General features: G+C 43.5%; 47 protein-coding genes (1 of these 47 running past the window's edge). 26 read left to right on the forward strand and 21 right to left on the reverse strand.

Annotation, left to right across the window (positions count from 1 at the left end):
- Nucleotides 1–120 precede the first annotated feature (120 nt).
- Nucleotides 121–393, reverse strand: coding sequence for a hypothetical protein (locus AB4135_RS08845; RefSeq protein ID WP_371992130.1), 273 nt, complete (start codon nucleotides 391–393; stop codon nucleotides 121–123).
- A gap of 181 nt (nucleotides 394–574) precedes the next feature.
- Here AB4135_RS08845 and AB4135_RS08850 point away from each other — a divergent pair, with 181 nt between their 5' ends.
- The 5 genes from AB4135_RS08850 to AB4135_RS08870 all read left to right on the forward strand — a co-directional run bounded on the left by AB4135_RS08850 (nucleotide 575) and on the right by AB4135_RS08870 (nucleotide 9,189).
- Nucleotides 575–2,560: a DNA topoisomerase III gene (locus AB4135_RS08850; protein ID WP_371992131.1), complete on the forward strand. Its 1,986-nt coding sequence runs from the start codon at nucleotides 575–577 to the stop codon at nucleotides 2,558–2,560.
- A gap of 165 nt (nucleotides 2,561–2,725) precedes the next feature.
- Nucleotides 2,726–3,115 carry a hypothetical protein gene (locus AB4135_RS08855; RefSeq protein WP_371992133.1) on the forward strand — a complete coding sequence of 130 codons (390 nt, stop codon included), beginning with the start codon at nucleotides 2,726–2,728 and terminating at the stop codon, nucleotides 3,113–3,115.
- A 258-nt stretch (nucleotides 3,116–3,373) separates the two neighbouring features.
- On the forward strand, nucleotides 3,374–4,741 hold the full coding sequence (locus AB4135_RS08860; protein ID WP_371992135.1) for a TolC family protein: 1,368 nt from the start codon (nucleotides 3,374–3,376) through the stop codon (nucleotides 4,739–4,741).
- A complete protein-coding gene (locus AB4135_RS08865; RefSeq protein ID WP_371992136.1) occupies nucleotides 4,741–6,036 on the forward strand; it encodes an efflux RND transporter periplasmic adaptor subunit in 1,296 nt (431 codons plus the stop codon). The genes AB4135_RS08860 and AB4135_RS08865 overlap by 1 nt, the downstream gene beginning before the upstream one ends.
- Before the next feature lie 12 nt (nucleotides 6,037–6,048).
- Entirely contained in the window at nucleotides 6,049–9,189 is a 3,141-nt protein-coding gene (locus AB4135_RS08870; RefSeq protein WP_371992138.1) for an efflux RND transporter permease subunit, read from the forward strand.
- 93 nt (nucleotides 9,190–9,282) lie between these two features.
- Here AB4135_RS08870 and AB4135_RS08875 read toward each other — a convergent pair whose 3' ends face one another.
- The 4 genes from AB4135_RS08875 to AB4135_RS08890 all read right to left on the reverse strand — a co-directional run bounded on the left by AB4135_RS08875 (nucleotide 9,283) and on the right by AB4135_RS08890 (nucleotide 12,375).
- Nucleotides 9,283–9,660, reverse strand: a complete 378-nt coding sequence (locus AB4135_RS08875; protein ID WP_371992140.1) for a GFA family protein — start codon at nucleotides 9,658–9,660, stop codon at nucleotides 9,283–9,285.
- A gap of 218 nt (nucleotides 9,661–9,878) precedes the next feature.
- The gene (gene arsH / locus AB4135_RS08880) at nucleotides 9,879–10,586 is read right to left on the reverse strand and encodes an arsenical resistance protein ArsH (protein ID WP_371992142.1); all 708 of its coding nucleotides are present in this window, start codon (nucleotides 10,584–10,586) and stop codon (nucleotides 9,879–9,881) included.
- Nucleotides 10,587–10,752: 166 nt separating this feature from the next.
- Nucleotides 10,753–10,947: a DUF4250 domain-containing protein gene (locus AB4135_RS08885; RefSeq protein ID WP_371992144.1), complete on the reverse strand. Its 195-nt coding sequence runs from the start codon at nucleotides 10,945–10,947 to the stop codon at nucleotides 10,753–10,755.
- Nucleotides 10,948–11,085: 138 nt separating this feature from the next.
- Nucleotides 11,086–12,375, reverse strand: coding sequence for an alpha/beta fold hydrolase (locus tag AB4135_RS08890; RefSeq protein ID WP_371992145.1), 1,290 nt, complete (start codon nucleotides 12,373–12,375; stop codon nucleotides 11,086–11,088).
- A 237-nt stretch (nucleotides 12,376–12,612) separates the two neighbouring features.
- Here AB4135_RS08890 and AB4135_RS08895 point away from each other — a divergent pair, with 237 nt between their 5' ends.
- Nucleotides 12,613–13,110: a DUF1294 domain-containing protein gene (locus tag AB4135_RS08895; protein WP_371992147.1), complete on the forward strand. Its 498-nt coding sequence runs from the start codon at nucleotides 12,613–12,615 to the stop codon at nucleotides 13,108–13,110.
- Nucleotides 13,111–13,328: 218 nt separating this feature from the next.
- Here the strand turns inward: AB4135_RS08895 and AB4135_RS08900 are convergent, their stop codons facing one another.
- Nucleotides 13,329–16,043, reverse strand: a complete 2,715-nt coding sequence (locus AB4135_RS08900) for a DUF1566 domain-containing protein (RefSeq protein ID WP_371992149.1) — start codon at nucleotides 16,041–16,043, stop codon at nucleotides 13,329–13,331.
- A gap of 366 nt (nucleotides 16,044–16,409) precedes the next feature.
- On the opposite strand from AB4135_RS08900, the gene AB4135_RS08905 reads away from it, so the two are divergent.
- Nucleotides 16,410–17,054 (forward strand): MBL fold metallo-hydrolase, encoded by a 645-nt coding sequence (locus AB4135_RS08905; RefSeq protein ID WP_371992151.1) that lies wholly within the window; start codon nucleotides 16,410–16,412, stop codon nucleotides 17,052–17,054.
- An 80-nt stretch (nucleotides 17,055–17,134) separates the two neighbouring features.
- Here the strand turns inward: AB4135_RS08905 and AB4135_RS08910 are convergent, their stop codons facing one another.
- From AB4135_RS08910 to pdsR, 3 genes are all read right to left on the reverse strand, one after another.
- A complete protein-coding gene (locus AB4135_RS08910; RefSeq protein WP_371992152.1) occupies nucleotides 17,135–18,322 on the reverse strand; it encodes a cystathionine beta-lyase in 1,188 nt (395 codons plus the stop codon).
- A 91-nt stretch (nucleotides 18,323–18,413) separates the two neighbouring features.
- Nucleotides 18,414–20,600 (reverse strand): proteobacterial dedicated sortase system histidine kinase, encoded by a 2,187-nt coding sequence (pdsS, locus tag AB4135_RS08915; protein WP_371992153.1) that lies wholly within the window; start codon nucleotides 20,598–20,600, stop codon nucleotides 18,414–18,416.
- Nucleotides 20,600–21,292 (reverse strand): proteobacterial dedicated sortase system response regulator, encoded by a 693-nt coding sequence (gene pdsR / locus AB4135_RS08920; protein WP_371992155.1) that lies wholly within the window; start codon nucleotides 21,290–21,292, stop codon nucleotides 20,600–20,602. The genes pdsS and pdsR overlap by 1 nt, the downstream gene beginning before the upstream one ends.
- 223 nt (nucleotides 21,293–21,515) lie before the next feature.
- On the opposite strand from pdsR, the gene pdsO reads away from it, so the two are divergent.
- The 3 genes from pdsO to AB4135_RS08935 all read left to right on the forward strand — a co-directional run bounded on the left by pdsO (nucleotide 21,516) and on the right by AB4135_RS08935 (nucleotide 25,145).
- On the forward strand, nucleotides 21,516–22,265 hold the full coding sequence (gene pdsO / locus AB4135_RS08925) for a sortase-associated OmpA-like protein PdsO (protein ID WP_371992157.1): 750 nt from the start codon (nucleotides 21,516–21,518) through the stop codon (nucleotides 22,263–22,265).
- A 76-nt stretch (nucleotides 22,266–22,341) separates the two neighbouring features.
- The gene (locus AB4135_RS08930) at nucleotides 22,342–24,474 is read left to right on the forward strand and encodes a marine proteobacterial sortase target protein (protein WP_371992159.1); all 2,133 of its coding nucleotides are present in this window, start codon (nucleotides 22,342–22,344) and stop codon (nucleotides 24,472–24,474) included.
- A gap of 71 nt (nucleotides 24,475–24,545) precedes the next feature.
- Complete coding sequence (locus AB4135_RS08935; RefSeq protein WP_371992206.1) at nucleotides 24,546–25,145, forward strand: class GN sortase; 600 nt, start codon at nucleotides 24,546–24,548, stop codon at nucleotides 25,143–25,145.
- Between the two features lie 60 nt (nucleotides 25,146–25,205).
- Here AB4135_RS08935 and AB4135_RS08940 read toward each other — a convergent pair whose 3' ends face one another.
- The gene (locus AB4135_RS08940) at nucleotides 25,206–26,228 is read right to left on the reverse strand and encodes a GGDEF domain-containing protein (protein ID WP_371992160.1); all 1,023 of its coding nucleotides are present in this window, start codon (nucleotides 26,226–26,228) and stop codon (nucleotides 25,206–25,208) included.
- 191 nt (nucleotides 26,229–26,419) lie between these two features.
- On the opposite strand from AB4135_RS08940, the gene AB4135_RS08945 reads away from it, so the two are divergent.
- On the forward strand, nucleotides 26,420–28,018 hold the full coding sequence (locus AB4135_RS08945; RefSeq protein WP_371992162.1) for a M28 family metallopeptidase: 1,599 nt from the start codon (nucleotides 26,420–26,422) through the stop codon (nucleotides 28,016–28,018).
- 138 nt (nucleotides 28,019–28,156) lie between these two features.
- Here the strand turns inward: AB4135_RS08945 and AB4135_RS08950 are convergent, their stop codons facing one another.
- Nucleotides 28,157–29,029 carry a hypothetical protein gene (locus AB4135_RS08950; protein ID WP_371992164.1) on the reverse strand — a complete coding sequence of 291 codons (873 nt, stop codon included), beginning with the start codon at nucleotides 29,027–29,029 and terminating at the stop codon, nucleotides 28,157–28,159.
- A gap of 419 nt (nucleotides 29,030–29,448) precedes the next feature.
- The gene (locus AB4135_RS08955; RefSeq protein ID WP_371992166.1) at nucleotides 29,449–29,820 is read right to left on the reverse strand and encodes a diacylglycerol kinase; all 372 of its coding nucleotides are present in this window, start codon (nucleotides 29,818–29,820) and stop codon (nucleotides 29,449–29,451) included.
- 281 nt (nucleotides 29,821–30,101) lie between these two features.
- Here AB4135_RS08955 and AB4135_RS08960 point away from each other — a divergent pair, with 281 nt between their 5' ends.
- On the forward strand, nucleotides 30,102–30,995 hold the full coding sequence (locus tag AB4135_RS08960; protein ID WP_371992167.1) for a DNA ligase: 894 nt from the start codon (nucleotides 30,102–30,104) through the stop codon (nucleotides 30,993–30,995).
- A 141-nt stretch (nucleotides 30,996–31,136) separates the two neighbouring features.
- Nucleotides 31,137–31,535 carry a DUF1353 domain-containing protein gene (locus AB4135_RS08965; RefSeq protein WP_371992169.1) on the forward strand — a complete coding sequence of 133 codons (399 nt, stop codon included), beginning with the start codon at nucleotides 31,137–31,139 and terminating at the stop codon, nucleotides 31,533–31,535.
- Between the two features lie 34 nt (nucleotides 31,536–31,569).
- On the opposite strand, the gene AB4135_RS08970 is transcribed toward AB4135_RS08965, so the two are convergent.
- The 3 genes from AB4135_RS08970 to AB4135_RS08980 all read right to left on the reverse strand — a co-directional run bounded on the left by AB4135_RS08970 (nucleotide 31,570) and on the right by AB4135_RS08980 (nucleotide 36,940).
- On the reverse strand, nucleotides 31,570–34,695 hold the full coding sequence (locus AB4135_RS08970; protein WP_371992171.1) for an efflux RND transporter permease subunit: 3,126 nt from the start codon (nucleotides 34,693–34,695) through the stop codon (nucleotides 31,570–31,572).
- Nucleotides 34,695–35,864 (reverse strand): efflux RND transporter periplasmic adaptor subunit, encoded by a 1,170-nt coding sequence (locus AB4135_RS08975; protein WP_371992173.1) that lies wholly within the window; start codon nucleotides 35,862–35,864, stop codon nucleotides 34,695–34,697. The genes AB4135_RS08970 and AB4135_RS08975 overlap by 1 nt, the downstream gene beginning before the upstream one ends.
- A 155-nt stretch (nucleotides 35,865–36,019) precedes the next feature.
- On the reverse strand, nucleotides 36,020–36,940 hold the full coding sequence (locus AB4135_RS08980) for a LysR family transcriptional regulator (protein WP_371992174.1): 921 nt from the start codon (nucleotides 36,938–36,940) through the stop codon (nucleotides 36,020–36,022).
- A gap of 135 nt (nucleotides 36,941–37,075) precedes the next feature.
- Between AB4135_RS08980 and AB4135_RS08985 the strand changes: the two genes are divergently transcribed.
- Together AB4135_RS08985 and AB4135_RS08990 are read left to right on the forward strand one after the other, a co-directional pair.
- Nucleotides 37,076–38,983 (forward strand): alkyl/aryl-sulfatase, encoded by a 1,908-nt coding sequence (locus tag AB4135_RS08985; protein WP_371992176.1) that lies wholly within the window; start codon nucleotides 37,076–37,078, stop codon nucleotides 38,981–38,983.
- Between the two features lie 67 nt (nucleotides 38,984–39,050).
- The gene (locus AB4135_RS08990; protein WP_371992178.1) at nucleotides 39,051–39,305 is read left to right on the forward strand and encodes a hypothetical protein; all 255 of its coding nucleotides are present in this window, start codon (nucleotides 39,051–39,053) and stop codon (nucleotides 39,303–39,305) included.
- A gap of 74 nt (nucleotides 39,306–39,379) precedes the next feature.
- Here the strand turns inward: AB4135_RS08990 and AB4135_RS08995 are convergent, their stop codons facing one another.
- The 3 genes from AB4135_RS08995 to AB4135_RS09005 form a co-directional block, all read right to left on the reverse strand.
- On the reverse strand, nucleotides 39,380–39,958 hold the full coding sequence (locus tag AB4135_RS08995) for a HupE/UreJ family protein (RefSeq protein ID WP_371992208.1): 579 nt from the start codon (nucleotides 39,956–39,958) through the stop codon (nucleotides 39,380–39,382).
- A gap of 238 nt (nucleotides 39,959–40,196) precedes the next feature.
- A complete protein-coding gene (gene ylqF, locus AB4135_RS09000; protein ID WP_371992179.1) occupies nucleotides 40,197–41,135 on the reverse strand; it encodes a ribosome biogenesis GTPase YlqF in 939 nt (312 codons plus the stop codon).
- A gap of 105 nt (nucleotides 41,136–41,240) precedes the next feature.
- Entirely contained in the window at nucleotides 41,241–42,080 is an 840-nt protein-coding gene (locus AB4135_RS09005; RefSeq protein WP_371992180.1) for an isopenicillin N synthase family dioxygenase, read from the reverse strand.
- Nucleotides 42,081–42,462: 382 nt separating this feature from the next.
- Between AB4135_RS09005 and AB4135_RS09010 the strand changes: the two genes are divergently transcribed.
- From AB4135_RS09010 to AB4135_RS09025, 4 genes are all read left to right on the forward strand, one after another.
- Nucleotides 42,463–43,374, forward strand: coding sequence for a bifunctional methionine sulfoxide reductase B/A protein (locus AB4135_RS09010; protein ID WP_371992181.1), 912 nt, complete (start codon nucleotides 42,463–42,465; stop codon nucleotides 43,372–43,374).
- 243 nt (nucleotides 43,375–43,617) lie between these two features.
- Nucleotides 43,618–44,667, forward strand: a complete 1,050-nt coding sequence (locus AB4135_RS09015) for a nucleotidyltransferase family protein (protein ID WP_371992182.1) — start codon at nucleotides 43,618–43,620, stop codon at nucleotides 44,665–44,667.
- Complete coding sequence (locus AB4135_RS09020; RefSeq protein ID WP_371992183.1) at nucleotides 44,667–45,167, forward strand: lasso peptide biosynthesis B2 protein; 501 nt, start codon at nucleotides 44,667–44,669, stop codon at nucleotides 45,165–45,167. Before AB4135_RS09015 ends, AB4135_RS09020 begins: the two co-directional genes overlap by 1 nt.
- A gap of 215 nt (nucleotides 45,168–45,382) precedes the next feature.
- Complete coding sequence (locus AB4135_RS09025; RefSeq protein WP_371992185.1) at nucleotides 45,383–46,348, forward strand: sugar-transfer associated ATP-grasp domain-containing protein; 966 nt, start codon at nucleotides 45,383–45,385, stop codon at nucleotides 46,346–46,348.
- Here the strand turns inward: AB4135_RS09025 and AB4135_RS09030 are convergent.
- Nucleotides 46,340–47,263: a hypothetical protein gene (locus tag AB4135_RS09030; protein ID WP_371992186.1), complete on the reverse strand. Its 924-nt coding sequence runs from the start codon at nucleotides 47,261–47,263 to the stop codon at nucleotides 46,340–46,342. The genes AB4135_RS09025 and AB4135_RS09030 overlap by 9 nt on opposite strands.
- Before the next feature lie 90 nt (nucleotides 47,264–47,353).
- Here AB4135_RS09030 and AB4135_RS09035 point away from each other — a divergent pair, with 90 nt between their 5' ends.
- From AB4135_RS09035 to AB4135_RS09065, 7 genes are all read left to right on the forward strand, one after another.
- A complete protein-coding gene (locus AB4135_RS09035) occupies nucleotides 47,354–49,021 on the forward strand; it encodes an ATP-binding cassette domain-containing protein (protein ID WP_371992188.1) in 1,668 nt (555 codons plus the stop codon).
- A 661-nt stretch (nucleotides 49,022–49,682) separates the two neighbouring features.
- Nucleotides 49,683–49,841 carry a hypothetical protein gene (locus AB4135_RS09040; protein WP_371992190.1) on the forward strand — a complete coding sequence of 53 codons (159 nt, stop codon included), beginning with the start codon at nucleotides 49,683–49,685 and terminating at the stop codon, nucleotides 49,839–49,841.
- A gap of 259 nt (nucleotides 49,842–50,100) precedes the next feature.
- Complete coding sequence (locus AB4135_RS09045) at nucleotides 50,101–50,256, forward strand: hypothetical protein (RefSeq protein WP_371992192.1); 156 nt, start codon at nucleotides 50,101–50,103, stop codon at nucleotides 50,254–50,256.
- Nucleotides 50,257–50,768: 512 nt separating this feature from the next.
- Nucleotides 50,769–51,041, forward strand: coding sequence for a PqqD family protein (locus AB4135_RS09050; protein WP_371992193.1), 273 nt, complete (start codon nucleotides 50,769–50,771; stop codon nucleotides 51,039–51,041).
- A gap of 33 nt (nucleotides 51,042–51,074) precedes the next feature.
- The gene (locus AB4135_RS09055; protein WP_371992195.1) at nucleotides 51,075–51,983 is read left to right on the forward strand and encodes an HPr kinase/phosphorylase; all 909 of its coding nucleotides are present in this window, start codon (nucleotides 51,075–51,077) and stop codon (nucleotides 51,981–51,983) included.
- A gap of 2 nt (nucleotides 51,984–51,985) precedes the next feature.
- Nucleotides 51,986–52,879: a sulfotransferase domain-containing protein gene (locus AB4135_RS09060; protein ID WP_371992197.1), complete on the forward strand. Its 894-nt coding sequence runs from the start codon at nucleotides 51,986–51,988 to the stop codon at nucleotides 52,877–52,879.
- 8 nt (nucleotides 52,880–52,887) lie between these two features.
- A complete protein-coding gene (locus AB4135_RS09065; RefSeq protein WP_371992199.1) occupies nucleotides 52,888–54,777 on the forward strand; it encodes an asparagine synthetase B in 1,890 nt (629 codons plus the stop codon).
- 278 nt (nucleotides 54,778–55,055) lie between these two features.
- Here AB4135_RS09065 and AB4135_RS09070 read toward each other — a convergent pair whose 3' ends face one another.
- Together AB4135_RS09070 and rne are read right to left on the reverse strand one after the other, a co-directional pair.
- A complete protein-coding gene (locus AB4135_RS09070) occupies nucleotides 55,056–56,612 on the reverse strand; it encodes a SulP family inorganic anion transporter (protein WP_371992200.1) in 1,557 nt (518 codons plus the stop codon).
- 124 nt (nucleotides 56,613–56,736) lie between these two features.
- On the reverse strand, nucleotides 56,737–57,671 hold the final stretch of the coding sequence (gene rne, locus AB4135_RS09075) for a ribonuclease E (protein WP_371992202.1). 2,302 nt of this gene lie beyond the right edge of the window; 935 of the gene's 3,237 nt are visible here — the last part of the coding sequence; the start codon falls outside the window, past its right edge; its stop codon occupies nucleotides 56,737–56,739.

Below are 57,671 nucleotides of genomic sequence, written 5' to 3' on the forward strand. Positions count from 1 at the left end.
CTCTGATGCTGCGTTAATGAACTTGAACGTAGAATAACTATGCTCTTCATTCATTGCCTTACCTCAAAGCCGCTAAACTCTCGCTGAGCGATCAAATCTTTATACTGATTGGTATTAAGGCTAAAGAGTGAAGAGTTGTTGTGCCCATACCGCCATCCAACTGGCAAACAGTAATGAATAGGCCACTTTGGTAAAACCATGTCCCAACTTCAAACCGACTAAGGTGCTAACACAACTGAGTGTGATGGTGAGACTGGCAAGGATCAGCGGTTCTATTGCTCGGCTCTGTGATAACAATGGCGCAGCTAAAATGACCCACGCCGCGATAAGTAAAAAATGGAAAAGTAATAACCTATCGAGTCTGACGCCAGGGTTTGTCATTGTAGTTAGCATAGTGGTTCTCCTTTAACGGTACTAAAGTCCTCCTTTAACGATGGCTAATCTAACCATTAAATGAGAATTGTTCTCAACAAAATTTACAATCTTTGAGCAGTTGAACGCCTTTTGATTGCGCTGAATCTCCCCTCAGGTTACAGTTACTGTTAATTTATACAGTAATAAAGAATCTGCATCGATGATCTTATATATTGCCGAGAAACCCAGTTTAGGCAGAGCCATTGCCGACGTATTGCCTAAACCATTAAAAAAGGGTGAAGGCTTTATACGTGCAGCTAATGGCGATTGTGTTTCTTGGTGTGTAGGACATCTATTAGAACAAGCTGAGCCCGATGCATACGCGCCAGAATATAAATCATGGAAGTTTGAGCATCTGCCAATCGTGCCAGATGCGTGGAAGATGAAACCTAAATATAAGATGCGCGGCCAGATCTCGGTACTTAGAGGCTTAGTCAAAGAAGCCACACAACTGGTCAACGCGGGCGATCCTGATAGAGAAGGGCAGTTGCTGGTTGATGAGATCATTGCTCACTTAGGTGTTAAAGGCGCCAAGTTAGCACAGGCTAAGAGGTTGCTAATAAGTGATTTAAACCCTCAAGCGGTAAAACGCGCTTTGGGACAATTGCGACTTAACCGTGAATTTATTCCATTATCGACCTCCGCGTTAGCCCGTTCTCGTGCAGATTGGCTCTATGGCATGAACATGACGCGCGCCTATACCATACAAGGCCGAAAAGTGGGATATCAAGGCGTGCTCTCAGTTGGGCGAGTGCAAACCCCTATACTAGGTTTAGTGGTACGCCGAGATGAAGAGATAGCCAACTTTGTCTCAAAGCCATTTTTTGAGGTGTTAGCGCATTTAACTGCTGAGGTGCAGCAAACATTTACCGCTAAATGGCAACCCAGCGAAGCCTGTCAGCCTTATATGGACGAAGACGGGCGGGTATTATCTAAAGGCCTGGCACAAAACGTGGTCGGGCGCATTAGTGGTCAACAAGCGACAGTCGAGAAGATCACCGCACAAGACAAAAAACAAAATGCCCCCTTGCCCTACAACCTATCGTCATTACAGATTGAAGCGGCTAAACGCTTTGGCATGAGCGCAAAAACAGTATTGGATACCTGTCAGTCACTATATGAGCGGCACAAACTGATTACTTACCCGCGATCCGATAGCCGCTATTTGCCACAAGAGCAGCATGCTATGGCGCCAAGTGTCATAAGCACAGTTAACAAGGGCGCCCCCGAACTGACCCAAGGCATTGATGCGCCTAATGCCAAACTTAAGTCAAAAGCTTGGAATGACAAAAAAGTCGATGCTCACCATGCGATTATTCCCACTGAAAAAGTGGCGAACTTAAGCAGCCTGAGCCCCGCTGAGAAGCAGATATATCTGCAAATTGCTCGGCAATATCTAATGCAGTTCTATAGCGCTTATCAATATAAAGAAACGCTGGTGGAAATCATTATTGCAGGTGGCTTGTTTAAGACTAAAGCTAAACAGGAAATCGCCCAAGGCTGGAAGCAGCTGCTAAAGCAGAGTAAAGCTAACAACAATTCGGAGGTTAATCGGCAAGATGAGGAAGAGTTAGCGACCATTCCACCATTAACAAAAGGTCAAATTCTCTTTTGTGACCGAGGCGAGTTATTAGAGAAGCAGACTCAGCCGCCTAAGCATTTTACTGACGCCACGCTTTTAAGCGCGATGACGGGCATTAGTCGCTTTGTTACTGACCCTGAGATCCGCAAAATCCTTAAAGATACCGATGGACTCGGCACTGAAGCGACTCGTGCAGGGATTATTGAATTATTGTTTAAACGCAGTTTTCTTATCAGGCAGGGTAAAACAATTGTGGCAACTGATGTGGGTAAAGGGCTAATTAATAGCTTACCTTTGAGTGCGACCACACCTGACATGACCGCACTTTGGGAAAATACCCTGGATGCAATGAGCCGCAAAGAAACCCAGTACCAAGCGTTTATGCAGCCACTGATAAGTAAGCTTGATGAGCTGATTACCCAAGCGGGCTCAGTGCTACCTACTGCATTGCAGGGCGTTAAAAGCCCGACACCTTTTAAGAAAAAGTCTTATGCACGTAAAGCTGGGAAAAGTCAGTCAACAGCCAAGAAAACGACCAGAAAGCCACGGACAGTTAAAAGTTAGTTGTTAGAAATTAATGAGAACCGACAATTTGTAAAAGTTTCGCTGCTTATCGATCTCGGTCATGTTTCGCAAATCATTTTGCCTGTGGGGCTATTTCGCCAAGATAAAAGCGGTTATCATTTGCAATAGTTTGGCTGGTGCCAGTTTACGCTTTTAGGAAAGTTGTTGTTTAATTCACGAAAATCAATGCAGATGTTCCAATCTAATTTGACACTGGCGTTATTGCTGGTGGTTTTTGTGTCGCAAATTTTCCCTACTTGCGTGGCTGCAGACATTCATAATGTTGATCAAAACATGAGCCAAACACATCACTTTGAAAACAGTTTGCCAGCTGAGCTGCAACAAGACTGTTGCGATAGCGCTGTGCATGCGTGCAGCCACATGGTTGATGTTAGTGAGCAAGATGAGCATAGCGATGATTTCCATACCGCTTGTCATCCGCCAGTCGAATTAGGCACAGTGGCTAAATCGACAGGTGTAGAAGATCGTACTCTGTTTGCGATTAGCTATCAAAACCGCAGCTATGCGCCACCTATTCCCCCTCCATATTGTTAATCCCTGTTTCGTTTAATTGAATTATTTTTGAGTGATTAGACTAGCGAATACGCTGGATCTTAGGCATTTTTACATCCGTTACGGTTAGTTACTGTCAGTTATTGCCAGTTATTGCCAGTTATTGAATGTATTGCCGATTTACGATTCTATTCACATGCAAAGTCTAAGCTCGAATCAATGAGTCAACGTATTGTTTATATCCCAGTTTTTTACTGCGATTAAATCAAGCAAAGGCTTAACTAACAGGAGTTTCATCTCGTGATAAGAGATAAAAATATCTTCTTGGTGGCGTGCCAGCGGGCATTGATCACCGTGGCTATCTGTTTGACCGCATTGTATTGCGCCAAGAGTATAGCTGCAGAAAAAGCACAATTAGCCTCATCACAGCAGCAGGGTTCGGCATCCACAACGGATGCTGGGATCAGCTTACCTTGGGCATTAGAGCAAGTACTGCTTAACAATATTGCGCTTAAATCGTTTCCTTATTCCTTACGAGCAAGTGAAGCATTAACTTTGCAAGCCGGGATAACTCCCAACCCTGAGCTATCGGTCAGTGTAGAAAACATTCTCGGTACCGGAGATATGCAAGGGGTTGATAATGCTGAAATCAAATTGCTGCTAAGTCAGCTAATTGAGTTGGGTGATAAACGTCAGCATCGAATTGATTACGCCCAAGCAGGCCAAAAACAGCAGTTAAGTGACTATGAGTCAATCCGCTTACAGGTGCTAGCGCAAACCACAGAGCGTTATTATCAGCTGCTGCGTTTACAGGCACTACAAGTTTGGATCGACAGGCGTATCGAACTGGAACAAGCCTCGTTAGCCGCGATTAAAACCCGTGCAAGCGCGGGAGCGGTGATCCAAGCCGATGTCAGTAAAATGCAGCTGCGTCTCATTCGCTCAAAGGTGTTAAAGCAGCGTATTGATGGCGACTTTAATGTTGCTAAACAAAAGCTGGCAGCCATGTGGTCAAGTGAAGTTAAGTTTACGGCAGCTAACGATGAGCTAGTACCACTTCAGGTGTTGCCAACAGCTGCAAGTGTGCTCAATGCCATTGAAACTGCGCCGCAGTATCTGCAACTACTCAGTGTTGAACGTATGCTGATTGCCAAGCGTCGAATGGAAGAGTCTAAAGCCAAGGCCGACATTACCCTAGGGGTTGGCGTGAAAAGCTATGAAGGCTTTGATGACGGTGCATTAATGTTTAATTTTTCAATGCCACTGCAATTTTCTAATCCAAATCAAGGCAATATTCTTGCAGCTAAGGCACAAGAAGATAAAGCCCACGAACAACAACGCTTTGCCCGTGAGCAATTGAAGCTGACCTTGTTAGAGCTGCACCAATCAATGCTCAACAATGCTAAACAAGCGCAGTTGTTAAAAGCGCAAGTGTTACCGCTAGCCGAACAACTGCAACAACATACTCAATCTGCTTACCAAACAGGTCAAGCTAATGTGCTGCAACTTGCCGATGCACAATCAGAACTTTTCAACGTTGAACGCGAACTGATTGAAGCCAAAACGGCAGTATATATGGCATTGCTTGCCATTGAGCGCATTACTGGACAGTCAATGACTGTCGCGAACACCAAATTAAAGCCTGTTGTGGCAATGGAAAATCGATAATGAAACTTAATTTTAATTTTTTAACTGCACAACTGGCAGCCACTCTTTTATCTTTCTCTTTATTGACTGCTGGCACGTTAGCGCCTGTTAGTGTGGCAAGTGCCAGTGGCGATCACGGACATGGTCACGAGGAAGAGGAGGAGCACCAAGAGGAGGGGCCACACGGCGGCCGACTGTTGCAGCATGAAGATTTCTCACTAGAGATCACTATGGCAGAATCTGGGATCCCACCAGAGATGCGTATATACGCTTTTTATAAAGGTGAGCCGGTCAACCCTAATGAAGTCAAGCTCTCAGTGACTTTAGCCCGCTTAGGCGGTGCCATCGATAAGGTTAGTTTTGCCGCTGAGGAGCAATATCTGGTCAGCCAAACCAGTGTACGCGAACCTCACTCATTTGATGTTGAGGTTCACGCTGGATTTAAAGAACATGATTATGATTGGCACTATGAAAACCACACCGGCCGAGTAACGATTAATGATCGCTTACTGGCATTATCGGGTGTTGAAACCGCTAAAAGCGGCTCACAAGAGCTGCATTTTGTTGACAGATTGTTCGGCGTTGTTAGCGCCATAACCGACCAGCAGTTTAGTGTGTCAGCGCCTTATACTGGGGTTATCGAGCTGTTGAATGTGACTGTCGGTGACAGTGTAGAGAAAGGCCAAGTGATTGCCACGGTAAGAAACTCATCAACCTTGCAGCGTTATACCGTTAAAAGCCCTGCAAAAGGTCAGGTGACAGAACAGATGCTGTCGGTAGGTGATAGCACCTTTAACCAAGCGCTGCTGCGAGTCAGCGACCTGTCAAAAGTGTGGATTGATATGTCAGCGTTTCCAAAAAACTTAGCTAGAGTATCGCTTGGTCAAAAGGTGACTATTGGTGATGATGACCACGGCAATAGCGATGAAACCCACAGCGAAGGTAAAGCCATTAGCACTATCAGCTACATTGCGCCTGTCATGACTGGCGGTCATATTGCCCGAGTACGCGCAGTTATTGCTAACCCAGATGGTCATTGGCGTCCAGGTATGCATGTGCAGGCTAATATCGAAACGCGTTCAAAGAAGGTTGCTGTCGCTGTTCGCGCGGATGCACTGCAAACCTTTAATGATAAGCCTACCGTTTTTGTTAAGTACGGTAATACCTTTGAAGCGCGTATGCTGACACTGGGTGAATCTGATGGCGAGTATGTTGAAGTGCTAGAAGGGCTTGAGCCAAATGCTGAGTACGTGACTGAAAACAGCTATTTGCTTAAAGCTGACATCATGAAAAACGCTGCTAAGCACGTACATTAAGGACGAATTGATATGGATACTATTATCTCATTCGCCCTTAAACGGCGATTATTGGTACTAGCGATTACACTGCTAATAGCGCTATTAGGGGTTTATAACACCCTAAAGCTGCCTATTGACGCAGTGCCAGACATTACCAATGTGCAAGTACAGATCAACACCGCCATTGCCGGCTACTCACCGCTAGAGTCGGAGCAAAGGCTGACCTATGTGATTGAAAATGCCATGGCGGGGATCCCAAGCCTCGATTATACCCGCTCAATCTCGCGTTATGGCCTGTCACAGGTGACCGTGATTTTCGAAGAGGGCACCGATATCTACTGGGCGCGGCAGCAGATAAGTGAACGCTTACAAGGCGTACGCAGCGAATTGCCAGCTGAAGCCGAACCTGCGCTTGGCCCTGTGAGTAGTGGTTTAGGCGAAGTATTTACTTACTCCATTCGCGCCCTTGATGGTGCGGTAAAAGAAGATGGCACGCCTTATAACGCTGAAGATCTGCGTACGATTCAAGACTGGATCATCCGCCCGCAGCTGGTAAAAGTTAAAGGCGTTACTGAAATTAATAGTTTGGGTGGTTATGAGCGTGAATATCAAGTCGCGCCAGTGCCAGCAAAGCTATTGGCATTTAAGGTGACTGTTGATGATGTCATTAGCGCACTTGAACTCAATAACCGCAATGCAGGTGCCGGTTATATCGAGCGCAGCGGCGAGCAATGGTTAGTACGCTCTCCAGGGCAGCTGAAAGATCTTGAGTCTATTCGCCAAGTCGTGGTCACTAAACGTGATGACGCACCTGTGCGAATAGGCGATGTTGCCGATGTGTTTTACGGTAAGCAGTTACGTACCGGCGCTGCCAGTCAAAACGGCGAAGAGACCGTGCTGGGTACCGCGTTTATGTTACTGGGTGAGAACAGCCGCGTAGTGGCTAAAGAAGTAGGAGAAAAACTCCAGCTAGTCAATGCAAGCTTGCCTGAGGGCATAGTGGCAGAAGCGGTGTACGACCGCACAACCTTGGTCGACAAAGCAATTGAAACGGTACAGAAAAACCTATTTGAGGGCGCCGTGCTGGTTATCGTGGTGCTGTTTGCGCTGCTGGGTAATTTCCGCGCTGCACTGATTGCGGCGCTAGTTATCCCTTTGAGTATGTTATTTGCCATTACTGGGATGACCGCTAACCGCGTATCAGGCAACCTGATGAGCCTTGGTGCAATTGATTTCGGTATTATTGTCGATGGCGCAGTGATTATTGTTGAAAATGCCCTGCGCCGCTTAGGCATGGCACAACATCAATACGGTCGCTTACTGGTGCTTGAAGAGCGCATTAAAGTGGTTGCTGATGCGACCAAAGAGGTGTTTCGTCCGGCGGTGTTTGGTCTACTTATCATTATGTTAGTGTATCTGCCAATATTTGCCTTAAGCGGCGTTGAGGGCAAAATGTTCCACCCGATGGCCTTTACCGTGGTGGCAGCACTTATTGGTGCGTTGCTGTTTTCGGTAACGTTTGTGCCAGCGGCCATTGCGCTGTTTGTAAAAGGCAAAGTGAACGAGAAAGAAAACTGGCTGATGGCAGGTGCACGTAAAGCCTATGAGCCGGTGTTGTTCTTCTCGCTTAAACGTCCTTTTATTATCATTGCAGGCGCTATCGTGCTGATGGTGGTGACCAGTGTTCAGCTCAGTCGTTTAGGTTCTGAATTTCTGCCAAAACTCGATGAAGGGGATATCGCCATGCATGCCATGCGGATCACCGGCACTGGGCTTGAGCAATCGATTGAGATGCAGAAAAAGCTCGAAGTAGTAATTAGTGAGCTTGATGAAGTTGAGCGGGTATTCTCTAAAGTGGGCACACCAGAAGTGGCAACCGATCCTATGCCGCCAAGTGTTGCCGATACCATCTTAATCATCAAACCACGCTCTGAGTGGGCTGATCCAACTAAGACCAAAGCGCAGTTTGTTGATGAACTTCGTGAGCATGTTGAGCAAGTGCCGGGTAATAACTATGAGTTTACCCAGCCGATTGAAATGCGCTTTAACGAGTTAATCGCCGGTGTGCGCGCCGATGTGGCCTTAAGGATCTATGGTGATGACCTCGATATCTTAAAAGAGGCGGGCGACCGCGCCGTAGGTTTATTCCAAGGCATAGAGGGCGCAACCGATGTCCGCGTCGAGCAGATGTCTGGTCTGCCAATGTTATCGGTCGAGCCTAACCGTGATCATTTAGCGTTGTTGGGGCTGACGATTGTTGACGTGCAACAAGCGCTACAAACAGCAGTTTCGGGCATACCAGTCGGGCTTATCTATGAAGGTGATAGACGTTTTAAGCTGGTAGTGAGAATGGCGGATGAGATCAGTCAAGATCTCGACAAGCTAGCCAATATTCCCATCGCACTATCAAGTGAGTTGAACCCAGATCTCAGCTATGTGCCATTGGGTGAAGTGGCAGAGCTGCACTTTAAAGTGGGGCCGAATCAGATAAACCGTCAAAGTGGTAAACGCCATGTGGTGGTTACCGCTAACGTTGATGGACGTGATTTAGGCTCGTTTATACAAGACACTAAAAATGTGATGGCGGATGAGCTCGCGCTTCCCAGTGGTTACTGGAGTGAATATGGCGGCACTTTTGAGCAGCTAGAATCAGCATCGAATCGCTTAATGATTTTAGTGCCGTTAACACTGCTGCTCATTTTTGGTTTGTTATACAGCGCCTTTGGCTCAGTGCGAGATTCACTCATTATCTTTAGCGGCGTACCGTTAGCCCTTACAGGTGGTGTATTAGCTCTAGTGCTACGAGATATGCCATTGTCGATTTCAGCGGCCATTGGCTTTATTGCACTATCTGGTATTGCGGTGCTAAATGGTGTGGTGATGCTGAGCTTTATTAAGGAGCTTAAACTGCAAGGGCTTGAGCTCATTGAAGCCATTAAACAAGGGGCAAGCCAACGTTTACGCCCTGTGATGATGACGGCGCTCGTGGCAAGTCTGGGTTTTGTGCCGATGGCGCTCAATGTCGGTACTGGTGCAGAAGTGCAAAGGCCACTGGCAACGGTAGTGATAGGCGGTATTATCTCGTCAACGCTACTAACGCTGGTGATTTTACCTGTGCTTTACTCACTGGTTTATCGCTTTAGCCGTAAACAAAGTTCAGCAACAAGTTAAGCTGTAGCAAGCCATAAACTTGTTAGTATGTGAATATTAAAGACGATAAAGGCACCGCCTTTATCGTCTTTTATTAACTGCAACGGATTAGTACTATTCATACTCGTGTTGTTGCGGTAAGTCGTCTGCAATCTCGTACCAAGGCGCTTTACTGCCAACAAAGATGTGACGAGATGGAGTGACTTTTGGGTCGGTGTCTAATGTACCCAAAGGAAAACCGAGCACATTGGGGTTAGCATCAAACTTGGTATAAAGGCTGGAGCCACATTCAGCACAGAAGCCTTTATGCTCACCCGGTGATGATTCATAGAATTTAATGAACTGCTTACCTTGAATCGTACGCCAGTCAGCGGTATTTATTTGGGCTCGAGTTCTAAATGCTGCGCCATGTAGTTTGCGGCACATACTGCAATGGCAATTTAATACATCTGTAAGCTCACCATTGATTTCATATTTTACTTTGTTACACAAACAACTTCCTTTGTTTATCACAATGCTCTCCGTGAATGATGTGTTATTTGCAATCGTTATTTAGTCAATTCAGCGTATGTAGTTCTCTTTCTTGACTCAAGCTTAAAAGCTGATTGAGTGTTGATTTATTCTCAGCTTTCAATAATCGGCACATCGCGCAATCGATCAGCTAGATAAAATATAGGTCGCAGTAATACTCATTACGCAGATAGTATCAGCTACTTATCCTTCTGAATGGTTGCAACAGTGGGGGGAGCTATCGCGAGTTTATTTTCTGAATATCTGTGAGTTAACCATTGTGACTGCTCCCTGAGCATTAATGTCATTTTAAACAGCTCCTGCAGGACATCCATTACCCGATCTTTAAAAGCTGAGGGTTTCATCTTTCCGGTATCATCAAACTCTTGGTGAGCTTTGGGAATTGATGATTGATTCGGGATAGTGAACATACGCATCCAGCGACCTAGTATTCGCATATTATTTACCACATTAAAAGACTGCGAACCGCCGCTAATTTGCATTAGAGCCAAAGTTTTACCTTGTGTAGGTCGAATAGAACCTGTAGATAACGGTAACCAATCGATTTGATTCTTAAAAACGCCCGTGAAGTTGCCATGGACTTCTGGAGAGCACCACACCATGGCTTCGGACCAGACTGCTAACTCCCTAAGTTTCAATACGTACGGGTTGTTTACGTTGGCAGAGTCAAACATTGGCAAATGTTCAGGGTTGAACATTTTGACTTCAGCGCCAAAAGATTGCAGCAAGTTCATTGCTTCTATCGCCAACATTTTGCTGATTGAACCATTTCGAATAGAGCCATAGAGTATTAATACTCTAGGAGCGTGACTCAATGGTGTTGTACTTCTTAGCTGCTCAATGTTGCCTTTTAAAGAGGACTTAGCAATTGATTTTGAATTATTCATACTCATCCTTGGATTACAGGTTTTATCGAAATCATAATTGGTAAATGCCTTGGGCTAAATTATGAGCATGATAATAACCGCTAAGCGGTTCACTGTCTATTTTTCTAGTAATATGGAAATAATTTAAGATATAACTAATTTTCTTGTTGTGCAGGCTAAATATAGATTAGAGGTTTTTATATTGATTGCTGAGCGCATCATAGTGATAACCGATGTCGGCAAGCTTGGCCTCTAACAGCTGTTTATCAATATCCATCTCATAGAAAAGTGCGGCTTGGTCGCTGCAGGTTAATCTGAGTTTTTCGTTAACGATCCCGAGCAATGTCGTTGAGCTAAGTTGTTCCAGATGAGTGATGTCCATCAGAGATAACCTCAATTAGAGAGAGACTTTAAATATGGTTTTCGGGACAAAAAAAGCAAGCCTAAATAAGGCTTGCCAAAGGTGATACAGGTGAGGAACAGATTACATTATGTCGAGGTAATCTTAAGTGTTTCTTAATTAACGTAAGTTTCCCCCACGATTAATTGCAATTAATCTGTCCAAAATATGCTCGCCATCCATACGAATACCGTTGTGCTCATATTCAGAGGTTAACCAGTACTTTAAGTTACCCACTTTAGCGGCTGTCTCTAGGCTATAGCGCATTTCAACAAACATATCTTCGCTGTATATCGCAGCGGCAACAGGCACCTTGTTTTCTGCTAATTTTGTTGGTTGATATAGCATCGGCCAATCGCTTTTTTCAGCTAGTATAGCCGCAGCCTCTTTTAACGGCTTAAGGTTATTGAACTGCTCAAACATCCACGGGTAGATCATCTCTCCTGTGAATAAAAACGGCTTATCGGCGCTGTAGTTAAACTGCGGATATTGCTGTCTTACTCGATGAGCAGACCAGTTTGACGCGCTTTGCTGGCAATAAATAGACTCATGCAGTAAGGCAAAAATGGGGTTGGTGTTGTAATCGAGTAACTGGCAGAAATGTGCCAAAAATAGCGGGTTTACTATGGTACCGCTAGCCGTGGTGATTAGCGCATGTTCCAACAGATAGTAGACGCTCTCAGGACCTTGCTCCATACCGATGTTTATCCCAAGCAGTTGCAGCATCTCTACGGTAAATTTCTCACCAGTGGCCAGTTTTACCTCGTGCTCGCTGATATGTTGCGCGAGCGCTTTAACTAAATCTTGAGCGTCAGTAAAACGAGTAAAAAAATCGTTGTTTTTAGCGATAACCCGCTGGTATGTCGCTTGATAGACTTCATCGGCACTGCGGCTTAGCGATGGAATACCACCAGTAATATAAGCTTCTGCAACGCCTTTAGGCGCATCGTTTAAATACTTTAAAACACAAAACCCACCAAAACTCTGCCCGAGAATCGACCATTTATCATCACCAATCAATTGCTGACGAATAGACTCGGCATCGCGAATAATATTATCGGCGCGAAAGTGACTCAAATATTCACTTTGCTGGGCAGAGTTCAAGTGCGACAAGCTTGCACTGCTTACAGGAGTCGACAATCCTGTACCGCGCTGATCGAGCAGCAACACTCTAAATTCTTGCAGTGCTCGTTTTATCCAGCCTCCAGTAGCGGCGGGTCTGACCGCACCAAAACCGGGACCACCTTGAAAAAATACTATAAAAGGCAACTGCTTACCTTGGTTTTCAGGGCTAACCAGTTCACGGGCAAAAACACTAATACTCTCACCATTAGGCTGCTGATAATCAAGGGGCAGGGTGAAGGTATGTTTATGGGCAAGCATGCCGGCAAAGGTAAGGTCTGGAGTCATTGGGTTCGCCTTGTTAGTCGTTAATTATTTTATGGGCAATGAAACGGGAGATTGTATACCGAAATCGGGCAACCATGCTGTAAATTTCTAGCAAAGAGCTAATAGTGCGCAGCATTAGATTTTAAAAAATCCTTTTACAGCAATTGTTTGTCGGTGATAGAGTGACTTGAATAATTAGGCTGCTTTGTTAGTTATCCTACTACTGTTGAATAAGCTGCTAGCTGTTAGAGATTGACTATGAAATTTCACTATCTACCCATTTATGCTTTATCAATTGCATTATGTGTATCATTTTACTTAGGTTATTTGCCTCCAATCGTCTCCTTAATATTCATTATAGCGAGCTTATTAACATTTTTTATCTACGCAAAAGATAAAAGAGCTGCTCAGAATAATGAATGGCGAGTTTCTGAAAGTACACTTCATATATATTCACTATTTTTTGGTTGGCCAGGTGCTATAGTTGCACAGCAAAAACTCCGACATAAAAGTAAGAAGCAAAGTTTTCGGTTAACGTTCATGTTTACAGTCTTAATTAACATCGCATTTGTTGTTGGGATGCATACCAATGAAGGTTCTACTTTATTGAAAAAATATACTAGCGAGTTGAAAGTATATGTGACTAAAAGCGTTGATAATCAGCATTTTCGTAAAGCAGTATCGTTTCTATTAAGTGCTCACAATGAAAACTATCTCTACTATGAAAGCCCTACTCATTACATACGGGAAGGCTAAAGTTCGCTAAATAGGCGTATTATTAATGGCTAGTTGTAAATTTGATGTACTGAAATTGAAAAGCGGCGAGTTTCACTCTACAGAGCTGATATGCTGACCTAAATTTATAGGAACTAAAATATATAGACAGCCATCGTTAATTGCACTGTTATTTGAGTTAAGGTTGCCAACATTTAAGAGCAAACTCACTGCAAAATTACCTCTGATGTCTTGTTTGATTAAATGAGTTTATTTAACCCTAGATAGTCACTTTCATATCGTGTTGCTCTAAACACCGCTGAACCAAAGTTATACTCCCAAGTAATGTCATGGTTGCTGTCATATTCAAAAAAACGGCCTTCAGTACCTTCGCAAACGAGAGTATTACCATTGCTTAACCGTTGAGCACCTGAAATACGTTCCGCATAAAATTCGCCAGATACACCTTCCTGATAGCTATTGAGAATTTCACCGGCGGAGCAATCGTTTTCTGTAGCACAAAACTCATCCACCGAAGAGTAATTACCTTCCGGTCTGTTAGTGCCATTATTAAACACCAGAATATTTCCTGCGCCCGCTAAACCCTCATCAATCCATTGCGCGTCGTGCTGCACGAATAACGTTTGCTCACCCGTACCATTATAAGCCGCAGGGTTTCCTACTCTAGAGACAATACCTTTATTCTCATTATTATGATCTATCACCCAGTATTCATTAAAGTTATGCACGCTTAGTAGTATTTGGTTAGTGTTAACGTTGTAGTCAATCGAGTTTATATGAGTCCAGTCTGAGGAGCCTGCACCGTTAAAATAGTTCAGATTAACCTTGTCACTGTGCGCTGTTATATCTGATACATAGGTAGCGCTTATCGTGTCATCTACATCTTGCACAATATGATCCCAAACACTCCATCGCCAAACGATTTCGCCATCAGTACATGGGTTATCTGCACTAGTCCGACAAATTTCATAAACTGCATCAGCCCATAATGATGCATCTGCGACTTGAGTTCGGCCTAATGCTAGAGCTTGTTCAGCGGTTTTAGCTTCCCAAACAATGGCTAGAATATTGCCATTAGGTAGTAGTTCTACATCGTGGTGACTTAAGTAGCTGTTGGTTGAGAGAGTTGTGCTCCATACTTGGTTGCTTTCCCAGTCGAGTATTTCGATAATACCGGCAGTCCCGCCCACTTGCTCAGCAAAAACGGTGTCGATGTTATCGCTAACACCTGAGCGCAATAATGTACCGTCCTCTAATAGGTAAACTGATAACCCCGGACGATAGTCACTTTGCCAGCTTTGAACGGTATCTCCGAGTTCATTGATAAGATAAGTGTCAGTAGCTTGCAACGGTGAGAACAAGGTAAATTGTTGGCTATCACTATTTGTGGAGTCTAAATCTCGAACACAACGAGTTTTATTGTTGTTGCGTAAGATATCGCCTTGAGGTCCTTTATAATAAAATAGGCCATTTACGCCTGTTGCAGATGCGGCCCCTTTTTCACTCGCTACATTCAATTTGTCATTACTTCGTTGTGAACCTGCCCCATGGACATCTAATATAGTGCCTTGCATATAGCCTAATGCGCGACCGAATGAAACGTAAGCCGCGTTGCTACCGTCATCACTATTATCGACATGAGTTGTTGAGCTCCAGTAATAGCCCCAATCTGTACTAGCCTCTTCATTTTCAATCGAAGTGCTATTAAATATACCGTTGATAGCAGCTTGCTTATGGGTATCTGGTGATACAGAGTAATCCACAATACTTTGTAGCTCTTTGGCATTTGGTAATCGCCAGTCATTAAAGTTCGCCGTCGTCGCAGATTGGCATTGCTGAACAGCATCTTCCCAATTGCTTGATTCAGCGTCGTTTTGTTGCCACATTAACCCAGTAGCATTGTCACTGACCGTTTGGTCGTTATTGTCAACAAATTCATTGGTTCCATAGTCAGTATTTCCAGCAACGCAACGTACGTAATATTCTTTAGTATCGGTTGGATAGCCTTTAATTCTGCCGTCAACATAATTAACCCCAAACATGGTTGGATCACCATGCATCGTGGTGCTGACATACAGTGTTGTTGAGGCGTACTGGCCATCAATGATGCGATCACTTCCAGAATTTAAATCTCCAAAAGCCCAATCAAAAGCACTGTCTATAAAAGGAACAAGTGTCGATGTATCAGTACCTTGATAGTTACTGGCATCCTTCCCACTAAATAAGATGAGTGAATATGCTTCTTTTACGCTAGGTAAACGCCAGTCATCTCTGCCTGCAATATTGAGTTCTTCACAATGTGTAACGGCTTCAGATTGGAATAATTTATCATCGTAATCTAATACCCCGTCACCATTTATATCGCTGCTTTGTTGCCAAATTAACCCTGTGACGTTATCAAACACTGCACTGCCGTCACTGCTTAATGTGTAACTCGGTTGATTACCCGAAAAATCGGCATCGTAGCCACTGCCTGCACATGGCTCTGCTTGACCCGTTGATGAGCTGTAACAGGTGTTTTGATTGGTGTCGACAATAGGGTAGCTGATATTCAAAGTGGCTGATGAGCTAGTGACAATAACCGTATCAGTCTGACTGTTAGCTGCACCATCATTGACGGTTAACGAAATAATATATTCACCATCGCTATCCGCTGTAAAACTGGGTGTTAAGCTTGTTTGTTCGGATAAAGTGGCGCTGTTTGTTGGTGCGGAAATGATTGTCCAACTATAGGTTAATGCGTCACCATCGATATCTGAGCTCGAGCTTGCATCTAACGTCACTAATGTTCCTGTCTCCACTGCTTGATCTTCGCCCGCATCAGCTATTGGCGCACTGTTTATTGGACTCTCTTCAGGCGCTGTCTCGGAGTCTCCAGAACCGCATCCAAGCAGTGACAATGCACAGAACAACATCATCAATGATGGTTTGAGATTTGTCGGCCTCTTTTTCATATTAAACCTTGGTTTGTTAATGAGTATGCTTACATGTTACAGGTGCGCTTGTAAGCGAGCTGCTGCATAGTGTAAAAGTCGGTAAATCCGAGTAAAGCTTTATTTGTTTTTAATAACAGGTAGTTGCAATTTAGTCGCATCAAGGAAAGGCTCGTGAATAGCAATGTATCTGACCAGGGTGTAGTAAATAGCAACTGCTGTTGCACTAGTGGAAGGTAAACATAGAGCGAATTAAATATTAGCTGCGTTTAATATGCCGCTTTTGTGAGCGTTAGCTCATGTTCTACCAATTATTTATAGAGGAAATGCTCAAGTTGGCGTAATCTTTAACCATTGCACTGCTAAATAATTGTTAGGTGAGTTTCGATGAAGTATCAGTTAATACCGGTCACGCCATTTCAGCAAAACTGTAGTTTAATCTGGTGTGAGCAAAGCTTGAAAGGGGCTGTGGTTGATCCTGGTGGAAACCTTGAGCGAATTTTGGAAGAAGCCGCTAAAAACAATGTCCACATTGAACAAGTGTTATTAACCCATGGCCATATTGACCATGTCGGTGCGGCGCAAACTCTTGCCGAGCAATTGGATATACCTATTGTTGGACCACATTTGGCAGATAGTTTTTGGTTAGAGAGCTTGCCAAAGCAAAGTCAACATTTTGGCTTTGTACATTGTGACCCGTTTACTCCAAGCCGTTTTTTACAAGAGGGTGATGAAGTGACGGTGGGTGAGCAGGTGCTATCAGTGTTGCACTGCCCTGGACATACGCCGGGCCACGTGGTGTTTTTTGCTAAAGCGGCGGCTATTGCCTGGGTCGGCGATGTGCTGTTTAGAGGCTCTATTGGCCGTACTGATTTCCCGCAGTCTAACCATCAAGATCTCATCGACTCTATCACTAAAAAGCTGTGGCCTTTGGGTAATGAGGTACAGTTCATTCCGGGTCATGGTCCGTTGTCGACCTTTGGCGAAGAACGCGCGCAAAACCCGTTTGTTGCTGATCAGCTGTTTGACTAGCGTAACTGGTTAGCAGATATAAGAAATCCGAGCCCTATTACTAGGCCTCGGATTTTTTGTAGCCGGTTTGCTGAAGTTGGTTATTTTGCTGTTAATTCTAGCTCGGCATTGAAGCGATCAAAGGCTGCATCGAGATCAGCAATCAGATCGTCGACGTTTTCAAGGCCAATATGCAGTCTGATCAGCGGCTTGCTGCTATCCCATTTAGTGGCGGTGCGCAGCTTATCAATGCCGAACACGCCTAAGATTAGACTTTCAAAACCACCCCAAGAGAAGCCCATCTTAAAGTGCTGCATGTTTTCTACAAAGGCGGTGACCGCTTTTTGATCGCCTTGCTTTAGTACAAACGAGAACAAGCCATTCGATGCACTAAAGTCGCGCTTAAAGAATTCATGCCCTGGGCAAGTTTCAAATGCCGGGTGGCGCAGATGATCAACTTCTGGACGACTATTGAGCCAATTTGCCACTTTTAAAGCGTTTTGTTCGTGCTGAGCTAAACGAATACCCAATGTCCGTAGTCCTCGGCTAGCAAGGTAAACATCATCGGGTGAAGTGCATTGCCCTAGCAAGTAACTGTGCTCTCGCAGTTGTTGCCAATGCTTTTCATTGGCGGTAGCTGTGCCCATCATTACGTCGGAATGGCCGACAATGTACTTAGTCGCGGCTTGTATCGAAATATCAACACCCATCTCAAATGGACGTGAATTGATTGGCGATGCCCAAGTATTATCTAACATAACAACCACATCATGTTCATGGGCGATACGGCTTAATGTTGGCACATCTTGAATTTCCATGGTGATAGAGCCTGGAGATTCTAAAAACAGCACCTTAGTGTTGGGGCGAATCAATTCACGTATACCTTCACCAACCATTGGGTCGTAATAGGTGGTTTCGATGCCGTATCCAGCCAGTAACTTATTACACAGGTCACGAGTAGGCTCATAGGCGCTGTCGACCATTAATAGATGATCGCCAGCTTTTAAAAATGACAGTAAGCTGTTGCTAATGGCCGCGCTACCAGACGGGTAAAGTGCAGTGCCTACACCGCCTTCAAGTTCAGCAATTGCAGCTTGAAAGGCAAAGTGAGTAGGGCCGCCACGACGGCCATAAAACATTTCGCCATTGGCTTTGTTTTTTGCAGCAAAACGCAGATCTTCCATGGTATCAAAAACCATGGTTGATGCCCGGTAAACCGGTGGATTGATCACTCCTTGAGTCCATTTTTTGTCACGGCCAAGACTAATTATCTGCGTTTCTTTTTTCATAGGATTATTATTCCACAATAAGGCATTTTTGGTTTTAGCCATCTTAACATCTAAACGGCTAAAGTGAAGCGTCAATATATTCAAGGTTGTCTTAAACGGGCTTTTCTTTACTAATAGGCAGCTGGATGACAATTTCAACCCCTGAGACCGCACCTTGCTCGTTGACTCTGTTCTGGGCGCTAATTTTGCCTTTATGAAACAGACTAATTAGCCGAGCTATATAAAGGCCTAGCCCCAAGTGCGGTTTATCTTGTGCCTTTTGCGCGCGCACAGAAACCATAGATTCAAATATCTGCTCTGACATATTATCGGGTAACGGTGGCCCATAATTGATCACGGTTATCAGTGCTGATTTGCTCTGCACTACTAAACTCACCTCAATCGCGCTGTCAGGGTGGCTAAACTCCAGTGCGTTAGCAATCAACTTATCCATCAACTGGGCGATATACTCCGGGACACCTTCAACTAAGATCGTTTGCGGTTCAATATCGGTATTGAATCGCTGATTAGGGTAGGTCATCTGGTAGCCTTGCATACAGCCACTCACCACTTTATCTAATGGAAACAGCGATTTTTCTGCATGGGTTAGGCTCTCTTCCAGACGAGTCGCTTCACTCATATTGCTGAGGATCATATTCAGGCGGTTTACACCTTCTTGTGCCCGGTCAACATATTTGCGACTATCAGGGTTAAGGGTTTGCAGGCTTAAGTGCTCCAATGAGGAGCGTACAACGGCGACTGGTGTGCGCAGTTCATGGGACAGACGTGATGACATGTTCTCCAAGTAGTGCGTATATTGGCCGAGTCGACTGACAATACTGGCAAAGCTGCGGGAGAGATCGCCAATTTCATCGCGCACTTTTGAGCCTTGAATCGACTTTTTAATCCGGCCTTGGTTATCAATCGCCTCCTCAGCTTCATCACGTAGTTTACGTATTCTGCTAGAGATATTAGAAGCAAAAAAGAATAGTGCTAATGTGCCCATACTCATGATGGTGAGGATCACGTTAAACAGTTTCTCTAAGGCTTTATTGCGCAGGGTGCGAATGCCATGGGTGGTTTCTTCAGCAATTACTACTCCCATCACTTTATCGTCGATCCAAATTGGGCTGGCTGCGGCTAACACGACGGCTTTACTGTCGGGAGTCAGTCGCCAGGTCGAGCCTTGTTTACCCTGCAGTGCCTTACTGATATGACTCCCTTGCAGCACAGTGGAGTCTTGTAAGGAGTCGACAAAATCTTTTGGCGGCGTGGTTAATATTTTATAGTAGAGCGGGTGCAGGTATTGTTGCTTAAATCTGTCCCAACTGCTTTTACCCTCTTTTTCAATGGTAGAGCGCGCCCACACGCTATTATCTGAACGTATATCACCGGATTTTGCCAGTACACGACCATGTTTATCGACCACCCAAATGCGCGAGCTATTGTGGGCCATACCTTTGATAATGCTTTCGATTTCAGGTGAGGGCACCAGTACAGTACCTAGCTTGTTAACATCATCGATGGCCGATGTGCCGACGATGGCATCTAGCTGCCGAGTGTTACGGTCGTTGACGTCATAGATGGCAAAACCCAGTTTGCTGCCGACCATGCTAAGTGGGATCCGCAGTTCGACATTATAGCCTTTAGCAGTTTTCAGCCACTTACCTTGGATTTTTACTTCGGGAGTAACTGGAGTGGTTAGCGCTGGATCTTCAGGCAGCTCAAAGGCACTTATCCAGCCGTCTTTAGTGGTGGCGACGATATAGCGGCGAAACTGACCGTCGGGTGCCAATGTAGCAATAGCGATATGGTCGTTACGATCGATGCTTAAGCTGTTTTTACCGCGGTAGATCACTTGCGGATCGGTGACCTCAAAAAATCCGTATAGGTAACCGGCGTATTTCCCCACCATATGAGTAAAGTCTACGGCTAATGGCGTTGCTTGGTCGCGTTTATAGATCTGATAATCTTTACCATAATGTAATGCGCGGTGGCGATAGGGTTGCCAGTCACCTAACTTGCCATCGAGTTGAATAGGACCTGCAAGAGGATAAGCATAAAGGTCGCGACCTTGTTCAACTTGGGTTAAAAAGCTGGCTTGGCTGTCGAATAATCGTGGCCGTTCGTGTAGCGCCGTCGCTAATGCTTGGGTGGTGCCTTCGAGGGTTTTCTCTTGCCCCAGCCTGAGGTACTTTTCCATCTCCCACACATATTGATACCCAAGCCAAGGCAGGCAGAGTAAAAACAGCGATAAAACCGCGACTTTTGCGCGCAGGCCAATTGGAAGGTTGAGCATTAGCTCTGAGCATCCCAGCGGTAGCCCATGCCGTAAACGGTATCAATACAATCAAACTGTGGGTCTTGGGCGATGAACTTCTTCCTGATCCGCTTAACGTGGGAGGTAATCGTCGAGTCATCGACGAATATCTTCGCCTCTTGCATCAGTTCTTGGCGCTGACGCACGTGTCCAGGGCGCCTGGCGAGTGCGTGCACCATCCAAAACTCCGTCACAGTCAGTTCGATATGATGTTTGTTCCAGTAAACCTGCATCCGATTAATATCAATAGAAAGTAATCCATGGTCAATTAATGGACTGTTATCGCTGCTGGCATCTTTAAGTTCTGAGCGTCTAAATAGCGCTGCTAATCGAGCAATAAGATGGGGGAAACTCACCTCTTTACTCAGGTAATCATCGGCGCCTAAACGCAAGCCACAAACTGTATCAAAATCGCTGTCTCTGGCGGTTAAAAAGATGATGGGGAGTGTGCTGGACATAGCTCTAAGTGATTGGCACAGCGTAAAGCCGCCGTCGATCTCATTTTCTAAGCCGATATCGATAATCGCTAGATCCGGCAAACGAGTATTGAAAGCGCGCATCGCCTCTAATCGATTTGCATAAGCCTGCACGCTATAGCCTTGCTGTTGCAAAACGTCTTTGTAATTTTCTCTAATGGCGGCTTCATCTTCTACTATCGCGATTCGTTTCATGGCTGACTAATTTTAGCGTTATCTCGGTAATTGATTGTGACTATACAGGATTTTACCTGTGTTTAAAGGCGCTAACAACGATTGCCATTTTGTTGCCACATTTGATATTTAAATTGCCACGTTTGCTCCCTTTTACAGCCATTTGGCTGAGGTTTAATAGCGTTATTGAAATGACGCCGCACTTTGGCAATTTAATTTAAATAAGTACATAAAGGGAAATATTATGAAAAAGCATCTTATCGCGTCACTGGTTATCGCATCTATCACTCTTTCATCAAATGTGAGCGCTGCAGAAAATGTGGAGAACACCGAACGTAGTCACAATGAAGAGTTAATTGGTTTGAGCTCAGGCATTGTGGTTGGCGCCGTCGTTGGTGGCCCTGTTGGCGCTATCATTGGGGCATTTGCAGGTAGCTTATTAGGTAAATCTGTTGGCGATGATGATGAGATTAAAACGCAGCAGGTGATGCTGGAAAATAAACAGGAGCAGCTAGCGTCGCTGAATGAAGAAAATCAGTCTCTCATAGCACTGTCTAGTCAGTATGAAGATGCACAGCAGCAACTAAACAGTCTGAAAATGGCGCAAGAGCAGAAGCTCACAGAGCTGGCACTTGGACTTAATGTGCAGTTTAAAACGGGCTCATCAACCATTGAACCTCACTTTCAGCAACAGCTTGACGATGTGGCCTATGCGATGTCGCTCTCTCCAGAGTTAACGTTGGACTTGACCGGTTACGCCGACAGACGCGGTAATGGCGATTACAACCAAGCATTATCTGAGCAACGAGTAGCTGAAGTGACTAATTACTTAGTAGAGCAGGGCGTTGCCAGTGAGCGCCTAAACTATCAGGCCTATGGCGCAAGCTCGCCGCTCACGGCAGAACAAAACTTTGAAAATGACTTCTTTGATCGCCGCGTGACCTTAAAACTGCAATCTCATGATAGCGCACTTGCAGCAAACCCAGCTCATTAATCCATCGATAACGGGTATGACTCAATCTCGTAGCCTGATAGCTATCAGGCTGCGCGGTGTTTATAAGGAGATAAAGATGGTTAGCCAACAAGATGCAGCCAAAGGTTTCGTTCGGCATTGCTATAAAGCTTTGCTGCTGTTGGGCACAGTGTTCTTGCCGATGTATAGCAGTGCAACCGCCACTGTGCCAACATCAGCCACTAAAAGTGTAGAGAGTCGAGTTGAAATGGTTAACGCCATAGCGCAAGGCAGTTTGATTACTTACGATACAGCCGGCAAGGCAAGCTTGTCTTTGCCGATGAAAACCACTGTGAGTATGCACGTTTCAGGCTGGGTGAATAGGGTTTCACTGCGTCATGAATTTAGTAATGAGCAACTTGTTTGGGTTAATGGCGAGTATGTGTTTCCGTTGCCGAATGAAGCAGCGGTTGACGGCCTTAGAATGTTTATCGGTGAGCGGGTCATAGAGGGGAAGATAAAACCGAAAGCAAAAGCCAAAGCGCTATTTAATGAAGCTAAGAAGCAGGGTAAAAAAGCGAGTTTACTGCAACAGCAAAGGCCCAATATATTTAGCGCCGAAGTAGCCAATTTAGCCCCTGGCGAAACCCTTATTGTAGAGCTTAGTTATCAAGAGCTGGTGCACTATGATAAAGGTGAGTTTAGCTTGCGGTTCCCAATGGTGGTCGCCCCGCGATATAAGCCTGGTGGTGAAAAGTCAGCGCTTTTTGATATGGCGACAGAGGTTAATAGCTATGTGGCTTCTACTCTGAGATCCCAGCAAGAAGCTGAAACAACAAGTGTTAATTTAGTCGACATTGAGGTGATGCTCGATGCTGGTATGGCTATTGGCGAAATAAACAGTCCTTATCATCAGATTGAAGTTAGCAGCAATGAGGACTCTAAAGCGCAGATCCAGTTAACGGCTGCAAAGGCTAATAGTGACTTCGTCCTCAATTGGCGACCGGTTGTTGGCAGTGCGCCGAAGGCAGCCATTTTTAGCCAACAAGGTAAAACCCACGAACAAGAAAACCTTAAGGAAAACAGTGCCGCTCAGCCGAAATACTCATTAGTGATGTTGTTGCCACCGCAAGACAAAATGCGTTTGTCAGCGGTTGCCCCAAGAGAGCTTATTTTGGTGATTGACACCTCAGGTTCTATGTCTGGAGAAGCCATTGAGCAGGCAAAGTCATCCATCAATTACGCATTAGCGGGTCTGTCAGCGCAGGACAGTTTTAATATTTTGCAGTTCAATTCCAACGTTTATGCATTGTCGGATACACCATTAAACGCCAGTGCGATAAACATTGGCAGAGCGCAAGCTTATGTGCAGCGCCTGCAAGCAAACGGTGGCACCGAAATGTCACTGGCTCTCGATAAAGCGCTGTCTCAGCAAGATGCCAATAGTGAGCGATTACGTCAGGTGCTATTTATCACCGATGGCGCGGTAGGTAATGAGCCGCAGCTATTTACTCAAATTCGTGATCAGTTGCAACAAAGCAGACTATTTACCATCGGCATTGGCGCCGCCCCTAACGCGCACTTTATGCAAAGAGCAGCTGAACTCGGCCGCGGCACCTATACCTATATTGGTAAACAATCTGAAGTTAAAACTAAAATGGTGGCGATGCTAGATAAGCTAGAAAAGCCCACCGTAACCGACGTTGAGGTTCGCTTTGCCGATGGCAGTGTTCCAGATTACTGGCCTGCGAGTATTCCAGATCTTTATGCCCATGAGCCAATAATGGTGGCGATGAAACTGCCAAGCTTTAGCGACAAAGAACTGGTAGTGAGCGGACAACTAGCAGGACAGTATTGGCAGCAATCGCTAGCGGTTGAAAATAGCGCTGAAGCTAAAGGCTTAGATCTTATATGGGCCAGAAAACAGATTGCTGCACTGGAGTTATCGAAAGAGCCTGCTAATCGCGACCGTATCGAGAAGCAAGTCACCGCCATTTCACTCAATTATCATGTGATGAGTGCATACACCAGCTTGGTAGCGATAGATAAAACTCCTGCTAGGCCTATTGGAGATAAATCTGTTAATGGGCGGGTGTTACCGCATACGCCTAAAGGTTGGCAGCGTTTACCGCAAACTGCGACCAGTAGCTATGCCATGCTGATTTTTGGCGGCATGTTATTGCTATTATCACTACTGTATTGGGGCTCTTTTGGTCGCGTTGGCCGCAGAGCAAACAGGGCTGCACTATGACCCCTGTTTGTTCAATAAACGGAGCTGCTTCTGGCGAAGGAAAGAGTACGAGGTTGGTTGCTCATCGGCGCATTCACCTGCTATTTTCGGCCTTATTGTTCATTGTTGGATTGTCTTTTGTGGTTCAAGGAGGGTATATGCAGGCTAAGGCATATTTTGCACAATTTTTAATACAACAAGCGTGGCAGAAAACTTTAGATGATCAGCAGCAGCACAAGCCTTGGTCATGGGCGGATACCCATCCTGTAGCCAAGCTTCAATTTATCAATGTTGAGAAAGAGGGCAAAGCTAATGATGCCAGCAGTTTATATGTACTGGCCGGGGCGTCGGGTCGAAACTTAGCATTTGGGCCAGCGCAAGTATTGTCGTCTGCCGCGGTCAATGGTCCGGGGAACACTGTAATAGCAGGCCACAGAGATACTCATTTTTCCCTATTAAAAGGAGTGAAAGTTGGCCAACTATTAACGCTGCAAAACGCACAAGGCTTGGAGATCCTTTATAGAGTAGTGAACACTCAAGTGGTACATGAAAGTGATACTTCGGTGATGAGCGATGCAGGTGAAAAACAATTAACTTTGGTCACCTGCTACCCGTTTAGTAGCCCTGTAGCAGGTGGTGAGCTACGTTATATTGTCACCGCGGTACCGATAGACAAAATAGAAGCGATTTAACACAAAGAGGGCAAGAACAGTGTAGCGGTCACTGTTCTGCCATTATTTACCTTACTTGGGCTAGGTGATTGGCATTACTCGATTACGCCCCAATCTTTTTGCTTCGTACAGTTGCTTGTCGGCACGCTCTATTAATGTAGAATCGCTGTCTCTATCTTGGTATTGCGCCACGCCAAATGATGCTCTTACATTGTCGACTCGCTGATCTTTACGTTTATCTTTTAACACCAGCTTTTCAAGGCTACGGCGCATCGATTCAGCTAATTGCCTCGCTCTACCCAATTGGCTTTTAGGCACAAGTAACGCAAACTCCTCACCACCAAAGCGATACAGTTTACTGCCCTCATGACAGCTTTCGCCGAGTCTTCTGGCAACGGCTTTTAATACTTGGTCGCCAAGCTGGTGGCCGTAGGTATCATTAAACAGCTTAAAGTGATCAATATCGGTGATGATTAAACAAAGACCTTGTGGGTTTTGCTCTACTAATCCTTTGATATCTTTATTAAATGCTCTACGGTTTAATGCGCCTGTTAACGCATCATAATGCATGTCATGTTCAGATTTTTTAAGCTGTATTTTTAACTGGTTAATCTCTGATTGGGCGTGAGCGAGCTGCTCGCTAAAGTGCAATGTGCTGTTTTTAATATCGGCAGCATCGCCGGCGAGGCTTTTTACCAGTGACAAGACTTCATCAATGGAGAAGCCCTCATTCTCAATCTTGTTTAAGCGCTCAACGTTGTTGTTTATTTTGCTCTGAAATTGGTTAGCATCAACATTGGTATCTTTTAAAGACTGAGATAGATCTGTCACCATAGCATCAAGATTTTGTCGTAGTTCAATTACGTCTAACTCGATGGGATCTGACAGGTACTCTTGGTAGAGTCGCTCGCCCTGGCTTGGGGGGCAAGTACTGTACTGGTTCACCACTTCATCCAATTGTTTATTAAGCTCTGGGCTGCTTTGCCCCACGTAGGCATACCATAAAGCATAATTGGTAGGGGTGGTTGGGATCTGGTGTTTTAGCATTAAAGGCACCGCTTTTTTTAATTTAGCGGCAGCTTCCCTGAGCAATTCATTCGACATTTATCAGCCTTGGTTTATCAATTGAGCCACTTTGTAATTTTTATGCAAATGAGTGGTGGCATCATTGTACATTTCACTACGCCATTCTATTATGATTTGCCTTTGTGAATACATCTGTTTAATGAAAATCAGCCACAAAGTTGTCGAATAAATACTATAAAGAACGAAATAATAACAATAAAGGACAAGCAGTGAATAAACTAATACTCGCAAGCGTGTTGTCGGCATTAGCCTTACCCGCATTTGCTCACTCAGATAAAAGCGACATCAGCATCGATCTTGATAAGTATCGTAGCCATGTAAAAATACTTGCTAGTGATGAATATGGTGGACGTGCCCCTTTGTCTGCCGGTGAAGCGCTGACCTTGAACTACATCGAGGCTGAATTTAAAAAGATAGGTCTAAAGCCTGGTTTTGGTGATAAATACCTGCAGCCAGTGCCATTAGCCAAAATTACGGCAGATCAAAATATGTCGCTTAAGATTGGCTCACAAAACTTAATCAATGGCAGTGAATTTACCGCCCGAACCCAAAGAATTAGCGAAAGCGTTAAGCTTGAGAACAGCGACGTCGTATTTGTGGGTTACGGTATTAACGCGCCAGAATATAATTGGAATGATTACCAAGACGTAGATGTAACAGGTAAGACAGTGATTGTGCTGGTGAATGACCCTGGATTTTCCACGCAAGATCCTGATGTGTTTAAAGGTAACGCCATGACCTATTATGGTCGCTGGACCTACAAATACGAAGAGGCTGCAAGACAAGGCGCAAAGGCGGTTTTTATTGTGCATGAAACAGCGCCAGCAGCCTATGGCTGGGGCGTGGTGCAAAACTCTAATACTGGCAGCAAATTTACGTTAGTTGATGATAATAATAATCAAGACCAAGTTGGCGTGATGGGCTGGATCCAGCATGAAAATGCCAAACAGGTTTTTGCTGCAGCCGGTCTTGATTATGAAAAACAAAAGCTAAAGGCAGCTAAATCTAGCTTTAAGCCAGTATCGCTGAAAACATCGGCAACACTAGAACTTAAAAATAGCATTGAACGCGCAGAGTCCTACAATGTGATGGCACTTTTGCCTGGCAGTGACAGAGCTGATGAAATGGTGGTGATGCACGCGCATTGGGATCATCTTGGTACTCGAGTTGACGAGAAAGGGGTGAAGCACATATACAATGGTGCCGTCGATAATGCTAGCGGGGTTGCGGGAGTGCTAGAGCTTGCGCGTATGTTTAGTTTGCGCGCTAAACAAAAACCATTTAAACGTTCTATTCTATTTACCTCATTTACTGCTGAAGAAACCGGGCTAATTGGCGCACAGCATTTTGCCAAGCAGCCACCGGTGCCGACTAAACAGATTGTTTCCTTTTTAAATATCGACGGTATGAACGTTAACGACAGTGTTGATTACATATTGCGTTATGGAGAAGGCGTATCGGAGATGGAGTATTACCTTAATAATGCAGCTAAGCATCAGCAGCGTTATGTGAAAGGCGATCCATTACCGCAAAATGGCCTTATGTTCCGCTCGGATCACTTCGCGTTAGCACAGGAAGGTGTACCTGGGCTATTGTTTATGAGTTTAGGTGACACCGATCCAGACTATATTGCTCATAAATATCACAAAGAAGCCGATGATTATGATCCAAGCTGGAGTTTGGGAGGGGTAAAGCAGGATATCAGTCTTATCTCTGACATTTTGGCTACTCTGGCAAACAATGAAGACTGGCCTAAATGGTTAGAAGAGTCAGATTTTAAAAGCCGTCGAGCACAAGATGGACGTTGAGTCATAAAGCTGAGAATAAAAAAAGACACCCTTAGGTGTCTTTTTTTATTCAATTCGAAACGTTGATGAAGTACTTCAGTTTAGTTATTTAACTAAGTAATGAGTTTTAAATTAAACCTAATTCTAAACTTCCAACACCTAGAATTGGTAACTTACCGATAGCATCGGGCCTGTAAAGCTGTAGTACATATTGTAATCAGCAAGCTTTATATCAGTATCTTTTATGTTGGTGGTGTATTCAACATCAACTTCATAGTAATTAAATGCAGCTGTCATATGCCAGTTTTCAGTAATTGCGGCCTGAACACCTAATCGAATATCAACTAAACCACCTTTTAAATCATCTAGTTTGATATAAAAGTATTGTGCATGGCCGCTAAACATAAAGCCTGGATAAAGCTCATAACTGCCATATACCCCTATATCGGGTAAGGGGGCAGTTAGCTTCTCATCAACAACTTTAGGAATGGTTATGGTGTCTGGACAGCGGGTTTCAATTTCGACTTCACAAATACCTATATCGCCTTTGAAGGCTGTTTTGATAAACATGGCATGCAGGCCTACTGACAGACCGACCTCATAATGATCACCTTGAAAAATATCATAGCCATAACCAATGCGGGCAATGTCGATGTTTAATGTGGTGTCGAGTGCAATCCCTGCTTTTACATCATAGGTTGTATCGTCCCAAGTAAATTGGAATGGCTTTTCTACGGATTGAACAAGGGCGCTGCGGTGTAGCTGTTTCCAATCGATATAAATATTATGTCTATCGTTAAAACGGTGAATAAATTCAAAGAAAGGTAAAAACTGAGAGTCTTCAAGCTTTAAATCTTGCTCAAAGTCTAACGAGAAATTATTGCCTAGAAGAGGGTCGTTTACATCTATAGTTGAATCTGTATTAGCGTAAAAGCCACCGACACGAATGATAGTATCATTCGTGGCATAGGCGCTATAGCTAGTCATCAGGGCCAATAACGTGGCAGTGATAAATGTGGAACTTTTAAACATTAAAAGTAACTCCGCAATCTCTTATAATTTTTATTTTGTAGCTGTTGAATCGTGTCAACAGTCTATGGACATCGAAAACAGCATAACAGTATATGTGGAAATGTGAATGATATGTTTCAAAAAATGTCTGAATTGTTTGATCTAATGCATGCAAACTGTATTTTTCGCTGCTTTTGATGGGATTTGTAGTTGATCCAGCGGTATAGATAAGAGAGTTGTGCTAGCTCCAAAAGGACAGCAAAGCGAGTTATTATTCTAAATGTTTGAAGTGTAGTGAATATGCTTATATGAGCATAAACGCTCACTGAGCATCGGAACTTGTCGTCATCTATGGATCAGAGCGACAAGTTCAGATGAGGCGGTAATAGGATGTTTGTGCGCTACTTAGATTAAATACACTTAGGTTAAATACGCTTGGGTTAGATAAATTTAGGTAACAGGATAAGTAACCAAGTTAAACCGCAAAAGAATAGGCTCATAAATACCGCTGCGGATGCAATATCCTTAGCTTGGCCGCTCAGAGGATGGATTTCATCGCTAATCCTATCGACAACTGCTTCAATAGCAGAGTTAAGCAATTCGACTATAAGGACAACAAAAAGCCCGAGAATTAGCAGAATACGCTCAACCGTAGTGACATCTACGAGTAAGGCAACAGGTAACATAATTGCAGCAAGAATTAACTCTTGTCTAAATGCTGCTTCATGTTTCCAAGCAAGTTTTAGTCCTTGCATTGAAAACCCAGTCGCTCTAATGACGCGCTTAATACCGTGGTTATTAGCAGGTTTCATATATCCCCATCTTATAATTGATTATTGTTTTACAGTGGTTGGTCCCCAAAATAGCGGGCTAGTATAATCGTAATATAACTAAATATGTAGTCAATTAGAGTCAAGTTCAACAACAATCTTGTTACATATCACGCTTTCGCTACTTAATGGCTCAATGAAAGTTGACTAAGCGTATTATTTCAATAAGTCAGTCATTTAGCTGATGGCGAACCTCAAGCTCAGAACTAGGCTTCAAAATGAGCAATAGTCTTTTACTATTTATCGTCACCATGGAGCCATATATGACAAAGGTTAATAAGCTAAGTTCAAATAGGGAGCATTTACAGTTTTTGAATTGGCAGTTTTTACTGTTCATTAGCTTTGTTTCTATATCCGTTGCATTAAACGCTAGCGAAATATCAAAGCCCTCCTTGCAGCTTGCTACCGAATATCAAGCTGATAGTTCGATTCAGATAGAAGACTATTTAGTCAGTGAAAAACTTGATGGCGTAAGAGGCTATTGGAATGGCAGCATTATGTTATCTCGCTCGGGGCGGAGGATTAATCTGCCCCAGTGGTTTACTAAAGGATTCCCTGCTTATCCTATTGATGGCGAACTATGGATAGGGCGTAACAAGTTTGAGCAGGTTTCAGCAATTGTTCGAAAACACAATGCGACCAAGGCGCAATGGCAGCAGGTTCGATTTATGGTGTTTGACTTGCCCGCGGAAACAACTCATTTTGCAACAAGATATCAGAAGGCGCTGGCTGAGCTATCTGATATCAGTACTCATATTGAGGTTATCCCACAGTTTTCAGTTAAAGATAAATTAACGTTAGATCGTCGACTCACTGATATCATTGAAAATAATGGTGAAGGCTTGATGTTACATAGAAAAACTGCGCTTTATCAGATTGGTCGCACTGATGATATTGTAAAGCTAAAACCTTTCTATGACGCAGAAGCTACGGTACTGGCCCATAAAGAGGGCAAGGGTAAATACGTCGGTATGATGGGCGCACTGTTGGTTGAAACTAAGCAGGGTAAACAATTTAGCATTGGCAGCGGCTTTAGCGATGAAGAGCGGCGTAACCCGCCAAAGGTAGGTGCCATTATTACATTTAAGTATTATGGCGAAACACAAAAAGGCACGCCTCGATTTGCAAGCTTCCTGCGGGTAAGAGATCCCATTTAGCTTGCTTACCATGCTGTTGTTTTGTTTATCTCTATATATGTTGGCTTTATTTCAGTATGTTACCTGCATTATTATTTAGCTGTTTTATCGGCTTTTTCAACAAAAACCATCAATGGCAAAGCAGAATAATTAGGAGTCGCTTTGATTAAATATAAGCAGCGTAGGAACTACAAATACAATCTACATTCAGAGTTAGTCTACGATACAGGGTTATCTGTTAAGGCGCCCGTTGCTAATTCCTTTCTTGAGATCAGCGCCAGTGGGCGCTTGGTTATTAAGCCCGGTTATGCCTGGGATGGCCCGAGCAGCCCAGCAATTGACAGTAAAAACTTTATGCAGGGCTCATTAATACATGATGCCTTGTATCAGCTTATGCGGGAGAGGGTTTTGCCGCAATCAGCGAGAAAACGTGCTGATGAAATTCTTAAAGAAGTTTGTTTAGAAGATGGTATGTCGCCATTTAGAGCTTGGTATGTCTACCAAGGCGTAAGAATAGCTGGGGAAAAATCAGCGACACCTGATCTGTTAACTGCGCCTTAACCCAACGGGGTAGGGCGCAGCTACTTTGTCCCTTCTATGCTGAAATCGGTATGAAGGTGCTTTTTTTTGCCACTTGCATATGCCAGCGTTCGCTGAGCAGAAATACAGCGGGAGCAAAGACTAAAATGGTAGCCATAGAGAAAAAAGTACCAAAACTTAAACTAATCACCATTGGGATTAAATATAGTGCTTGAGTCGATGTTTCAAATAGCATGGGCGCTAAACCAAGGGTTGTGGTCATAGCGGTGATAACGACAGGTCGAAAACGACCTAAACTACTATTTATTATCGCCGTTTCAATATCGACCCCTAGGCGTACTTGCCGTTTAATCTCTAGCAAGAGCACAAACGAGCCGTTTAGCACTAAGCCTGACAAAGCGATCATCCCGAATAAGCTCATTACACTAAACGTTTGCCCTAGAATAATGTGGCCAAGCATTGCGGCAGCTAAGCACAGAGGGATCACGCTCATGATTAAAATGGCATCGAAAATATTTTTGAAATAGATCGCTAAGAATGAAAACACGATAAAAAGTGCTAATAAAATTCCAGTCATTAATTGGGCATTTACCTTTCTTTCTGTTCGAGCACTGCCGCCGAGCTCAATCTCTATATTTGGATACTTTTGCAACAGACCAGGCATAATCACCGTGGAAATTTGCGATGTTATCAGGGCTACATTAGCTTGACTGCGAATGAAACTTGCACTGACTTCTACTTGCTCAACACCATCAACCCTATCTATTCGTGTTGCCGATAGCGTAGGAATGATATCAGCAACTTGTTTTAAGAGTACTTGCTCTCCAGTAGGAGAGGTAATCAACAGTTCACCAAGATTATTAACTTTGAACTGCTCATTTCTGTGGCGCATAACGCGAATTTTGAGCTCTTCAGTGTTAACTATCTGGCGCTTTACTTCATCGCCGTAAAAACTATTACGCACAAGAGTGCCTAAACTGTCGCTATCAAAACCTAACATGCTCCCGCGCGCATTAATATTAAGGGTGTACTCTAGCTCGGCATCAATTAGCCCGCTGTCAATGTCTGTCACACCTTGAATTTGGCGTAACTGATCCATCAAATCGAACGTTGCCTGCTTTAGTTTTGTACTGTTACTCGAGGCTAATTCGATTGAAAGCTCTTTACCGCCGCCAGGACCCACTTCAAAGTCAAAAAATAGCGACTTTATGCCAGCTAGTTCACCAATTTCTTCTCGCCAGGTATCGACCAGTTCTCTGGCTGTATAGTGTCGCTGAGTATCTTCAACAATTTGAAAGGTTGTAGCGGCAGAGCTGCTGCCAATGCTGACCATAATATGTTTATAGCTATCGGGTGCCTTTAAACGCGCGAAGGCTCGAAGACCAGCAGCTTGAATAAGTGCCATTATTTGTTGTTTATCTTGCATTGATGAACCTGCCGCAAATCCAACTTCAGCATCAATGCGCTGTGACTCTACTTTTGGTACAAAGCCGGCGTCAACACGGCCAGAATTAACCCAGCTGAAGGTGACGATTGTGATTGATATAAACACGGCGAGTACCATTAATGGCTGCTGTAACCCTATGCGTAATATCTTTGCGAAATGAATATCTCTTACGGTTTCAAATGCTTTAAAGCTTTTTTGCTGGATACGATTGAGGTAAGAAAGTTTTTGTGGTTTATGCAGCTGCTTTAAATGATGAGGTAAGATAAACAGCGCTTCGACGAGTGAGACGATGAATATTGCAAAAATGAGTAGCGTCATTGGTTTGTACATGACACCAATTTCGCCAGGCACGAACAGCAGTGGTACAAAGGCAATGATATTAGTCATAACCGAGAAGCATACGGGCAGGCACATCTCTGTTGCACCTTGCTTTAGCGCCGTGTCAATTTCAATGCCTTGTTGTACTTTTTGGTAAATATTTTCGGCTACAATGACAGCGTCATCAACTAAGATCCCTAAAGTAATAATAAAGGCGAACAGTGTGACCATATTAAGTGGAACATTGAGTACAGGCATAAATGCAAGAGCGCCGATAATGGCGATGGGAACCCCCATACAAACCCAAAAGGCGAGGCGCAGATCAAGAAATAGCGATAGGGCAATAATGACTAATATCATGCCAATCATGCCATTGTTAAGCAGTAACTCGATTCGAGTTTGATAAGAAGCGGCTTGGTCCTCCAGTACGGTGATTTTTGAGCCTAACGGCAATGCTTGCTGGTATTGGTTGACAAAATCTTGGATATTAGCACTTAGTTCAATTGGCTTTGCCGTTTCGCTTTGGAATATCACCAGCATGACGGCTTGTTCGCCGTTGACTAAAAAAGGTGATTTTCTCTGCGGGTAGCCAAAGCTGATATTCGCTATATTGCCTAAAGTGACTTCGGCGCCATCTGCTTGAGACTTTATGATTATCTGCTCAAATTGGCTGAGGTCATCTTTACGACCAAGGGTGCGGATAAGCACATCACCAGCTTGAGTGCTAATACTACCAGCGGATATATCACTGACCTCTGCTGAAATTCTATCGGTTATCTCACCGAGCGTTAGTTGATACTGTTTGAGCTTATCTTGGGTCACCTCAATGATCATTTCGGCTTCCCTAACACCCTCTATGTCAACTTTGGCAATATCTAACTCCTCCAGTAATGCTTGCTTCAACAGCGTCGCTTGCAGCCTTAGCTCTGTTTCAGACAGATCACCATATATTGCAAATTCAACTAATGGTTCAAGCTCTTCAACTAAGGATATCCGCAGTGGCTCCATACTGGTGGGAAAGCTATTAATCGCATCGAGATCATTTTTGATTTCAGCGAGAACAGTATTACTATCAACGCCTTCATCAAGGGTGAGGATCACTCTTGCACGTCCCTCCATTGCGGTGGCTGCAAGCCTATCAATTTTGGTGTTTTCTCTGAGGCTATGCTCAATGGGTTGTACGATACTTTGTTCAATTTCCCTTGGTGTAGCGCCTGGGAAACTCGCGCTTACCTCAATCTCATCAACCTTAAATGATGGTGACGTTTCTTGTTTGATATCGCCAAAGCTGTAAATTCCCAATGCTAATAGTGCTACCGTGAGTAAATTAACGGCAACGGGGTTATCTATCATCCAGCTGATGAGGTTACTGAAGAGTGAGTTTGGCCTGCCTTGAGCTTGCTGTTGTATAGTCATTACAAGCGCTCCACAATATTAACGCTCATATTTGCCTGTGGATCATGCATTTTATTGCTAATGATCTGCTCTCCTTGGCTGAGATTATTGATGATCACCGCGAAATGCTTATCTTGATGTACCAGAGTCACAGGCTTCTTGAGCAGAGTGTTATTGGCCGATACTAACCATATGTGTTGGTTATCAATAGCTGATAGCGGCACATTAAAGGTATTGGTAATTGCCGGGAATAATAGGGTTGCCTCAACAAAATCGCCAATAATCAAAGGAGCGGTTCCATCACGACTAACTTGATATTCGGCAAAGACTTTTTGTAGCTGAATATTACTCGTCAGTACTGGCAGCACATGGCTGATTTTTGCTGCAACGGTACGCTGGGTATCGGGCTGAAACAGGGAGATGTTTTGGCCAATGGTTACTTTAGCAGCGAGCTCTCTTGGTAAGAAAATAGGGACTCTTAGAGTTTGGGGATCGACTAATTTAGCAATGAGATCACCTTTTGCCAGGTAATCTCCTTCGGAGACACTTTTAGCGGCGACAACATAGCGCTTATTGCTCACCCACTGGCTTCGACTTAGATCTCGCTCGGCGATTTGCAGCGCATTGTTAGCCATCTTGAGCTGAGCTTGCGCTTGGGATAATTGTGGTTTTCTAAGCAGTAGTTCTAAGTCCAGCTGCCATTCTTTTTCGTTAAAGTCTGCTTGCATCATTTGATAATCTTTCTCTGCGATACGTTGCTGACCGAGTTCCAGTGAAAGTTGCGCTTTAGCGATATTGATTTCTGCTCGGCGCTGCGTCACCAACGCGCGTAAATCCGCTGACTCTTGTCCATAGACACTATCACCGATATTGAGTACTCCACCTTCAATGACATTGCTAGAAAGGTGGTTAAGCCTACCTTCAACCTGCGCGGTTAGAGTGAGGCTGTTTTTGGCGATGACTGAACCATAAGCGACGTAGCTTGGAGTAAATAGTTGTGGCTTTATATTGATAACATTGACATTAACGAGTGCTGGGCTATCAGGTTTTACCGCGGCCGACGGCGCGGTCGCTTGGATAATAAATGTCGTAATAACGGCGACTAGGAGGATGAGTAGAGGTCGGAACACTTTTAATGTCAGGGAAGGATCCCCTTGTAATTGTTTGAAGTGATTTTTGGAGACAGCCATATACTTACCTAGATTAATCACTGATAGTCACTTGGTTAAATAAGCTCAAATGATCTTGGTGATAGTGAGAGTTTTCGATACTCAGTAAGGTAACCAAGTGGCTGTGAAAAGAATGTCAACGCAGGTTATTAGTGTCGATAAATATGTCATCGCCATCAACTCAAATTAAACTGCTCGGCGGCTTTGATACATTGTTGTCTTAACCAGCGATGACTGGGATCATTGGTGCGTGAAGAGTGCCAGAACATGGCGACCTCTAAAGGCTCCTTTAAAAAAGGGGCATCAAGCTGTTTTAGATTGTTACGACTAATATATTGATCAACAAGTTTCTCTGGCAATAGCCCAATATAGTCGGTACGCGTAATCACTGGCAGCATCTCCATAATACTACTTGCTTGCCATGCAACATGACGTTTACCTAACACGGCTTCGTCTTTCAATCCTCGGCCAACTAAGTAGCCACTGTCTTTATTGTGCTGTGAATGAGTCACATGCTTTTCTTGGATAAATTCATTAAGTGTGATGCTATTGCCTGTTAAGCGGGGATGGTCGACTCTGCAAAGCACTCTTAATGAGTCTTGCATAAGGGGGTGAGACCGTAAGCTAGTAAGCTGATTTGATTGCACTTCGATAACTAAATCACATTGTTGTGCTCGTAACTCCGTAGTGAGATCTATTCCCTGTAATGGTTCGACTTTCACACTGGCCAAGGGGGCTTCAATGCTCATTTGCGCACTGAGCTCAGGCAATATTGTAAAGCCGAATACACTCAATGCGCTTATACCAAACTGACGCTGACATTCAGCCGGCTTAAAGTTTTTATGCTCCGGCAACATATGCGCGATATTTTCAACCGAGCTGGCGAGTGTTGGATACACATCAGTGGCCAATGGTGTTGGGGTGATCCCATGACTACCGCGAATAAATAGTACATCTTCAAATACATCCCTCAAACGGTTGACACTTTGGCTCACCGCTGACTGGCTGATCCCCAGTCTTTTAGCGGCTTTGGTAAAATTCTGTTCTTCATAAATGGCAACAAATGTTGGAATTAAACTATAGTCCGAATGTTTCATTTACTAATGCCTGCTGTGATTTGCGCTTTGTGATATTAGTTATCTTATATCAGCTATCTGCCAACTTATAGTAAATTTTATTATTGTATTGCCAACGAATTAAGACACTCACCAATAACTTGAAGCGTGGTCACAATGAAAAAAACTCTCATTTGCCTTTCAATTGCAGCAGCAATTTTAGTCACAGGAACCGTTATTGCTAAAGACAGTAATGGTCAACGATTTGAAAATGTAGAAGTCACTATCCCGACGTTATCTCATGATTACTACTTGGGTGAAAACTCAGGAGCGACTCATTTTTGGCATGGCGACAACAAAGACATGCAGTGGACCACCACGGGTGGCAATGACGCTTACGCTGAGGTATCAAATAAAGTTCACCCACAGCTTACCGCTCACTCTCAGAAAATGGAGAAGGGCATTTTTGCTTATAAGGAGAGGTTCTATCAGATCTACGGTTACGGTTTAACGTCACCAATGATTGTTGATGGTGACAATGGTCTGTTGATTTTTGACCCTGTTGAATCTGTCGATAAAATGAAAAATGTAATGGATGATTTCCGTGAGATGACAGGTAATACAAAACCTGTAGCGGCAATCATGTATTCTCACTGGCACCCTGATCACTATGCTGGCGTACGTGGTATTGCAGGCGCTGAAAATGCGCAAATTATTGCTCATAATACCTTTATGGCTAACGTGGTTAAAGGATCAATGGGTGGCACTGGGCCCGCGCTGGGTTTCCGTGTTGATTATTCATTGGGTACGCTTATTAATGTTGAAGAGACAGGCCGTATTAATGGTGGCTTAGGTCCAGATTTTGAAATTCGTGAGCACAGCCTAATTGCGCCGACCACACTTGTTGAAGGGAAATATGGTCAACTCGATCTAGAGATTGAAGGGATTAAAGTTGAATTTAAACATGTGCCTTCTGAAGCGTCTGACGAAATCACAGCATACTTCCCTGATTTCGACTTGGTGTTTGGCTCTGAAGTGATCCAAGGTGAAAGCTTCCCTAACTTGCATACTATCCGTGGTACGCAATACCGTGATCCAAGTGTTTGGTTCCCTGGCGTCGATACTTTACGTGAGTACAATGCAGAGACAATGATGCTATCTCATGGCCGTCCAGTGGTTGGGGCTAAGCACGTTGATAACACATTAACAGCATATCGTGATGCGATTCAGTTTACTTATGACCAGTCAATCAAAGCGATTAATAATGGCGCGACCCAAGAAGATTTGATCCGCCAAATCAAGTTACCAAAGCATTTAGTTAATCATCCTTGGTTAGGTGATTTCTACGGTTCAATCCGCCATGCAGCCAAAGAAATCTTTGTCGGTGAAATGGGCTGGTTTGATGGTGACCCAACGACACTTAACGCTACATACTCTGTAGAAGCTTCACAGCGTTACGTTGCTATGGTTGGTGGTAAAGAGCAAATGATGAAGTTTGCTATGGATGCCTGTGATAGCTCTGATTATCAGTGGTGTGCTGAACTTGCAACACATGCGATCCGTATTGACCTTGAAGATATGGAGCCAAGACTACTTAAAGCTAAGGCTTTACGTGAACTCGGTTACCGCGAGACCAACAACAACTGGCGTAACTGGTACCTAACTTCTGCTAAAGAACTTGACGGTACGATTGATTACTCGAAGAAAATTAACCTTCAAGCACCTGATTTAATGGCTGAGTTCCAGCCTGAACAATTGGTTAATGCTCTTCGTTTTGGTCTTAACGCTGAGCGTAGCCAAGATAAGCATTTCACCGTAGCATTTGAGTTTACCGACACTGATGAGACTCATGCAGTGGAAATTCGTCGCAGTGTGGCAGAGTTCCACAAAGATTTTGAAGGTGAAGCTAAAGCAACCGTTAAACTAACTAAGCCAGTATTCCTAGGAATGCTTGTGGGTAAAGTTGACTTCACTAAAGCGGTTAAAGAAGGTTACATCAAGCTAGATGGCGATGCTAAAGCTGTACCTGAGTTTTTCGGTTTGTTCGACAAGCCAAACGAGAACCCAAAGGTTACTTTACGTTAATAGCTAAGTTGATTGATGCCACTCATTGAGAGTGGCATCATTTTTTTAGGTATTTGAGGGAAGTACAATGAAACAGATTATTGTTTTACTTTTAATGCTATTAGTCAGTCAATCTGCTTGGTCATGTGGCAACCATGTTGATTGGTCTGTACCGCACATTCATCATCACGATGAATTGATTACGGCTGCTAATGAATCTGAGTCCACGGCTCCAAAAACCATTAGCTTGAGTGACATATATGACGGTGTGTTATTAAAACCTCATAGTGTTGAAAAGATCGCCGAGAATCAGCATATGAACAAGGATGAACATAGTCATTAGATGTTAAAAACGCCTATTTTTGGCGTTGCTAACGTAATCTCTTATCGTTCACAGGTATTTGACTCTGTGATGCTTTAAACACTTAACAGTAGGTATCCACCTACAAGTGCTATCGCGCCGCCTGATGAGCGAACCATACGATTTTTTGGGTCTTTTTGTTGCATTGCAATACCAAGTATCACCCCGACAATATGTATAGCTGACGTGCCACAGATAAACCCTAGAACGTAGAGTGCTGGCTTTGCAAGTTGCGGCATTTCGACGCCATGAGCATGACCATGAAAGATAGCAAAAATCGCGACAAAGGCCATTACCAGCCACTGTGGTAATTTTTTGTCGATAGCTAAAGCCAAGCCCAACAGTAAAACAGACGCTGCGATTCCAAACTCGACAAAGGGGATAGGAATTGACAGCAGGCCAATAATCCCGCCAAAAAGCATGAATAGAACAAATATTGCAGGTACTGTCCAGATGGCTCTGCCACCGAGTCGTGTACTTAAAAGGCCAACACATATCATGGCTAACAGGTGATCAAACCCGAGAACAGGATGATTAAATCCAGAGATAAAACCACCGCCTGAGTGGAGCTCGTGAGCTTGTGCTGGTAGAGCTAAGAAAAGTGTAAGGGAACACAAAGTTATAAACCGCATAATCATAATAATCCTTTATATGATGGACTCAGAAAGACCGCTGCAATCTACACCACATTCAGGCTATACAAATTGATATACATCAATAGCTTGGTAAACATTGTGCAAGTTTGACATACAAATCAAGCCCATAATGCTTATCTTTGAAAAGGGAAGGGTTGTGGTAGGTACTGCGGTGCTAAATAATGGCTAATAAAAAAGCGCTGAATTCAGCGCTTTTTTATTAATACAGGGAAATCGATTACTTGTGGCGTTTACCTGCACGCTTAAGTGCTTCATTATCTTTGCGAGCTTGTTTTTTAGCTTCTTTCTCTGCCATGATTTTAGCGACTTCGACTTTTTCAATCTCCGCCATCGCAGGAGTTTCAAGTGATAGCAGCCCCATTTTTCCTGAACGGAACTCATGTAATACTAACTCTGATGCTTTGTGCAGATCGATACGCCCACCAGGACGCATAGCGCCGCGTTGACGTCCAATTGCTTCAAGCAGCTCAATATCGGTATCAGGTAACTCTTTTAACTTATAACGTTCTTTAATTGCTTCTGGGTATGCTGCTAAGAAGTATTCAGCCGCAAACATAGCAACATCTTCATAATCCATAGCGGTATCTTTGATAGCACCTGTAACCGCTAGGCGGTAACTACTTTTATCGTTGTCGACCTTTGGCCATAAAATACCTGGGGTGTCGGAAAGCACGATACCGTTACGCAAGTTGATACGTTGCTGGACCTTTGTTACCGCTGGTTCATTACCAGTTTTTGCAATGGTACGACCCGCTAAGGTATTGATGATAGTAGATTTCCCAACGTTGGGGATCCCCATGATCATAGTGCGGATATCTTTTTCAATTTTGTCGCGGCTAGGAACAAACTTGCGACAAAGGTCAGGGATTTTCTTGACCTGTGCAGCTTGCAAGGTAGTGATTGCCATGGCTTTTACCCCTTGCTCTTGCTCAAGGTATTCAATCCATTGTTGGGTGACAACCGGATCGGCTAAGTCAGACTTATTCAGTAGCTTAATACATGGCTTATCACCACGTAGTGAGGACACCATGGGATTTTCGCTACTGTAGGGGATACGAGCATCTAGCACCTCAATGACTAGATCGACTTGAGGCATAACCTCGGCGATCTCTTTTTGTGCCTTATGCATGTGTCCCGGATACCACTGAATTGCCATCTGCTTGCTCTTTGTTCGAATAACGATATGGAGAGGATTTTACCTTGTTGCAGTTAATTTTAACAAATAAAAAGCGCCCTAAAGCGCTTTTTAGCCATTTAAGCGTTAAATAACACCTAATTCACGCAGACGTTCCATCAAATAACTATCGGCTGTGTAGTTTTCTGATAGTTTAACCTCTGGTTTAGGATGCAAAAACAGTGGCAAAGAAACTCGGGCTTTGGTCATATCGCTGCCTTCAGGGTTTACCACTCGGTGGCTGGTTGACGGGAAGTAGCCACCAGAGGCTTCTTGCAACATATCACCGATGTTGATGATGATATTACCAAAGTCGCTAGGAACATCTATCCAAGAGTCATCTTTTAACTGTACTTGTAATCCAGGTTCGTTTGCCGCTGGTAGCACCGTTAGTAAGTTAATATCTTCATGAGCTGCGGCGCGAATAGCGCCGACTTCTTCATCGCCAGACATTGGTGGGTAATGCAGTACGCGAAGCAGTGTTTTTTGGCTGTCTTCTATCATCTTTGGCAATGCCATCGAAAACTTGTCTTTAACCTCTTGTGGAGAGTATTGCTCAACCCAATCAAGCAATTCTGCAGCAAGGCTATTGGCACTGTCGTAGTATTTCAGTATGTTGGTTTCTAGTTGTTCTGGAATACGGCCCCATGGGTAAACATGGTAGTACTCTTTAATATCTTTGACTGTGTGACCTTTGGCTGTTTCTGATATTTCAGCAGGGAAGAATCCATCTTGAGTTTCTGGCTTAAATAGAAAAGCTCTTTTCTCTTCAGTATTAAAGAAGGCTTGCCACTCGCTGTAGATATCTTCAACCAGTTGTTTGTCGATAGGGTGGTTGCTTAACACGCCGAACCCTGTGTCTCGCAGTGACTGTACAAATTTCTCAGCACTGTCTGCTGCTCTGTAATCAATTGTCTCTAGTTTCATATTCTCTATTCTTATTTTTAGTTAACCCGAGGCAAGTTTAGCGGCGCTGTTATATCGACGCAATCATCGGTGAGCTAGATCACACTTACTATTGTTTTACACAGTGAAAAGTGACTTGTTATATATGGTTATTACGATATATATTAATGTGTTAGCAATTAACATACCCCTAGTACTATACTGTTAAATAATTTTAATTTATTTAACAGATGAATAGTAATCACATTGTTTTTTAGCATTATTGACCGAAATAGTTCATCTTTATGTTATCTGCTCGGTAAGGTTAATCGGGCATATAAACTAATTTAACAATAGATGAATGTAATTTGTTTTATCTAAGGTCTATATGATCAAGTCATTCGGTATAGATAGAGTAGTTCTCATGCGCAAACTAACAGATTTTGAAAAACAGGTAATAGAACAAAAGGGCACTGAAAGACCCTATAGCGGCGAGTTTTATCAGCATGATGCACAAGGGGTGTACTGTTGTAAAAAATGTGATGCTCCCTTATATCGCTCTGAGAGCAAGTTTAATGCTCACTGCGGTTGGCCTGCCTTTGATGATGAAATTAGCGGAGCGGTAAAACGCAATATTGACGCAGATGGTCGTCGTGTCGAAATAGTGTGTGCTGAGTGCGATGGGCACTTAGGCCACGTGTTTGAAGGCGAATTTCTTACCCCTAAAAATGTAAGGCATTGTGTTAATTCAGTTTCGATGACTTTTAAGGCTACAGATGAGTTGGAGACAGCAGGGGGTAAGAAGGAACTAGCTACATTTGGCGGAGGTTGTTTCTGGTGTACTGAGGCTGTTTTTAGTGCTTTAGAAGGGGTGAAGTCAGTTGTATCAGGTTATGCTGGTGGCAGCGCAGTTGATGCTAATTATCGAGCGGTATGCAGTGGCATGACAAGTCATGCTGAGGTGGTGCATATCGAATTCGACCCGGATGTCATTAGTTATGAAAGTCTGCTGCAAGTATTTTGGCAAAGTCATGATCCCACCACGTTAAACCGGCAAGGTAATGACAGTGGGCCTCAGTACCGCTCTGTTGTCTTTATTCATAGCGATAAACAAGCAGAGCTTGTAAATGGGATGATTAACACCCTGACCAAAGCGGTTGTTTGGCCGGACCCCATTGTGACAGAAGTCTCTGCTTTCGATGGTTTCTATCCTGCAGAAGATTACCACAATGACTATTTCGAACTTAACGGCGAGCAGCCTTACTGCCAAATAGTGGTAAAGCCCAAAGTCGATAAAGTTAAGGCGTTATTTGCTGAGTTGCTTAAAAGTAAGTAGACGAAGTTAACTTACTCGCTATATCGGATACGAATAGGCCTACAACAGACCTTATTGTAATTGAGTTGAATTGTTTTATTTTTGTTTGGTAACGGTTTGAATTATGTTGCTAATCATTTATCATAACTTTCAACAGTTAGGTTAAATCTTTAAGGGTATATGCAAGCGTTTAGCCAAAAGTCTTTCAGTTGCTTTTTATACTTGTGCCACCCTGAAATTACAGCGCATTTATTAGCCATCAAATTGGCTAATAATTCATTTAGTGAGTCACAATTAAAAGAATTAATTAACCGACACCGGGTGTGGAATGTTGTCGCTCGAAATATCAACAAGCTAGAAGCTGGTTATTTTTCAGATGAATTTTATGCTTGGCTGAAGCAAACTAATGCGCAATGCAAGCGTAATACACTGCAACAGTTTAAAGTTCAGAGCCAGATTGCGGCTAAGTTTGACCGTTTAGGCATCAGCTATCGATTCTTTAAGGGCAGCGATTTAGCACTGCGTTTGTATGGTGATTTAGCGGCTCGCTCTTCAAATGATATTGATCTATTGGTCGCAGAGGCTGACGTCATTGCAGCCGAAGCTACCTTGCTTGAATTTGGCTACAGCGCCATGTATGGACTGTTTTCTGACTCATGTATTGCATCAAAATTGCATAATGAACGCAGTAAAGACAGATCTTATAACGCCAAAAACTTACCTTTGATTGAATTACATTTGCGGGTCGGAAACATTGAAACGGAATTCACTAAAACCGTTACTGATACGCTGCTTAAAAAGACTAACTCATTAAGTGTGATTGAGTACCTATATTTATGCTTTCACGCGATGAGAACCAGTTGTCACCGCATTAAATGGCTGGTGGATATAGCGAGTTATCATGAAGCGCTTAATCGTCACGATCCTAATTGGCACCATAGCAAGTGGATACTTGCTGAACGCTATGGCTTGTTGCAACAAGTTATATTAATGGAGAGGCTATTAGCGAGCTGTTTTGCTTTATCCGTGACTGCAGAGCCTTCTAGAAGAGTTAAAGTGTATGAGCGACATGTCATAAAAACATGGCAATCGCCATGTAAAGGTAGTGGTGGTTTTTTAAGTGTTGTGCTGTTGCCTTTTTTGCTGGAAGGAAGCTATAGAAACCAACTTTTGATGCTAAAGCACTATTTTATTGGCGTAGATCATTTGGATAAACCATTTATTAATCAATTGGCAATAACTGATGGTCGGTTTGCACGAATATTAATCCCCGTTAGAAAAGTATTGCGGTTATTTAAGTGGGCCAAGAGTTAATGAAATCAGTTTTCTTAGTACTTAAACGTAAGTTTGTATCATTTTTAAGGCGCGGCCTTTTCTTTAAGGTTGGGTTTATACCCACTTGGTTTCTTCTGGGAGCCGCTAGAGCAATGGTATTAGTTTTTGCTTTTGCTCGTTTAGCGCCTTTTTTGGGAAGGAAAGTGGATAAAGAAGCTTGGGACCAACCTATGCAACCGCTCAATGTGAGCTGCATAAATAAGGCGCAAAAAATATCAAGGCTGATTGTGACAACAGTTCGCTATTGTCCATGGAATGCAAACTGCTTAGCACAGGCCATTGTTGCCAGGTTTTGGCTCGGAGTTTGTGGTGTGCCATACCGCATATATTTTGGTTTGCGTCGTGACAATACTGGGTTGAAGGCACATGCTTGGGTCTGCAGTGGAAGCGTTTTTGTCTCAGGGGGGAATGGTTTTAAGGAGCATAGTGTAGTGGGGTGTTATGGCGTTAACAATGAAACTACACTAGGGGATAAATAATGTTCTCACTTCCCAAGCGGCTGAAAGCTATGCTTTTAAGACGCCGGCCCCACTTTAGATATAGCTGGCGATTTTTGTTTGCACACGGCGATATTGCTATTCATCGAAAAATAATGTTTGTAAGCTTTAGGTCAAAGCCCGTCCTAGCTTTAGTGTTTTTATATCAATTGTCTGTATGGCTTATCTATTGGCATTGGCGAATTATGTTTCGCGCGATGAAAATCCATTCCCAAAATGCAGAGCTTGCTATTAGCCAACAAGTGATTGGAATATTACGAGCAGGCTTAGGTCAGGGAATTAGTGCGTTTGAGTATTACCATTTCCAGCTCTATAAAAAGCCAGCTACAAGTTGGTGGCAGTATGTGTTTGATTATCAACTGCCATATTTTCATTCCGTATATCAGAGGTGTGAGCCTACTGCAATATCTAAGCAATTTATGCTCAATAAAGGAGTGTTTGCAGATACCTTAAAAAGTGCTGGCGGTCGTTCTGTAGCGACGCTTGATATTATCGAACTAAATGAGCCATGGCCTATAAACGATTGGTTAAATTTGTCTCGCCGTGTATTTATTAAGCCTGAAGGAGCGTCGGGTAGTAAGGGGTGTGTCTGTTTGTATGGGACTGACAATTGGCAATTTGAGTATCAAGGTGGTGTTTATTCAGGGGAGGCTGGACTGCTCGCATTAAAGGCACTTTTACCTAAAGGTAACTACATCATTCAACCATGTTTAGAAAATCATCCGCAACTGCACGTATTACAACAAAGCAATAAGGTTATTACGTTACGTGTCGTCACTTGTTTTGATGCGGACGAACCGATCGTGGTCATGGCGAACCTTGAGCTAAATAATGATTCAAATCAGCGGATGGATATTTTTGCGATTAATACCCATGACGGCAGGGTGCAATTTGATGATTGCTTTAGCAACAAATGTGATTTTGATAGCAGTATCCCGATAGTATTACCCCATTGGGGTGATGTGCTGGTAGAGGTGGTTAAAGCGCATCAACTATGTAGTGACATACACACTGTGGGCTGGGATGTTGTGATAACCCGTGATGGCGTTTTTCTGTTGGAAGGTAACGTTAATTGGGGGATGAATGTTATGCAAATGGTAAGGCAACAGCCATTATTACCGCTGTTGAAAAAGGCGAGTTCACGATATTTGCAATCATATTAGTAAGCTGGCTAGCTGCGTTGTTATTGCTTCTCCATATTCTTTTGTTGAAGTAAACCTTGATAACTCAGGTAAAAGCATATTGTAGCTATCACATTGGTGTTGTAACACATGATTGAGTTTGAAAAACGTTTGTTGCTGAGCAAATAGTTTAACGAGATGGCGACGATAGGTGAAGCGGTGCAATTGTTTAAAAGAGTCAATACGGCTTATTTTTGTTATGTTTGCTTTTGAGCCTTGGACACGCTCTGAAGAGATATAAATACATTTGATAATAGGCTGAGCTTGCTTCGCGAATCTTTCATCAGGGATGTCCCAACCAAGTTTGTTAACACCTGGTGCGGTGGTCGATAATGCGTTGATGTTCTGCCCCATAGCAACAAGCTCAGCGTGGCTTAGCTTGAAACGCTTATGTGCGGGGTGTACACATAACTGATTGTTATGGTTGTAATGAAGGGCCACTATGTCGTCAGTATATACAGTCTGTTTTGCTTGGATTAGCGCCGTAGCCAGTGTACTTTTTCCTGTTCCGCTATCAGCTAAGAGTATTATTGCACCTTTAGGTGTTGCTAATGCTAAGCCGTGCAGTGGGATTTGGCCATTGAGGTGCAATAAGGTGCCCAGTCCAGAGCCCAAAATAGCGGTGATCGCGTGAGATTCAGTTAAGTCAGGATAAAAGTTGTAACTAATTTTTCGCTGTTTTTCAATCAGCAGTGAGCCGAACAATGGCTGATTGATTAACGCTTGCTCACCATTGAACTGAAGATTTCTATTGCTAGAAATAACGTTAGATAAAGAGAGTGGAATGGGGGCTGAAGATATCTCTATATTCGCCTTTTCGTGTGTTTTAGCAGCCGGAAGCAGAAGCTTGGTCTGTACTGATAAGCCGTAAAGTTTGTAGGTATTTGTTTTAGTCACTGAATACTGAGGCCATTTGGGTTTGATGGCGAAACATAGTAATAGAATAAGTTAATAATGGAAAATGAATATTAAGGGAGATAGATTTTAATGTGGCTTAATTTGCGGCTGATTTATGGTTACTTAGTTAATTTATGGAAGCAAGCGCCTCGGTTGCTGTCAATCGCTTTCGGTTTACTACTACTAAGTAGTATTACCGAAGGTATTGGCATTTTAATGCTAATACCAATTCTAAATGTCATGTCGGATCAAAGTGGCACGCTGCCCTCTTGGTTGGCAAATATCAAAGGCATTGAGTCGCTGTCGCTATTGTCGGTGTTAGTGGTGTTTTTTTTACTGCTATTGTCACGTGCAGTGTTGATTTTTTTCCGTGAAAGGGTGATGAGCCGAATTAGGCTGCAAACGACAGATGCATTACGTAGCCAACTGTTTGAATCATTTCTTTATGCCGACTGGACGAGTCGCTTAAGTGCTGCAAAACATCAAGAACTTGAACAATTAACTAGCGGTGTTAATAGAGTCGGTATGACAACTTTTTACATTTTGAAGTTGGCCATTGTCATCACCATGTTTGGTGCATATGTGGTGGTATCGGTATTAGTGGCACCTATGGCGTTGATTTTGACGAGCCTAGTGGGGATATTGTTGCTGTTCATTTTTCGCCGTGTGTTTACCTTGGCAACTCAGTTTGGTAAGGGGTTAACCAATAGTAACCAGCAATTATATCAGCGGGTACTTTTTTTTCTTAATGGCATGAAGTCAGTAAAAGCAGGTGCTTACGAGGTTGAACAACTGCAGGCATTTGAAAATAGTCAGTATGATTTAAGAAGTAATCAGCAGACGTACCTTAAAGCAACCACCCTAAGAGTTTTAGGAGTCCAATCTGTTAGTGCGCTTCTCATTTGCTCATTGGTCTATTTAGGGCTGAATTTTTGGCAATTCGGCATTACAGAGCTCGCGGTGTTTGTCGTGATGTTCAGCCGAATGATGCCGATGTTTAACGAAGTGCAGACCAACATTCAACAGCTACTGCATATGTTGCCAGCTTATAACGATATTAAGCTTACTATCGATAGCAACTTACAATCTAGTGAACAAGGTGCTAGCGCAGAAGTCGCTTTTCCCAAGCGCAGTTTAGCTCTCGACAAGGTCAGTTTTAGCTACCCGCAGCGCAGCGTTACACTCGACAAACTGTCAGTAACATTCCCGCTAAATCAGATCACCTTAGTTTCAGGGCCATCAGGGAAAGGAAAAACAACGGTGATTGACATTTTGGCCAGTATTCTCGTGCCAAGTGGCGGAGGCCTTTTGTTAGATGATAAACCTTTGCGCTTGGCGCAACGCCGTGCTTGGCGGCAGCAGATAAGTTATTTATCGCAAGAGTCATTCTTGTTTAACGGTAGTGTAAGAGACAATTTACTGTTTGGCGAGAGTGCAACTGACAGCGAGATCTGGCGTGTATTAGACTTATGCCAAGCTGATTTTGTGGCGGAGTTACCGGAGCAACTTGATAGTGCAATTGGAGAGGGAGGTGGGCAGTTATCTGGTGGGCAACGCCAACGACTGGTCTTGGCCAGAGCATTATTGCGCAAACGTGCACTGCTGATATTAGATGAAGCCATGAACGCTTTAGATGCTGATACTGAAACAAAGATATTGCGAGTATTGCAGCAGTTACGCCCCGAGATGACGATAGTGATGGTGAGTCACAGCGAGCAAGCTCGCGACTTCGCCGATTGTGTGGTGAGACTGCCCTAGCCAAAATGTGGCAGGGCATGCTCGTTTTCTCGTCATAAGTGCTGTTTACTGTGGTTTATTCGCATGCTAATCACTGCGCTTACTGCCTGTTATTGGCTGTTGGTTAATCTGGTGGGGTTAAGCTGATAATATGTGGACAAGGCGCTATATCCGGTTGTTCTAAATCTTGTATTGTCGAGCTGTGAGTGAATGTTTGCACTGCAAAACGCTTGTTACTATGGCGAGTGCTTCAGTGCCCTACAAACTGATGTAGCACTATTTAATCGCAGTATTGCGTATAACCAGTGACTTGCAGGCGCTTGCTATCCTTAGGTATGCAACTCAAAATTTTTCATGATGCTTATAAAGGAGTGAGTTGCCATACATGCAGTTTGGTTGTTAAGGAATAAATGCTTTGCTCCACTTCAATAAGCTTTGACAAGGCCTAACACACGGCTAAAGCAGCATTTTAACTGTGTCGCTGATTGACCGAACAAGCTCTCTAATGCGGGGGGGGGATAAATGTTGCCAGAGTGTTTGTGTGGTGTTGCGTTTTATCCTGTTTAAAGTAAGATATCTTTGACCCAGTCAGTGAGTGTACTGAACCTATAACATATGACTGGTAGACTGAGAAACAGATTGATAAATAGAGTGAATATTAGCTTAAGGAAGAGGATGACATATGAACCCAGATAACCCCCAGCAAATCGAAAATCAAGTTAGAATGTCGAAACCACAATGGGTTAAACCACAGATTGAATCACTTGATTTGGATGCGACAGAAGGGAAAGCATTTAATGATCCTTCAGAGTTTCCAGTATCTTCAACCGGCCCATCTTAAGCAGCTTAATCGCGGTAATTGCTAGAGAGTTCGTACTGCCACTGAGCTAAACCTTTAAGCTAAAGCTCTCGGTTAAAGCGCTGGGCGGTTGCCAGCACGAACTGCGTGAACTGCTTACATTAGTTAGGCTTTAATGGTTACAAATTGCTATTACAGGCGTTTACGCCTGTAATAGCTGGTGTGTCAGCCTAAACGACACTTGTGTTGTTAGTCAGCGGATTGAACAATATCAATAATAAATTAACGGAGAGCATGAAACATGTACCAAGATAAACAAACATCAACTATCAACCAAGCGGTAGCGCCCAAAGCGCAATGGCTTAAACCACAGATAGAATCATTAGATTTAGGCGCGACAGAAGGGAAGACGTTCCTTTCAACTTCGGAGATTCTACCATCAATAGGCCCATCTTGAGCTGCTTAATAGCGGTAATTGCTAGAGAGATTGCCCTACCACTGAGCTAAATCTTTAAGTTAAAGCGCTGGGCGGTTGCCAGCACGAACTGCGTAAACTAACTAAGTTAGGTTTCAATATATTACAAATGGCTCTGGCGCGGCGTTAACAGTTGCCATAGTCAGAGTGCCGGCTTAAACGGTACTTATGTTGTTAGTCAGCGGATTGAACAATACCAATAACAATATCAATAATAAATTAACGGAGAGCATGAAACATGTACCCAGATAAACATCAGCTGCTAAGCAAGCCCTAGCGCCCAAAGCGCAATGGGTTAAACCACAGATAGAATCATTAGATTTAGGCGCGACGGAAGGGAAGTTTAGCACTGTACCTCTTGAGTCGGGCCCAACTACTTCTGGCCCATCTTGAGCTATTTTTATGCTGTTTTAAGTTATAGCAGGTTGGCTTAGCCAGCTGCATTTTTTTGAGGCTAGTACCTCAAGCTGCGAGCGTTATTAAGGAGATATAACATGTTATTTTCCCAGAATTCGGCACTTAGCTGTGCGCCAATGGGGGAGGAGTTAGTGATGATGGATGTTGAGCAAGGTCAGTACTTTGGTTTGAACCCAATAGCCTGCGCTATATGGCAGTTGCTTGAAACACCAAAAAATATTGACGACTTAGTAACAGCATTAATGCAAAAGTTTGAGGTGTCTGAGGCCGAGTGCCGGCAGGACACAGAGGTGTTTATAAAAGAGTTAATGGATAAAAAATTTATTCAAGCTGAAGTGTCAGCACAATAAGCGACTTTAATACTATTAGGCTATAACTATCTCGTGTATTTTTCAATTTATAACTTAACGATTAAAAGTGACATCCTACTTTTAAACGCAATCACTGGCTCAAAAACTGATAACCCCGATGTAGTCGTCAAACGTGTTGATAATATCGTTGTTGATTTATCGCAAATGCAGCAAGTGGGCGCTTACTGTTGGTGTGCCCCTGATGCGTTGTTTTTATCTATTCCCAATGTTGCTCAATGCCATATTTATGACGGTCAGTGTATCGATATTGCGCTAACGGAGTCAGCAGATTTAGGTCTAGTCACAGCTTACATACAAGGCTATTTTCTTGCCATTATTTTACAGCAACGTAAGAGAATGGTACTGCACGGCACGACTTTACAGAAAGGGGGGCAAGCGATAGCAATATGCGGCGCCAGTGGCATGGGAAAGTCGACGCTTGCGATGGCATTAATTGGCCAAGGTTGGCAGTTAATTGCAGATGATGTATGTGCTTTTGATGAACAAGGTCAAGTTGTTTCGGGCTGCTTTGAGATTAAAATCTGGCCCGATGTCATTAATGCTTTATCTTTAGATGAACTCCCGGTATTCAGCTCTGGACTTGAAAAAAGGCAGCTCACGTTTGCCAATCAAGCATGTTCTGCCGATGAGGCGGCGCCATCTTACCCACTAGCCGCTATTTACTGTTTACAGACTGATGCTGAGCAGAACGCTATCGATGAATATAAGGGGATGCAAAAGTTTGCGCCGCTGAAGATGAATGTTTATCGAACACAATTTATGGCTGCGATGAAAACTGAAATTGACTTCATGAAAAACTGCAGTGCTTTTATCAGCAACATTCCAGTGTTTAAACTGTCCCGCGATAAATGCAAATTAAGCAAGCAAGGTCTAGAGGGTCTATCCAGTTTAGTTATCAATTCATTGCAGAGTAAGGTTTAATTATGTCCGCAGGTATTATTTGGTTAGCATCTTATCCTAAGTCAGGAAATACTTGGCTTAGGAGCTATATTTTTACCTTACTGCAAGATAGTAAAGAGCTACAACAAATAGATATTAATGAATTGAAAACCGGGGCTATCGCCAGTAGTCGCTGTTGGTTAGCAAATGGCCTTGGACTCGATCTTAGTCTGCATAGTGAAGCTGATATCGCTAATTATCGGTCTGATGCCTACCATTTTATGAACCGTAACCTCACTTCAGTTGCCTATCATAAGATACATGATGCTAATTTTCCTGTGCAAAATGGCAGGTTATTGTGTCCTGTTGAGGCTTGTTTAGGTGCTTTGTATGTTGTTCGTAATCCATTAGACGTGGCGATCTCTTTCGCTAATCACATGGGGGTATCAATCGATAAAAGTATTGAGTCGATGGGAAAGCCTAGTTATACCTTTTCTGCCCGCAAACATAAATTTAACTCGCAAATAAAACAAAACTTGGGCAGTTGGAGCGAGCATGTTGAATCATGGATTGACTGCGATATTGATAGATTGCTGATCCGTTATGAAGATATGCAGTTTGATTCATTGACGAGTTTTACTGCAATTAGTCAGTTTTTACATTTGCCCAGTGATGAGTCATCAGTAATAAAGGCGATTGATTTGTGTCAGTTCGATAAGCTAAAAGCGCAAGAGCAGTTAAATGGCTTTGTAGAAAAACCCAGAAAATCAAGTGCTTTTTTCCGTAAGGGAAAAGTCGGAGATTGGCAGCAGGTTTTGTCGCAACAGCAAGTCGAACGTATTGTAAACGACCATTTTGACGTTATGTTGAGACTTGGATATATCGATGCAGACCGTAACCTAACTCAATTGTGCCATGCTCGCGAGCTAGTTTGCTGAGGTTTTAGATGAGTACTATCCATTGTGCCGTTGATTGGCACGCCCCCGTTGATAAAGAAACCATTTTTAACATGCTTGCAGCCAGTGATTATTGGCAGCCTGATTTGGTTAGTTATCTAAATGTCGATGGCTCCACAGGTGTATCGTTCGCTAAGGCTTGTTTGTTTAATCGACCACTTTCTGAACGAGATACCGTCATCGTTAATGACAATCAATCGTTGTATTTGGTCGCCAATGCCCATTTAGATAATCGAACCGAGCTGGCGGCAAAGCTTGTTATTAAGGATATTTCAAACCTAAGCGATGGCGAGTTAATCATACGAGCTTATGAACATTGGGGCGATCAAACCGCAAGCCACTTGTTGGGTGACTTTGTATTTATTCTGTGGGATAAAAATAAAAAACAGCTTTACTGTGCGCGGGACCATTTTGGCGTAAAATCTTTGTTTTTTGCCATCGAAAAGGGAAGAGTTATTCTGTCTAATGAGCACAAGGCGCTGCTTGTTGATGGGGTAAACACGAAGAGAACCTTGAGTTTTAAATGGCTGGCAGCTAATTTTTTCCCTTTTTCTGAAGCAGAATTTTGTTCGCCTTTCGAAGCCATTGATTCTTTGCCTGCTGGTCACCAATTGATTGTGAACCAAAGTGGACATCAAATTATTCCATATTGGACGCTAAATTCTGCCAAACTCCCGAAATCAACCGACGAAGAGTATATTACGCAGTTAAAGGCGCTGTTTGCTCAAGCCATTGAGCGCCGTTTGGTATCCATGTACCCGTTAGCAGCTGAGTTAAGTGAAGGATTAGATTCTAATGCGGTGGTGGGCTATGCAAGTCGTCAGTTAGGCGATAGTCCTCTTTATACCATGTCTTTCAATGGCGTGGCGCTTAACAATCAGAATTCTAGTGAATGGCAGCCAGTGTATCAAGAGCTGTTTGATGCTTGCAGTTTATGGCCTAATGTCACTCCTTTATGGACGGATGACGATGCACCTATTTTTAAGGCTGGCGCCCACAGTGAGCATTTTGGCGGTCCATCATCAATGAGTTCTTGGTTTGATCCCCGTTGCCGTTTAGCCAGCTCGCAACAGTGCCGCACTATATTGTCGGGTTGGGGAGGAGATCATTGTGTGAGTGGCTATGGTGATGAGTATGTTCACGAACTCTTCTCGAAGGGCAAATTGGTGTCTTTACTTCGGTTAATGAAATTCCGGCGTCAACGTGGTCGTAGTGGTAAGCCATTAAAAATGTTAACGGCGATGACTATAGAACGGCTATTTCCGTATGTTTATCAAGGTATATTAAAGAAAGACCACCCGATAGTGGCACAGCTGAAACTGTTCGCCAATAATTCAGTATTGAAAGGAGTGGACAATATTTACCGCGACCGATTACTCAAGAAAGCAGAGGATATTTATAGAAGACACTCTGTTAAGCAGAGGGATTTTAATGAGTTAATCAAGGTGGGTGTACAAAATCGGATAACGCAGACTGAACTCTGCGCTCGAGTCCAACGCTGTGAATTTAGATACCCATTACTTGATAAAGATTTAGTGGAGTTTGCTTATAATTTACCGGGCCATTTAAAATGTAAGCATGGTATTGAACGCTATATGTTTAGGGAACTGCTGAAGGGGTACACAACAGAGCGTATTCGTTTAAGAGCTAAGGCTGATGTGCTTACGTCTGGCAATATGCGGTCAGTTAAGTTAAATGTAGCGAGTGATTTACCTGCTGTGATCCAAGATTGGTCTCCAGAGTTAGACAGTCTTTTTGAGTTATCACAGCTCGAATCTATAGCTAAAAACTCTCCTCATGTTGCTGTTCGTAATCTTCAAGTCATCAAATCATTGCAGAAGTATCTAAAGCAGGATGCTATTCGGCTGACTAGTACTTAATATATTGCAGCGTGTAGTGATGTTATCTCTGGTTAATAAGTGCCACTGTCGTGAATAGTTCTATAACGACAAATTGAAAACAATGTATTGGACATTAACAGGGTCAATCAAGTCGATGGCGTTAGTGGTGTTGAGAGTGCTTTGTATTGAACCGAACTATAGTGGTATTGCGTCAATCTACCTTTAGTAGATTAATTGTTGCAAAGTGGATTGAATTATAAACAAAAAAGACGAGCTAACAGCTCGTCTTATTTTATGACTAGTAGCCTTGATGTTTATTAATCGAGTTTATCGTCGGCAACTTTGTAATGCGGATCTTCGATTAAGTTAACTTCAACCAAATCGCCTGCTTTATGCAATAATTCTTTACAGTCATTGCTTAAGTGACGAAGATGCAACTTCTTACCTGCACTGACATAACGCTCAGCAAGGGTATCAATAGCATCAAGTGCTGAGTGATCACATACACGTGAGTTTTGGAAATCCACAATCACGTCTTCTGGATCCGTCTTAGCGTGAAACAGCTCTAAAAACTCAGCAACAGAACCGAAAAATAGTGGGCCATTAAGTTTATATACTTTCCTGCCATTTTTATCTTCACTGATCTCGACGTTGATGTGTTTTGCATGTTCCCATGCAAACACGAGTGCCGATACGATGACACCAACAAATACTGCGAACGCCAGATCGGTAAATACGGTTACGATAGTCACTAGGATAATTACAAAAGCATCGTGCTTAGGTACTTTGCGCATCACTTTAAAGCTAGCCCATTCAAACGTACCCAATACCACCATAAACATTACGCCAACAAGTGCTGCCAGTGGGATCATTTCAATCAGCGATGAACCAAATAAAATGAATGCAAGCAGTGCAACAGCGGCAGTGATCCCTGATAAACGGCCACGTCCACCAGAGTTAATGTTAATCATCGACTGACCAATCATCGCACAACCACCCATAGCGCCAAAGAAGCCACTAGTGATGTTACCGACGCCTTGACCAATACACTCTTTGTTACCACGGCCACGAGTACCAGTCATCTCATCGATAACAGTCAACGTAAGCAAGGACTCAATAAGACCTACAGCAGCAAGAATAAGTGAGTAAGGTAAGATAATGTAAAGCGTCGCTAGGCTAAATTCTACCGCTGGAATTGAGAATGTTGGTAAGCTACCAGCAATGGTTGCGTGCTCATCACCACTCATTGATTTCAAGAAATCCAATACAGTACGCGTATCTAGATTTAAGAATGTCACGAGTAAGGTAACCGTTAAAATGGCTGCTAATGATGACGGTATTGCTGTGGTTAGCTTTGGCAAGAACTGAATAATCGCCATGGTTAACGCCACTAGACCTAACATCAGTAGCAACTGATCTTGCGGTAACCAGTTCATTACGCCATCGGCGCCTGGTGTTTGAAACTGGCCTAATTGTGCTAAGAAGATGACAATGGCTAAACCATTTACAAAGCCTATCATAACTGGATAGGGCACAATTCGAATAAACTTACCAAGCTTGAACACCCCTGCAGAGACTTGGATTAGACCTGCAAGCACAACAGCGGCAAATAGGTACTGTACGCCGTGCTCAGCAACAAGAGCCACCATGACGACTGCCATTGCGCCAGTAGCACCAGAAATCATGCCTGGGCGACCGCCAATAACAGCGGTGATCAATCCCATAATAAAGGCGGCATATAATCCGACCATAGGCTCGACACCTGCAACGAATGCAAATGCAACCGCTTCAGGGACAAGAGCAAGGGCGACAGTGATACCAGAAAGTAAGTCAGCTTTTGAACTGGCAGTTTTGTGACGAATGAGATCGAACATTTAGCCTCTGTTAATTAATTGTTGAATTGAAATAAGGCGCGCATACTATCAAAATTAAGCCTATTTTAACATAAAAAAAGCCATGCTCTTCAGCATGGCTTTTTAAATACAGCTTTACTCTAGATTAGGTGCGAGACATATCCGAGTTAGCGCTATTTGCAACACGTGGTTTCGCATCGTCATTTTTCTCAGATGGTTCATATTGGCGACCTGTTGGGGTTTCAATATTCTCTCTGACTTCAACGACAGGTTTAGTCATTTCTGACATTACCATTGAACCAAAACGACTCGCAGGTTTTGCTTTTGCTGCTGGTTTTGCTTCAGAAGCGACTGGCTCTGCAGCAACCTTTTCGACAGCTTTTGCTTCGGTAGGCTTAATTGCTGCAGGCTTTGCCATTGGTGCTGACGCAGCTTTTGAACTTGCTGCGGGTTCTGGCTTGGCTTCTGCAGGCTTAGCTGCTTCAGTTTTAGTATCAACAGGTGCTTTAGTTTCAACTACCGCTGCAGTTTGCTCTACTTCAGCTTTTACTGGCTCAGTGACAACAGGCTTTTCAACGATTGTTTCAGTAACGGCTGCTGGTGCAGGCTCTGCAACTACGGCTGATTCAACTGTTTTAGCTTCTGGCGCTGAAACCGGTTGCGGCTTAACATTCGCAGTAGGCTTGAAAGCAGGCGAAGTATTCATCGCAGATGAACTAGCTACAGAGTTGGCTTTTGCTGGCTGTGCTTTTTCTTCTTTAGCTTCAACAACTACTTCGACTTGAGCAGCTTCAGTCGTTTCAACTTTAGCTTCAGCAACAACCGGTGCGACAGGTGCTTCAACATGAGCTTCTATCGCTTGCACTGATTCAATCTCTTCATTGGGAGTAAATACAGCTTCTGAGCTATTTTCATCACCTTGCTGAGTATCTTCATCACGACGACGGCGTTGACCTGCAGCGCGAAGGTGACGAGGACTACGACGACTTCTACGTTGACCTTCACGAGGCTCGCGAGATTTATCATCTGCAGACGTTTGCTCAACGTCAGCGGCTTCAGTTGCTTCGACAGGCGCAGATA

Origin of the sequence: Shewanella sp. 10N.286.54.B9 (assembly GCF_041468565.1) — a bacterium.
GTDB lineage: Bacteria > Pseudomonadota > Gammaproteobacteria > Enterobacterales > Shewanellaceae > Shewanella.

Excerpts from the sequence above, each read along its gene's own strand:
- AB4135_RS08845 (WP_371992130.1), bottom strand. The coding sequence starts at position 393 with ATGCTAACTACAATGACAAACCCTGGCGTCAGACTCGATAGGTTATTA.
- AB4135_RS08850 (WP_371992131.1), top strand. The coding sequence starts at position 575 with ATGATCTTATATATTGCCGAGAAACCCAGTTTAGGCAGAGCCATTGCC.
- AB4135_RS08865 (WP_371992136.1), top strand. The coding sequence starts at position 4,741 with ATGAAACTTAATTTTAATTTTTTAACTGCACAACTGGCAGCCACTCTT.
- AB4135_RS08870 (WP_371992138.1), top strand. The coding sequence starts at position 6,049 with ATGGATACTATTATCTCATTCGCCCTTAAACGGCGATTATTGGTACTA.
- arsH (WP_371992142.1), bottom strand. The coding sequence starts at position 10,586 with ATGAATAATTCAAAATCAATTGCTAAGTCCTCTTTAAAAGGCAACATT.
- AB4135_RS08885 (WP_371992144.1), bottom strand. The coding sequence starts at position 10,947 with ATGGACATCACTCATCTGGAACAACTTAGCTCAACGACATTGCTCGGG.
- AB4135_RS08890 (WP_371992145.1), bottom strand. The coding sequence starts at position 12,375 with ATGACTCCAGACCTTACCTTTGCCGGCATGCTTGCCCATAAACATACC.
- AB4135_RS08895 (WP_371992147.1), top strand. The coding sequence starts at position 12,613 with ATGAAATTTCACTATCTACCCATTTATGCTTTATCAATTGCATTATGT.
- AB4135_RS08900 (WP_371992149.1), bottom strand. The coding sequence starts at position 16,043 with ATGAAAAAGAGGCCGACAAATCTCAAACCATCATTGATGATGTTGTTC.
- AB4135_RS08905 (WP_371992151.1), top strand. The coding sequence starts at position 16,410 with ATGAAGTATCAGTTAATACCGGTCACGCCATTTCAGCAAAACTGTAGT.
- AB4135_RS08910 (WP_371992152.1), bottom strand. The coding sequence starts at position 18,322 with ATGAAAAAAGAAACGCAGATAATTAGTCTTGGCCGTGACAAAAAATGG.
- pdsS (WP_371992153.1), bottom strand. The coding sequence starts at position 20,600 with ATGCTCAACCTTCCAATTGGCCTGCGCGCAAAAGTCGCGGTTTTATCG.
- pdsR (WP_371992155.1), bottom strand. The coding sequence starts at position 21,292 with ATGAAACGAATCGCGATAGTAGAAGATGAAGCCGCCATTAGAGAAAAT.
- pdsO (WP_371992157.1), top strand. The coding sequence starts at position 21,516 with ATGAAAAAGCATCTTATCGCGTCACTGGTTATCGCATCTATCACTCTT.
- AB4135_RS08930 (WP_371992159.1), top strand. The coding sequence starts at position 22,342 with ATGGTTAGCCAACAAGATGCAGCCAAAGGTTTCGTTCGGCATTGCTAT.
- AB4135_RS08940 (WP_371992160.1), bottom strand. The coding sequence starts at position 26,228 with ATGTCGAATGAATTGCTCAGGGAAGCTGCCGCTAAATTAAAAAAAGCG.
- AB4135_RS08950 (WP_371992164.1), bottom strand. The coding sequence starts at position 29,029 with ATGTTTAAAAGTTCCACATTTATCACTGCCACGTTATTGGCCCTGATG.
- AB4135_RS08955 (WP_371992166.1), bottom strand. The coding sequence starts at position 29,820 with ATGAAACCTGCTAATAACCACGGTATTAAGCGCGTCATTAGAGCGACT.
- AB4135_RS08960 (WP_371992167.1), top strand. The coding sequence starts at position 30,102 with ATGACAAAGGTTAATAAGCTAAGTTCAAATAGGGAGCATTTACAGTTT.
- AB4135_RS08970 (WP_371992171.1), bottom strand. The coding sequence starts at position 34,695 with ATGACTATACAACAGCAAGCTCAAGGCAGGCCAAACTCACTCTTCAGT.
- AB4135_RS08975 (WP_371992173.1), bottom strand. The coding sequence starts at position 35,864 with ATGGCTGTCTCCAAAAATCACTTCAAACAATTACAAGGGGATCCTTCC.
- AB4135_RS08980 (WP_371992174.1), bottom strand. The coding sequence starts at position 36,940 with ATGAAACATTCGGACTATAGTTTAATTCCAACATTTGTTGCCATTTAT.
- AB4135_RS08985 (WP_371992176.1), top strand. The coding sequence starts at position 37,076 with ATGAAAAAAACTCTCATTTGCCTTTCAATTGCAGCAGCAATTTTAGTC.
- AB4135_RS08990 (WP_371992178.1), top strand. The coding sequence starts at position 39,051 with ATGAAACAGATTATTGTTTTACTTTTAATGCTATTAGTCAGTCAATCT.
- ylqF (WP_371992179.1), bottom strand. The coding sequence starts at position 41,135 with ATGGCAATTCAGTGGTATCCGGGACACATGCATAAGGCACAAAAAGAG.
- AB4135_RS09005 (WP_371992180.1), bottom strand. The coding sequence starts at position 42,080 with ATGAAACTAGAGACAATTGATTACAGAGCAGCAGACAGTGCTGAGAAA.
- AB4135_RS09010 (WP_371992181.1), top strand. The coding sequence starts at position 42,463 with ATGCGCAAACTAACAGATTTTGAAAAACAGGTAATAGAACAAAAGGGC.
- AB4135_RS09020 (WP_371992183.1), top strand. The coding sequence starts at position 44,667 with ATGAAATCAGTTTTCTTAGTACTTAAACGTAAGTTTGTATCATTTTTA.
- AB4135_RS09025 (WP_371992185.1), top strand. The coding sequence starts at position 45,383 with ATGAAAATCCATTCCCAAAATGCAGAGCTTGCTATTAGCCAACAAGTG.
- AB4135_RS09035 (WP_371992188.1), top strand. The coding sequence starts at position 47,354 with ATGTGGCTTAATTTGCGGCTGATTTATGGTTACTTAGTTAATTTATGG.
- AB4135_RS09040 (WP_371992190.1), top strand. The coding sequence starts at position 49,683 with ATGAACCCAGATAACCCCCAGCAAATCGAAAATCAAGTTAGAATGTCG.
- AB4135_RS09045 (WP_371992192.1), top strand. The coding sequence starts at position 50,101 with ATGTACCAAGATAAACAAACATCAACTATCAACCAAGCGGTAGCGCCC.
- AB4135_RS09050 (WP_371992193.1), top strand. The coding sequence starts at position 50,769 with ATGTTATTTTCCCAGAATTCGGCACTTAGCTGTGCGCCAATGGGGGAG.
- AB4135_RS09060 (WP_371992197.1), top strand. The coding sequence starts at position 51,986 with ATGTCCGCAGGTATTATTTGGTTAGCATCTTATCCTAAGTCAGGAAAT.
- AB4135_RS09065 (WP_371992199.1), top strand. The coding sequence starts at position 52,888 with ATGAGTACTATCCATTGTGCCGTTGATTGGCACGCCCCCGTTGATAAA.
- AB4135_RS09070 (WP_371992200.1), bottom strand. The coding sequence starts at position 56,612 with ATGTTCGATCTCATTCGTCACAAAACTGCCAGTTCAAAAGCTGACTTA.